Source organism: Paenibacillus sp. sgz302148, from assembly GCF_056120465.1.
In genome coordinates, this window is the sequence record NZ_JBVYOJ010000001.1 from 576,715 (window position 1) to 634,385 (window position 57,671).

Genomic DNA, 57,671 nt, shown 5'->3' on the forward strand with positions numbered 1-57,671 from the left:
TTGGCGACAAGTTCGAAGTAATCTGTTCTTTTTCATCATCCGTGAATTCAAGGAAAGGCTCGTTGACCCAAGGAGGAGTATAATCGTTAGGGAACGGCATGTCGGCAAAAGCGGTTTCCCACGGTTTCTCAACGAGTTTTCCGTCCACGTAGCCAGGATCCATTGGCGCAAAATCAACGAATGCCCATGTATCGATTCCCATTTGGAATCCGGGACGATAGGAGCTGCTCGCCCTCATTCCATATTTATCGCCTTCCGTCCAAGGATTCGCCGCTTTCTTGATGGAATCGACAAAGGTCGGTCTGCCGCTGGAATCGCGTGTAAATGTAGTGCCTTCAATCCCCCAAGTAACCAATTCAATGATTTCCGGCTTGTACTGCAAATCTAATAACTTCACCAACTCTTTCACGTTCTTCGACTTCGGATTAACAACCACAACTTGACTTGTGTTAATATCGATGTTACTGAAGTCACTTATGCTCTGCCACGCTTTTCCGTATTTCGGGTTGTCCGGGAATAATGAGATCGCAAATTTTTCACCGCCCGTAGCGGTACGATTCCAGTCCCCGGCAAAGTTAAACCAGTTTTGCAGCAAAATAAAATTCGTGCCGTTCATTATCTTTTTCTTAAGCGCATCGTCGTTATCCGAGAATACTTCAGGATCCAGCAGTTTATCCGTGTATAGCTTATTCGCAAATTGCAGCGCTTCTTTATAGGATTCTTCCGTTGGTCCATAAATATATTTTTCGCCGTTCCAATAAATATTCGGACCCTGGGTGTGGTTAGCCAGGAAGAGCGAATCGAAAGAGTTCCACTGCGTATTAATCGGGAAAGAACCCGGATACAGCTCTTTTAACTTTTTTGCGGCGCTGTACAGCTCATCCAATGTTTTCGGAATTTCGATACCGTTCTTTTCCAATATATCATATCGATAGGCCGCCGGGGTATATACGCCCATTCCTTTATCTTTCGCCTGTCTTGGAAGTCCGACACCCATTAACCCATAAAACTTTCCATCAGATCTTACGGCCTTAATATTGCCGTTCGGCGCTTGATTGATTAAGTTCATATAGTTAGGCAGAAGGTCTTTATACTCGCTTAAATCTAGAAATGAGTCATCACCTTCATACTGCGTAAAGATGTCTTTACTCATGAGTACGAACAAATCCGTCGTGTCGCCGCTGGCAAGCAACAGCTTGCTTTTTTCGCTATATTCGCTGATTGGAATATAATTGTATTTGATGTCAAGCTTCTTGCCCATCAGCGACTCCATCTGTTTAACCCATTCCTTATGTACCATGGAGTCTTCAATTTTGGCACCGAATGATGGTAAAGTTACGGACAAACTGAGTGTTCCGCCCGTTTGCGGCGATTGTTCGTTGTCTGTCGTTTTTTCTGTGTTGGAGTCTGAGCTGCATCCCGTAAAAATAGCTCCCATGACGAGTATAACTGCGAGAATCAATGATGTTAATTTGACACGCTGTTTCATTGTTACCCCTCCATCAATTTATTTATCTTTTACGATAAAGCTTTTAGTAATTTTACCGGCATCTCCTCCTCTCAGTTGCCCGTCACTTACCTTTGATGACTAACCTTTAATCGCTCCAATCATGACGCCTTTGACAAAATATTTCTGGAGAAACGGATAAATGACCATGATCGGAAACATCGCAATAACAATAATCGCCATTTGAATATTTTTGGGATCCATCTTCATTTGCATGAGCATCGCCTGCATGGCTGCCGTTCCGGATCCGGAGTCGAAGGACATCGTGAACAAATATTTTCTAAGGATTAACTGCAGTGGATACTTGTTCTCGTCACTCAAGTAGATCAGCGCTTCAAACCAACTGTTCCAGCTCCCAACAATACCAAACAGAGCAAAGGTTGCCAGAAGAGGTTTGGAAAGCGGCAAATAAATTTTAAATAAAATTTGTACATCATTTGCGCCGTCAATGACAGCCGATTCACGCAAATCGGAAGGGATGGAATGGTAAAATGATCTAAATAAGAAAACATTAAAGGCCGATACACAACCGGGAATGACCATGACCCAGTAAGTATCAAGCAAGCGAAGGCTCCGCATCAGCAAGTAAGTCGGAATTAGCCCGCCTCCAAAAAACATCGTAATGACCAGGACAATCGAAAGAAATTTTTTGGCCATGAAATCCGTAATCGTAAGTGGATACGCCATGAGCGACGTAAACGTCAGCATAAAAAGGGTGGATCCAGCCGCATAAAGGATGGAATGAACGTACCCTGAATACAGAAATGAATCTTGAAACACATATTGATAAGCGCTTATGTTAAAGCCTTTTGGAAAAATCGTAATATCGCCTTTAAGAATATGTTCCGAATTACTTAATGAAACCGCAATCACGTTTAGAAATGGGTATAACATGGTCACGCATAGAAGCAACATGAGGAATATATTGACGAGGTCGAACATTCTCGAACCTAAATTCTCTCTACCTACCATATTCGACACCCCCTACCAAATACTCGTATCCGACAATTTACGGCTTAATTTGTTGGCACTGACAAGCAGTATAAAGGCAATTAAAGACATAAAGAGCCCAATAGCCGTCGTATATTCAAACCTTGCTCCCATAATGCCTTCACGGTATAAATATGTACCGATAACATCAGCAACCTCATAAGTATCCGGATTGTACAGCAATAGAACCTTCTGGAAATCCGTACCCAAAATGCCGCTAATCGAAAATATAAGTAAAATAATCGTCGTCGATTTGATATGAGGCCAATTGATATGCAGTACTTTCTTCCAACGGCTTGCTCCATCGATGCTCGCAACGTCATATAAGGTAGGATCAACACCGCTTAAAGCCGCCAAGTATAATATGGTGCCGAAACCGATCCCCTGCCATATGCCCGTACCAATGAATAGGGTCCTGAACCAGCTTGGTTCCGAGAGGAACACGATAGGATCGACGCCAAACCAGGAAGCAATTTTGTTAAACACGCCTTCCCGCTCCGTGAATGTTCGAATCATGCCCACAATGATGACGGTCGATATAAAATGCGGCAAATACGATATCGTCTGCACCACTTTTTTGAAGACGGAATTTTTGAGTTCATTGAACAGCAATGCAAGGATAATCGGAGCCGGGAAACTCCAGAACAAAGAGTAGAGGCCCAGCAATAAAGTATTTTTAAGAACTCTCAATGCGGTCGGATCTTTAAAAAATTGGACGAAGTACTTAAACCCTACCCAGTTACTGTCCCAAATCCCTCGCGCCGCACTATATTTCTTGAACGCAATCTGAATCCCGTACATAGGGAAATAGCTGAATACCAATACAATTAAAAAACCTGGCAATACCATTAAAAACAAATACCGTTGATTCCAACACTTTGCCGATAACCGACGTAAACTTAACACAAAAACTCACTTCCCCCTCCTGTAAATATGCTCCACACCTGACTGATTGATTTTCACCCAAGTTAGCGCTTACAACTTTGGTTCATATATCCGAATCGTATAAAAACACAATACAGCAGACATATATCTGTGTCAATAATTTATTCACAAAATGCTTGGTTTTTGATCATTATTTAACACAATTAATGATACAGTTTATGATAATCGGAAAACAAAAAGAACCCGTGTCGAAGAAAAACACGAGTTGACTCTATGAAAGATAAAAATAGGGACTTAGGATAAAACAGGGATAACTGAGTCCCCTATATAAATTGTGGATTTGCATACTTGTCCGAAATTATGCTGATCTTCATTATCTTCAATCATGCTGAGCAATTTTTGGGCGGCACATTGCCCCATTTCATAGAAGGGTTGTGACACGCCCGTTACATTTCGATTTACTTTACGATTTAAATTCCCAGCATCGTATGTTACTAGCGATACATCTTCAGGTATGCTATAGTTCAATTTTTCGAAAGAACGAATTGCAGCTTCCGCGATCTGATCGTTTGCCGTAAATACAGCCGTAAAACTCATTTGTCTCATTTTCTGTTCAAAAACATTGCAATAAGCCTCAAATTCGCCCGAGAAATCCTCCAACTCCGTTGGAATGATCACATCGAACTTCTCCGAATATTCTAGACCGGAATCGATAAAAGCTTGTTTAAACCCGAAAAGACGTTCCGTCATCGTACTCACATTCGAATTTCTGATAAACAATATGCGGCGATGTCCTTGATCAAGCAACAGCTTTGTTAAATTATATGCTCCAGCGATATTATCACTGGTTACATACGGAATATTCATGTTTGATATCATTCGATCCAAAAACACGATTTTGATTCCGTTATCTTGAAGCAAGGAGAATAGGCGATTATTAATATCTTCATGCCCTTGGCTCATGAACGGACTTAATATGACCCCTTCCACTTTCCTTGCTACCGCCCCTTTAACGAGGAACTCCAACTTTTTGTAATCACGATCATCGCTTGAGGTTAATAGTTGATAGCCCCGCAAATACAGTATATCTTCAGCCCCCCTAAGAGCGGCCGACCACAGGGGGTTTTCGATGCCTATAACGAAAGCAGCCACAAGCCGCGTACGGTCTTGATGCGTAACCTTCCTTTTATCCGCGAAAGTTCCTCTACGGCTATCTCGGACGAGCCAGCCTTCCTCCGATAACTCTTTAATCGCTTTCTCCACCGTATTCACGCTGGAATCGTAATATTGAGAAAACTCTCTGCTGGACGGAAGTCGCTGGCCTTCGGTCCATTCCCCGTTCATCAATCTTTTTTTGATATCATCCTTTATAACCATATACTTAACTGCCAATCCACATTCTCCTCAACTAATGTCATTATATTTTACTTTAGCCACCTGCACTATCTGTGTCAAGTTTTTTGATACAAGAAGAATGTGAAAAAGAAGCAGTCAGAGCAACCGTCATTTGGCGCCGCGCAATCAAATATCGGCACCGCAGCTTTTTCTAACGATCAGCTTCGTCGGGATCGTGACGTGCAGGGGCACCTCGCGTCCTTTAAATCGGTCGACCATCAGCTTCACGGCGGTAGCCCCCATTTCCTCGCTGAATACTTTGATCGTCGTCAGCGTAGGCGTCACGAATGACGCGATCGGGATATCGTCGAAGCTTACGATCGCTATATCGCTAGGCACTTGCAGCCCGGATTCGCTAATGGCTTTCAGCGCGGCGATGGCCATCGGGTCGCTCCCGATCAGGAATGCGGTAGGCCTATCCTCCAGCTTCAATGCTTGCTGCATCAGCTGGTACCCCGCTTCCGTTCGCCAATCTCCGGTGAAAACGAGAGAGGAGTCGAATAGTTCTTTCTCCTTCATGATTGCTTCAAATTCGAGCTGGCGTTCGTCGATGTTGTATACTTTTCCTTCGGCTTTTCGTACATAGCTGATGCCTCCGATGTAGCCGATTCTGCGATGCCCGAGCTGTAGCAAATGGGCCATCGCCTGTCTCGTCGCCTTTCGAAGATCGAACATGACGGAATCGTGGCTCTCGTCCAACTTATAGTCGATGGAGACGATCGTTTTCACCCGAGTCAGCGTCTGAAGCAGCTCCATATGCACTTTGCCGATTACGAACAAGCCGTCCAGCTGATTGGAGTCGTTCATGTCAACCGTTTCCATGAGCCGGTATTTTTTCGTCACGTTGATGCCGTGCTTGGCGCACTCCCGTTCGATGCCTTGCCGGATGGACAGGAAGTACGGATCGGAATACTCTTGCTCCTCCGTGCACCAAATGACAAGTCCCGCGTTCCACTCGGGAGCAGCCGTTTCAAGCTTGTTTTTGGAACGACCGCCTCTTTTATGGTAGCCAAGATCCTTCGCAACCTCGACGATCCGCAGCCTGGTGTCCTCCGTGACTTGGAGCGAATAGTCGTTGTTTAATACGCGCGATACCGTTGCGCTGGAAACGCCTGCTTTTTCCGCGATGTCCTTAATGGTTGCCACTTTGCCACTCCTTCTCTAACACGCGCTGATAATTTAGTAAATACTTTATCAGTTATATCGGCAATGTGCAACGAAACCGCCAGTTTGACTCAACCCCACAAAGTGATAAAAAAACTGCAGGCACCCATGAAGGATGCCTGCAGCGGATATTTAAAGTAAAGCCCCGCAGCTATTGCGGATGATCAGCTTCGTGGATACCGTGACGGTTAGCGGAACTTCTCTGCCAAGCAGCCGATCGACCAGCAGCTTCACCGCCGTGATCCCCATCTCTTCGGTAAACACTTTGACCGTCGTCAGCGGCGGGCTGACATACTGTGAAATATCGATGCCGTCGATGCTGACGATCGCCGTTTGCTCCGGCACTTTAATGCCCGATTCGTCGAGTGCGCGCAAAGCGCCGAAGGCCATCGGATCGCTGGCGATAAAAAACGCCTCCGGCAAGTTGCCTTTCCGGATCGCCTCTTTCATCAGCCTATAACCTTCATCGGCTCCCCAATCTCCGATAAACATTCGGTCTTGATGATACAATCCGCGTTCTTCCATGAGCGAAACGTACACTTTTTGCCGCTCGTCTTCAAAATACCGGATGCCCTCGGCCATACGGATATAGCTCGTTCCTCCAATGTAACCGATACGTTTATGCCCGAGCTGCAGCAAATGCTCCACCGCACACGTCGCTGCGCATGCGCCGTCGAATTGGACCGAATCATAGCGGTCGGAGCAATGATGGTCAATAAATACGACTGGAACCTCCGAATCGGCCAATTTTATCAGCTGCACATCGACTTTCCCGACGACGATAACCCCGTCTAATCCGGTGAAGTCCAGGTTCGGGCTTGCATCGTCGATCCATCGGAACACTTTGTGAATGGATATCTCCTGTTTGGCGCATTCTTTTTCAATCCCTTGCCGAATGGTCATATAAAACGGATCGGCAAATTCGAATTGCTCGGAGCACCAGAAAATTAACCCAAGCTTCCAATCTCGCACGTCATCCAAATCCGTTCGTTTGCGATTCGCTTTTTTGCGATAATTCATGGACTTGGCAACTTCAATAATTTTTTGTCTCGTCTCTTCGGGGACATGAAAAGATATGTCCTTGCTCAGCACGCGCGAAACCGTCGCACTGGATACCTGCGCAATCTTGGCGATTTCTTTTATCGTAGCAATAACAATCACACCATTCCGCCGAACTATTTCGCAGCCCGCACGTTTATTTTTTGTCCCGGCTCGACATCCAGACGGATCCAACTGACCGGCCCGAAGCCGGGAACTTGCTTCACATTTGCTTCCAAGCTCGTTCCATCGACGTTGATTATGCCGCATTCTCCCGGAAACCGGGCTTCCCAAACGAAGGCCGGCCCGGCTGCATTTTCCAAGACGCTTTCATGATGGCCGTTATGCGACAAATGAACTTCGTTGTTCCATACCGGAATATGCTTGGCTGAAGCCCAAGAGACGGGACTTAAACGCGGCAACGTTGCCAGCACTTTGCCGGTCACGACCGGAGCGACCCCCATCATTCCGGATATTAACGAAGAGACGACGCTATACGATACTTCGGGGTATTCACGTCTTGGCGTATCCCGGCTCGAAAGCTGGAGCAGCTGCGAATATGCGACTTCAGGCAATCCGTAGTTATAGAAGATTTCGGCTAAATAAGACCGTTCTTCAACGTTATTTCCCCCGTGCCGGACAACGTCCAGCAATGCCGAATTCAGCCTGACGCCTTCTTCGACAAGTCCGAATTGCAGCGGAAGATATTGTGCGGACGCGTAATAGCCGGTATGGAACGAACGGTCCTGGAGTATCGCCCCGTTGTAGCGTCCCGTCTGCTCGTTCCACCATGATTGGTTGTACATAAGGCGCAGCTCGGCGGCTTTGGCCGCGAACTTCTCGCGTAAGCCCTCGTAACCGCGAATTTGCTGGATCTCCGCATACGCTTTGTACCCGGCGTACAACGCAGCCACCAGATCGCCGGCCACGAGCGGATGCATGCCGTCTTCCACGTAGGAGGCGATGCCTCTGCGGCCATAGAAGTCGTAATGCTCAGGCAACCCGTCCTTGTCTTTATCCCACCGTTCGATGTAATCCGTTACCGAGCGGTGATAAAATTGAACCATCGCCGGCTCCTGAATATAGTCCTTGTCCGAGGTCCAATGATATTGCCGCAAGCAGCAATCGATCAGATCGAAGTTGGCGGGCAGGTTATACCAGAAATCACTGTCGTCCGTATAATCCACGGGAGCAGGCAGGCCGTCCTTCGTAATTTCCCAATAGGAGCACCAGTCCCTCCCGCTCGTAATATGCTTCGCAAATTGGCTCAGCATGTTCTTGTTATGCGCCTGCAGCCCGAGCAAATGGGCGCCCGTGCTCTGATGCGCGATATCGCGCATGCAGAAGGCGTCCCGCCCCGGCAAAGAAGCCTCGTACCACGGTCCGACCGGATCGTCCCAATGCGCGTACGACAACGCTTGCTGTTTGGCCCATACGAAGGCTTCGTTCAGCGCCGCGCTGGACGATTCGAAATCGAGATGGCCGATGCGATGCGTCTTCAATCAGATGGCTCCCTTCTTGATCGAGATAAGGCCGGTCCCGGGCACTTGAACCCGGTGAATGCCGGCCGTTAAGCTCATCGTCCGATTATCGACCAGTTCTCCGCAGCTATTGCGGATTTCGACCGCCGCCGTGCCGATATCCTCGTTCAGCTCCAGAACGAGGCGCGGATTCAACGTACCGTTCACGACGATGAGCGTTTCCGGTATGTTATCGCCCGGATTTACAACGATATCTTCGTATGCGCAAACAATTCGTTTCTCCGCCGTTTCCGCGCTGACAAGCGGATATAGCGAATCCGGCCGCACCGGCGTCAGTTTGCCGTCAATCAGTGCGTCCCGATGCTCGCGCCAGAACGCCAGCCAGTAGGATACCATCTGCGCATGCTCTTTCGGGATTTGATCCAGCTTCACCGAAATTTGCGGAACGGAGAACAAAATGTTGATCAGCTGCAATGCAGCGCTTTCCGTCGGCTCCTTCGGATTCCACATGATCATATCGGAATGAACCGCGGTTTCGCCGCTCAGCAGCCTGATGTCGATCGTGCGGATCCGGTTTTCGACCGCATCGTTCGGGCAGTCGGTGGCGCGGAGCATGTTGCCGTATTTTTTCATCAGCGGGCCGATATAATTTTGCCGGAATTCGATCATAATGTCCGGTTTGATCGCCGTAAGCCGCGACAGGACGTCGCTTAGCAGCCGATCGACGGCTTCCGGCACGGAAGCGTAGTCCATCTCGGGGTCTTTCTTGTCCTTCGTCTCTTCCGTCGCATAAAAGCTGTCGACAAAATCAAGCTTAAAGCCGTCCAAGTCCCACTCGCGAACGGCCTTCTCGTAGAGGCCGATCGTATATTCGCGCACATCCGGATACCTTGGATCAAGGACGCCGGCGCCAAGATTTTCGAATACGGTTAACAATTTATGTTCGAACCGATGCCATGCATCGCTTTTTTTCCCGACGAACGGTACGGAGTACCATAACATATACTTTAATCCAATAGCATGAACGCGGTCGACATGCGCCCGCATATCCGGGATTTTGTCCTCGCAGACAAGCCAGTCCCCGCAATACGCGTACCCTCTCGCGTTATCGGACGTTTGCCATCCGTCGTCCACGATGACCATGTCGCATCCGAGGCTTTTGGCCAGTCGGCATTGCTCCTCGATTTGCGCCGGGTCCAGCTGTTGATGGAAGCTGTACCAGGTGGAGTACACCGGCAGCTTCGCCGCGTCCGGCACGGGAGCAGGCTCGTAGCCCGGCAGGGATGCCCACCACCGCTGCACCTCATCGAGACTTTGGTGATACGGCAAGTCTCTTGCATCAAGCCGGATCACGGCTTCATACGTTTGGATCGGCGCCATCGGCTCCGTGAACAGCTTTACCGCGCATTTGAACACCGATGTTTCCTCATGGACACCGGCCGACATTTGGACCGCATTGAGCGCGTCCGAGTAAGCGAAGGTCAACCGATTGCGGCCTTGCACGTTGAATAAACAGCCTACCGGGGCGGAATACGTCGCTTTCGAAACGAGCCCGCGCTCCCAATCCACATGAAGCCGCCTATTGCGGTATGCGGCGGGATGCCAGTAGCCGTGAATGTCGATCGCCGGAACATGCCATACGATTTCCGTTTCTCCAGGCTGGACGGGTGCGTCCGCCTCCATCCGAATATGCAGCAATTCGACGCCTTCGTCGATCGATTCGGAATATAATGTTGTACGAAACCGGGAGTCTCCCGATATTTCGAATTGATAGGTTTCGGTATTGAGCTGATTCATCTCTTTATTTTTCGCGTTATTCATCGCAGTCACCAGCAGTTCCTCCCTTTCCTGTCCTGATCTCGTTGATCTACTTATGAATGACTTGCTTGATCGCTCGGCCCATTACCCTTTCACCGCGCCAAGCGTAATACCGCTGACGAAATATCTTTGGAAGAACGGATACACGCATATGATCGGCAGCGTTACAACCATGGTCACTGCGGCCCGAAGCGTGGAGCTGGAAATATTACGGTATTTCGAATAAGCGACCTGCGCGTCCTGTATTTGCTGAAGCGCTTCGACCTCTAGCAGCAGCTTGCGCAAATACACCTGCAAAGTATCCCATTTACCGTTCGAATTGTACAGAATGACGTCAAACCAGGAATTCCAGTGGCCGACCGAGCTGAATACGGCGATCGCCGCGAACACCGGCATCGAAATCGGAATGACGACCTTGGCGTAAATTTTCAGCTCGGATGCTCCGTCAATCCGTGCGGACTCGAACAGAGATTCCGGCAAGCCTTGCATGTAAGATGCCATGAGCAGCATGTAATACGCGTTCAGAAGACCGGGTATCCAGTACACGTTGAACGTATTGATCAACCCAAGCTGAACCATCAGCAAATATGTCGGAATCAATCCGCCGCCGAAATACATCGTAATCAGAAACAGCACGCGTATAAATTTTCTGCCGGAGAAGCTGCGAATCGTGACGACGTAAGCAAGAAGACCGGTCATGAATACGCAGGTGACCGTCCCGACGACAACGCGCAGAAGGGAAATCCACAATCCCGAATACAGCTTGTCGTTTTGGAACAAAAACTGGTACGAATCAAGCGAAAATACGCGAGGAAAAAAATAAATGCCTCCTCTGGCGGCGTCCACCCCGTCATTGAAGGAAAGCGCCAGCAAATTGATAAACGGGTACACCATAAAAAACGTAAACACCAACATAAACACAACGTTGAACGTATCGAAAATACGGCTGCCTATCGTTGGTTTCAACATCGCATGACTCATGCCATTTTTCACCTCCCTATAAAATCGAAGTGTCCAGAGCTTTTTTGCTGATTCGGTTTGCGCTGAGCACGAGCACCAAACCGATGATGCTTTTCATGAGTCCGATCGCTGCGCCATACGAATAATTGCCAAGCTGAATCCCGTATTTGTACGCATACGTATCGATAACCTCGTGATACTCCCTCGTTTGCGCGTTGCCGATCAGCAACTGCTGCTCGAAGCCCGCGTTCAATATGCCGCCGAGCCCTAAAATAAACAACAATACGATGGTCGGACGAATGCTTGGCAGCGTAATATGCCACACCATGCCGAACCGGCCCAAGCCGTCCACCTTGCCCGCATCGTACTGCTCGGAATCGACGCCGGCAATCGCGGACAAATAAATAATCGTCGCCCAACCGACATCCTTCCAAATATTCGTTGTCGTGAGCAGCCCCCAGAAATACTTCCCTTCGCCGAGAAACGAAATTGGCTGGTCAATCACGCCAAGCCGCAGCAGCATGTCGTTGATAAATCCTTCATTGCCCAGAAGAGCAAACAAAATGCTGGCCACGACGACCCAAGAAATAAAATGCGGCAAATACGAGATCGTCTGAACGACGCGTTTAAATACCCTCAATCGCAATTCATTAAGCAGCAAAGCAAGCACAATAGGAGCCATAAAGCCGAATACGATGCCTAACCCGCTGATTGCAAGCGTGTTGCGGAGGATGTTCCAAACATCCGGGGAGTTGAAAAAGGTTTTAAAATGCAGAAATCCGACCCACTGGCTGTCGAACATCGGCTTTCCGGGAATGTATTTCATAAATGCGATGACGATTCCATACATCGGAAGATAGCTAAAAATGATCACCCATATGATCATCGGAATGCAGATCAGCCAAAGCTGGCGTTCCTTGTAGATTTGCCGCTTGAGAAGCTGGAACTTGGACTTGGGTTGGGTCGATACTTGCGCATGCGCGACTTCGGAGCTCACATAAGCCACCCGCTTTCTTCATCAAAATTTCGAACGAGAGGAAGAGAATTCTTCCTCCCGTTTCCTTGCATTATTTCCAGGAAGCCATACGCGATTTATAAACGTCCGATCTGTATTTTTCGATGTCGTGCAGGCCGGAGCTGTTCAATTTATCCTTCATGTCGTTGAAATTTTTCGTCATTTCGTCTTCCGTCTTGCTCGTAACCGCTTTCGCCCACAACGTTTCGATTTGATCGTTGATTTGCTGCTGCGTCATGAGAAGCGGATCGTTCGCCGGGATCGTAATCGAACCCATCGAGTTGTCGTAGATCGTATCTTTCAAGTTGTCGTTCATGATCTTTTTCCATTTGGCTTCGTCGTTGAAGTTTTGGTCGAACCATAACGTGCTTCGGCCGTCGTCCTTCATCGTGCCTTGGCCTTCGACAAGCATTAGGTAGCCTTGGCCCAGCATATCCGATTTGGCGTAGTCCCACGTTGCGTCGACGATTGCCTTTTTCGCTTCTTCCACCCAGCTCCACTTGCCGTTCTCATATTTCCAAACCGAATCCGCTTGGTTCGGAGCCCCCCATCCGATCAAACGAGTACCGATATCGGTGATGGAGAAGTTCATCCACTTGACAATACTTTCTGGGTCTTTTGCTTTGTCCGTAATGATCGTAAACGATCCGCCGCGAGCGTTTTTCGGAGACAAATAAGCTTTTTCCGCGCCGGCCGCTTTTAATTTCACTTGTACGTAACGCTGATCATCTTTCCAATCCTTATTCGTCTTCTGCCATACTTCATGGCCCGCGTTCCACGACTGCCACCATGGACCGATGTGGCCCATAATGCGCTCGGACGAAAACTTCGCTTTCCATTCGTCGAACTTGTTGAGGAACATATCCGGATCGAGCAATCCGTCGCGATAAATTCGGTTGACGAATTTCGTGAGCTCGAGGCCTTCCGGCGTATTGACCCAATGCGTCATGTCGCCTTCCGGGCTGACCTTGTAGCCATTTTGCAGACCGTACATGCCGGCAAGCGTCGGCACCATATTCGACGTAACAGGCGCCACGCTTGAAAGCGCATACGTTTTCTCGCCTTTGCTGTTCGTCGGGTGGGCGGCTTGCATCTGCTTCAAGATTTCATAGTATTGCTCGGGCGTTTCGAAAGCCGGCGATCCCATGGCCGTATACCAGTCGTTACGAATATGGGCCGAGTTGTCGGGAATCGGGAGCAGTCCCCAATATTTCGGCAGCATGTATAGCTTGCCGTCTTCTTGAGTATACGACTTGAACCATGTCTCCAATTGGCTTTTAATGTTCGCACCGTATTGATCGATGTATTGGCCGATTTCGACGGCTTTGCCCTGACTGATCCATTGCTGCGCTTCGGACTCGCTCAGGTTGGTGATGACCTCCGGATAGTCGCCGCTGACCAGCATCAGGTTGAGCTTTTCTTTTTTGTCCACATCGTACACGATATTGTTCAGCTTCACGTTGAATTTGTCCAGGATGTATTTTTGAAGCTCCGCTTGATACTTGTTCACGTTATCGGGATTGTCTTGACCGGAATAAAAATTGATTTCAATCGTTTGTTCAGGTACTTCCCAATTGAATTCGTTCACTTTCTTTTCCGTCTTCTGACCGCCGTCCGATGGATTATCCGTTTGTTCCTTCGCGCCTTCGGTTCCGGTATCCGATTTGTTATCGCTGCCGCAGCCCGCGAGCGTCGTTAATGCAAGAACGATGGCCAAGAGTACTACCCAACTTTTTTTCATAAAATGACCCTCCTCAATGAATTCGCTTACATAACGATCTTAAAGAGAAAAATTGTTTGATACTTATCATCCAGTTTGGAGTTCTTATCTCACCACCTCAGAGTAGTTTAAATAATTTACTAAATTAACATCGATATAAAGCGTTAACATTTAGTAAATTTAATCAACATCATTTTACCACCGATGATTTTATTGTTCAAGACATTTTATTGTGTTTATCCTTGCTTATTTACTAAACATCGAACTAAATATGTGACGAATCGACGGTCTTCTCTTTTGGAACTCCTCGAACCAAATGGAATTGTGGCCGGTTCCGGGGGTTCAGCAGTCCGGCCGCGAACCAATAGTTCCATAGAGTTACAAAGCAGACAAGCGACGCCATCGTAAATATTGGGTGGCCGGGCAACCGTTCATATACAAAGCCTCCCGCCAAAGGCCCGAGCATCCGCCCTACCGTGGATGCCGCGGCGAACGTACCGAGCATTCGACCTTTTGCCCCGTCCTTCGCATGTTCAACCATCCATGCCGGCACCGCCGGAAAAACAAACACTTCGCCGCATGTCGTCACGATCATGGCCAGCGCAAATTGCCAGTACGACGCGGAGAAGCCAACCGTCATCAGGCCAGCGGTAAAAAACACCGTACCCAGCAAGATTTGTGCAAGCGGGGACCAGCTGTATCGCCTTACGAGCAGCTCCTTCAGCGGATAAGAAACAAGAATAAGCCCCCCGTTGATCGTCCACAGCAAGCTGTAGAGCGAAAAGGAGATGCCGTTCGCCTTCGAATGAAGCGGAACGATCGCCGCCCATTGTGAATAACACAACCAGGAAACGGCGAAACCGATACAAGTCAGGATGACGGCAAGCCATAAACGCGGGTTCGCCGTATCCACCTCTCTCTCCTTGTTCTGCTGGGTATTGTGACTGCGTCGCTTCTCATAGACGAGGGCGACGAATAGCGCCAAAAATACCAAATACAACAACGCATTGCCTAGAAACGCCCCCTGATACGACAAGCTGGCGACAAAACCTCCGACAGCCGCGCCGATCGCCATCCCAACGTTCTGCGAAACGAACATGACGTTGACCGCCCGCTGTTCTTCGTTTGGACAGCCTATGACTGCGATCGCGTTAAGTATCCATATCCATTAATTTTTCCATCGCCTCTTTCTCTTCTTAACCAATTCCATATATTTTACTAAAACATATTAATTTATTTTACTAAAATAATCAATAATTCTGATTCTTCCCCAAACCGAAGCTGTGTTATTCTGATTCGTGATAAATATGTATTAGTAATCATTAAAAATTTATTGCAAAACGATAAAACACATGATATTCTATATCCAGAATTACATGGTGAGGTGCTTTATGGGTCGCGGAAAAACAACTTCTTTTTTGAAACTATGGCTTGGCATTTTCGGTATAACCGCTCTTATACTGGGTGTGTTCTGGTTGCCGTGGTTGGCAACTAACATTGGACTCGTCAATTCGAAGTACGTTGGTTTAAGATACCCTATGCTTATTGGTGTCTATATTACGGCGATACCGTTTTTTGTTGCTCTCTATCAAGCTTTAAAGCTAATAAATCTTATTGAAAGAAACGATGCTTTTTCTGAATTAGCCGTAAAATCGTTGAAATCTATTAAACAATGCGCTCGTACGATCATCATCTTATATGCAATAGGCCTTACACTCCTCGGAGTCCTAGATGTCTTACATTCTTTCGTTGCCATTGCGGGCGCAATCATTATGTTTGCCGCTTCCGCGGTCGTACTTTTTGCAGCCGTTCTCCAGGAACTGTTAAGGAACGCACTTGAAATCAAAACAGAAAATGATTTGACGGTTTGAGGTGATCCGATGGCAATCGTCATCAATATCGATGTTATGTTGGCAAAAAGAAAAATGAGCGTCACGGAGCTTTCCGAAAAAGTCGGAATCACGATGGCGAACCTTTCCATTCTGAAAAACGGCAAAGCGAAGGCGGTTCGCTTTTCGACTTTAGAAAAAATATGCGAGGTTCTGGATTGCCAACCAGGGGATATACTGGAGTATTCAAAAGATGCTGCAAACTAACGAATCACAAGGGGGTTGCCTGATATGAAAAAATATCTTTTTGCTGTAATCTCATTTGTTTTAGGAATCGGTTGTTTAATCGCCTACAACATCATCGGATCAGAAGTCACTCCGGACGGTGCTCTGAGAGAACCTTTTTATCTCATACCACTTGGTTACTTATTTGTTGCTATCGGTATCATGATTGGAATCGCGGTCAGCGCGTCATTATTTCATATCCGCAAAAAAACAACTTAGAGGGAATTTTGTACAAGGAGAGGTGTACATGCGATCTTTCCTGCAATTGCTTCATTTCGGTTACCAACAAGCGATGAGCTGCATATTCCCTGTGGCGATATTCGGAGCGTTGGCTGTATCCAAATGGCTTGACGCACCGTTTATCCATCGATACGATCTCATTCTGCTCGCGCTGATTGCCGTACAATACTTGATGTATCGCAGCCGGCTGGAGACGCTTGACGAAATCAAAGTCATTTGCTTGTTTCATATCATCGGTTTGATGCTAGAGCTGTATAAAGTACATATGGGCTCTTGGTCTTATCCCGAAGAGGGGTATACGAAATGGTTCGGCGTCCCGCTATATAGCGGTTTTATGTATGCAAGCGTGGCAAGTTACATGTGTCAAGTGTGGCGACGGCTGCAAATGGATATGACCAGCTGGCCGGGCTTGATGCCTGCCGTCATGCTTGGGGCCGCGATTTACGGAAATTTTTTCACCCATCATTACATCCCGGATTTTCGCTGGACCCTCATGGCGCTCGTGGCGGTCGTTTTTTGGAAAACCCGGATTTGGTACACCGTACGCGGTAAAACATACCGGATGCCGCTAACGGTAGCTTTTCTGCTCGTCGGCTTTTTCATTTGGCTGGGGGAAAACATTGCAACCTTTTTCGGTGCCTGGAAATATCCGGACCAGCATGAAGCATGGAGGCTCGTCGGCTTCGGCAAAATCAGCTCTTGGTTTCTGCTCGTCATCATTAGCGTCATTATCGTGGCGCAATTGAAATACGTGAAGGCGGGGCGGAACAAAACATAGGGGATACCTATGCCGGTATCCCCTCTTTTTGACCTTATTCAGTTTCCATCGATCTCGCGGAATTCGTGCACCCAGACTTTAGCTTGGGGAACCCAAGGCATGCCTTGATGCATAGATAAAATATACGTTTTGTACGATTCCATTTCGGGGAACCCTTCTCTTCTTGCATCATCGTCGGACATTTCCCCTAATTTTTGCTGATATACGTTATATACTTCGAATTTTTTTCCGTCAAGTTCCATTACTTCGCCAGGGTCGGCGTACCGGCCGTTTCGCCGAGTTGCCGTTTTGGCTCCGCTTAACACCTTGGCGACATCTTCTTCAACTGTAACCAAACGATCAATGGAACAAGTTTTAGGCGGCAATGTTTCGTGCATCATAACGACTCCTTTCAATTTATATTTCCCCGATATTGTAGAAAAGTAATATGAACGGGATATGAACGGAAAATTACAAACTCCACAATCACATACCTTAAGGCTCCTCTTGTTGAACGGCTTCAGCTACAAGTGCGGCGTAGAATTCCGCCCCTTTCTTTTGAAGATGAACACCGTCGGGGGTGAAGTACGAATCTTTACCTTCGCTTGAAGAATACCAGTCTACTAGCGTTGCATTCGGAAAATCTGCAGCTGCTTTCTCGAGCGCTGAATTCACCGTATCTTGCCATTTTTTCGGAACCCGAGTATTCACCAACACAATTTGCTGAACATCGCTGAGCGAGGAAAGTAATTCTCGTAATTGTTTGGAGTTAAAAGGCCCATTCGTGCCTAGCTCAATGATGACTCGGCTGCCAAGATTCCCATTCGCCTTGAGTTTATCGACTACTTTTTGCGCTTGAGACATTTGTCTGCCTACCTTGCCGTCGACCACAATGCCCGGTAAGTTTTTTTCCAAGTACGGCGCGGCGTCAAGGATCACGGAATCGCCTATTGCCGTAACGCCTTTACCCATTTTTTTCTCGGATGGTTTATTCGATAGTTTAGAATGATCCTCATCTTTAGGATTTGCTGTTGTATTGGAGTCGATACCCTCTTTATGGTTTTCAGTCGCTGGTGCCGCTTGGACTGGAGCCGGCTTATCTGCATTCTTCGAGCAGGATATCGTCAACAGCAGGATTGGGATTACGAAGATGACTAGCAAATGTCGAATTTTAAAACGCGGTTTCATCGTTTTTTGCCTCCATAAATTTTTAAACTGGCCATTGCGTATAGGTTTCTCGATATATTTCCATGATAATATGGCCAGGAGTACACTAGCTCCTAATTGCAGAAAGATTCGAAAGCCGTCCGATGTATCGGTTGCTCCAGCAGGGCTTGTTAAGACGATGACAGGATAATGCCAGATATACAGGCTGTAGGAGAGCCGGCCGATCCATCTCAAAGGTTTGCAACCCATAATCCTCGCGAGTCGACTCGCGGGATGGGCCAATACAGCGATAACAATCGCAGAAATAATCGATAACAATACGAATCCGCCGTAATAAAGAGAATCTTCATACTCATTCGTTCGCCATATCATGTAAACGATGATGAAAAGGCCGGTCCCTCCGGTCAGATCTAAGACATTTCGAGCTTTGCGGGATATTTTTTCGGTCATAGTCTGACTCGGCCATATGGCGGCAAGAGCAGATCCGATCAACAGAGCAAAAACTCTCGTATCCGTACCGTAGTATACTCGACTCGGATCGGTACCCGGATCGTAAATGAGCGCCATGGCTAGTGCCGAAACGGCTGCGCCTATAAGCGCGAGCAAGAAGATCTTGCCCCTTTGCGGCACAATGCGCAACAGGATTATGAGAACGATCGGCCAAATGAGATAAAACTGCTCCTCGATGGCCAAAGACCAAAGATGCCCGATAGGAGAAGGGGGACCAAAGCTTTCGAAATAGGATACTTTGTGAAAAATGAGCCACCAGTTATTGAAATATAGCGCCGCAGAAATAAAGTCTCCCTGCAATGCCGCCAGTCGGGAGCTATCGAATAAGATGAGCCAAAGCGCTACAAAAGCCAGCATTGCGAACATGGCCGGCAGCAACCTTCGAGCTCGTCTTAACCAAAAATCTTTAAGACTAAACTTTCTGTTATTTCGTTTCCACTGCGCGATGATCTGATCCGTAATGAGATAACCGGATAAAACGAAGAAAACTCCTACCCCCAAGAGTCCCCCCGGCGCCCATTTCAAGTCGAGATGATAAGCGATAACCGCTACGACAGAAAGTGCCCTGAGTCCGTCCAATCCCGGCATGTAACGCCCTTTTCCAGGTAAATGCCCAAGCGGATGCCCTCTTTTATCGCCACTATGCAATGAATTCAAGTTGTCTTTCAATGTTCTCATTCCCTCATCATGAATTGATTTACGCTAGCATGACGTGTGACATATGTGAAAAAGTTTGTTCGAGAAAATGAAATAATTGGTTGAAGCAATGACCAAACTTTTTAAGAAGCTCGCACGTCTTACTGAAGCGGACAATCAATACAGGCGGCAAATAAGGAGTTTCTGCATCATATGAACAATAAGAAATTAGAAAACTTGCTAGTTCAATGTATAACGGATCATAAAGAAAACGTTTATCGATTAGCATACAGTTATGTAAAGAATCCTGAAGATGCACTCGATATTGTTCAGGATTCCATCCATAAAGCTTTTGTATCACTTGAAAAACTAAAAAACACCGAATCGGTGAAGAGCTGGTTTTATCGAATCGTTGTCAATACATCGTTGGATTTCTTGAGAAAACAAAAGAAAATTCAGGTAGTAGATGAAAGTACGCTAGAAGCTTTTCATCCGGCAAATGATGATGTTTATCCGAATATCGATTTGGAGAAGGCATTGGATGATTTGCCGCCCATCTATCGAACCGCCATTGTGCTTCGATATTTTGAAGATTTAAAATTAGAAGAAATTGCGGAGGTATTAGAGGAAAATCTGAGTACTGTAAAAACACGGTTATATCAAGCGCTGCGAATATTACGGGTTAAAATGAATGATGAGTCGGCGGAGGAGGGAAAATAATATGGACGAAAAACTGGAGCAAATGAAAAAGCAATATATGGATATTCCTATTCCGAATGAATTGGATTTCATCGTGAAAAAAGCCTTAAAGCAAAGAAAGAAAGGCATTTTCAAAACTAAATGGTTTGTTGGAGTTGGCGCAGCCGCCATGGCACTCGTAATCGGAATTAATACGAGTCCTGCTTTTGCATATGCTCTATCCGAAGTGCCGTTAGTCGGAAAGCTCGTTCAGGTACTTACGTTTAGAGAATATAAAGTTGACGATGGAACCTTTAATGCTAATATTGAAGTGCCCGCCATTACGAATTTAGAAAATAAGTCTTTAGAGCATGCTTTGAATCAAAAATATCTTGAAGAAAGTAAAAAACTATACAGTGACTTCATGGCAGACATGGAGAGTTTAAAGCAAAGCGGCGGAGGCCACTTAGGAATAGATAGCCGATATGTCGTAAAAACCGACAACGATCGCATACTCTCCGTAGGCAGATATGTTGTCAATACGGTCGGATCATCCTCGACAACGATGAAATACGATACGATCGACAAGAAAGATCAAGTTTTGATCACTTTGCCTAGTTTATTTAAAGATGATCGCTATATCAAGATGATCAGCGACAATATCAAGGAGCAAATGATAAAACAAATGAAAGACGATCCGGATCAATTTTATTGGGTTGCCGGAGTACCTAATGCGGTCAACGATTATTTTGAAACCATTTCAAAAGATCAAAGCTTTTATATCAATAACGACGGCAAGCTTGTCATCTCTTTCGATAAATATGAGGTCGCTCCCGGATTTATGGGCGTTGTCGAGTTTATTATTCCAACAAATGTACTGTCCGATGTATTGGTTAGTCATGAATATGTGAAGTAATATAACAAAAGGAAGCGGCTCCCAACGGCCGCTTCCTTTTCCATATGCTGTATTCCGCCATAAATGTAATGTTCCGTTCATACTCCGTTCATAGTACAAGCCTACACTGACAGTACAAAGAGAAATGGAGGAAATCATCATGAATATGGCGTGGAAAGAAATGAAGAAAAGCAAAGTGAAGTTTGTCATATTAGGGTCGATTATTTTTTTGGTTAGTTTTTTAACGTTTATCATCTCGGGATTGGCAAACGGTTTATCCCAAGATAATGCGGCCCTAATCAAGGATTTGCCCCAGGGGCATTTTTATATGAATACCGAAGCAAAAAAAACGTATAATCTCTCCAAAATAGATCCAAACTTACAGGATCAAGTTTTGAAGGAACATCAGGACGCCGCGGCGTTTTCCATTCAGATGGGCTTTGTGAACGATGCAGAGGACAAGCAGCATACCGTAGCGTTCGTGACTTCGACGGATTCCCCGTTATTCGAAAAAGTCGCTCCGGGGGAAATTGTGCTCGACCGTTCCTTGGAGAAGGACGGCATTAAAGTCGGGGATGTATTAACGAATAATCAGTTTAACGGTGAATTCAAAGTCGTTAAGTTTGTGGATCAAAAGAAGTACAGCCACGCCCCTGTCGCCTTTATTAACATGGATAACTATAAAGAGATCTACCGTACAAAGGGATTGCAGCTAATGTTTATCCCAGGAAAAGATACGCCTTCGATTACGGGGTTGGATTCATTTACAAATAATGAATTTCTGAACACCATCTCAAGCTATAAAGCAGAGAACATGTCCCTCAATATGATCATTTGGTTCTTAATTGCCATTAGCGGCCTGTTGTTCGCAATTTTCTTCTACATGATGAATGTTCAGAAAATCGGTTTATACGGCATCTTGAAGGCAATCGGTGTGAAAACGAGCACGCTTTTCGGCATGATGTGGTTTCAAATGTTCTTCATCACCTTGATCTCATTAGTCTTATCCGTCGTATTAAGCCAAGGCTTCAACATGATCGCACCGAAAGGTATGCCGTTCAGTCTGACGCTGGATGCGACCATGATGTTATCCGCTATATTCATAATCATCGGATTTGTCGGCGCTACACTCTCTGGCCTGCAGATTAGAAAAGTGGAGCCTCTACAAGCTATTCAACAAGGAGACATGTAATATGACAACCTTCACAATACAAGAAGTTACCAAAACTTTTACCAATGGCGAAGTCTCGGAACAAGTGCTAAACGGAATCAACCTCGTCTTGCAAGAAGGAGAACTGACAGCTCTCGTGGGTGCTTCCGGCTCCGGAAAAAGCACGCTGCTTACGATCGCCGCCGGCCTTCAACGCGCTTCCGACGGAAAGGTGCAATTTGACGGAAACAACATGACCGCGATGACGCAGGAGGAGATTCGAAAGTTACGCGCAAGCAAGTTCGGCTTTGTTTTTCAATCCGCTCACCTGGTACCATTCCTTACCGTTGAAAACCAGCTTATGCTCATGCTTAACGTGGCGGAGTCCAAAATGAACAAACGCGAGCAGAAGGAAGAAGTGTCCAACGTTCTCAAGTTGGTGGAAATGGATCATCGGAAACATGCTTACCCTTCTTCTTTATCCGGTGGAGAAAAGCAACGTGTTGCTATCGCTCGCGCGATTATCCATAAACCTAAAATCCTGTTTGCGGATGAACCGACGGCGAGTCTGGACTCAAAGCGATCCAGAGACGTGATGACGCTCATTCGCGATCTCACCAAAAAATTAAAAATTACAACACTGATGGTTACGCACGATGAAGAAATGCTCCCTTATGCGGATCGAATCGTTACGATGAAGGATGGATTGATTGTATAGTGGGAAGAAAAGCCCGAGAAGAATATCTTATAAGATATTCCTCCCGGGCTTTTATCCCTCTGTGCTATTACACGGATGGGCGCAAAGCACACGCCTCCGAACGTATCGTCGCTTTGGCGGCAGTTAACCCGGACGACTTCGCCGTAATGATCAGCTCTCCGGCTTGTTTCGCCGATTGAACGATCGCCATGCAAAGTCCGTTAAATGCTCTCCGTTTCCACACCGCGCCGCTATCGATATACTTATCCGGCTCGTGGCTGCTCGGGTTTCCGTTGCCGACACCGATGATAGCGCCCGGTCCGCTAACGGTGAACTCCACTTCGTTATCGGCAACGGGGATAATACGGCCCTCGGAATCTACGATTTGCACGGCAACGCATGTCACATCCTCGCCGTCGGCATCGATCGCGGACCGATCGGGCACAAGCTGTATCGCTGCCGGAGCGCCCGTTGTTTCTCTGGAGTCGCACGCGACCTCTTGCCCGTTGTTGTATCCTTTGGCAACAAGCGCGCCCGGCTCATACGGCACCATCCAGCTCAGATGCCCGAGATGCGGCATTTGTTTTTTGCCTAGGCTGCGGCCGTTGAGCAGCAGCTCCACTTCTTCGCAATTGCTGTAGCAACGCACGTCGATGTCCTGGCCTTCCTTACCCGGCCAATTCCAGTGCGGGAACAGATGCAATACCGTCCGGTCGGTCCACCAGGACTGGTAATAATAATAATTGTCTTTCGGAAAACCGCACATATCCATAATGCCGAAATGCGAGTTGATGCACGGCCAGCGGTACGGAAGCGGCTCGCCTCTGTAATCGAATCCGGTCCATACGAAGGCGCCGGCCAAATACGGGCGCTCCGCATAATATTTCATCCATTCCTCGGCGCCGGATCCCCAGCCCGGGAAATTGGCGTCATAAGACGAGACGTATCCTCGCTCTTCATCGTTTTCGTAGATGCCTCGCGTACACAATGTGCTCGCTTCCTCACTGCCGATCATTGGCGTTTGTGGATGATCCTTATGGTATCCATCTAAATTCGCGCCGATTTTCCAATAGTTCCAACCGCGCACATCAACAACGCCGTTAATGCCCGCGCTTTGTCCGCCGTTATTCCCGCCATAGCTCACAAGACGAGTCGGATCAAGCTCGTTTACGATCCGTTTCATCGTTATTGCGGCACGCGCGCCGGCTTCCGTATCCTGAATGCCGCCTTCTTCGTTGCCGATCGACCAAAGGATGATGCTCGGATGGTTGCGGTCCCGTTTGACCAAGCTGCGCAATTGACCTAAAATTTCGTCGCCGATGCCCACTTGCCTATGCTCGTCCATGACCAGCATGCCTAGTCGGTCGCACGCTTCGAGCAGCTCCGGCGTCGGCGGATTATGCGATGCCCGATATGCATTCACTCCAAGCTCCTTCAGCTTCTCGATTCTGTAATATTGCAGCCGGTCGGGCAGCGCCGACCCTACTCCGCCATGATCCTGATGGCAGCAAACGCCTCGAATCTCGACGCGCCGGCCGTTCAGGAAAAAGCCGTGATCCGCATCAAACCGAATGCTGCGGACACCAAACGGCGTTTCATAGACATCCGTTTCGGCTTCGCCGTCCTTCACCGTCGTAACGAGACGGTAAAGATGGGGCGAATCCAAGTCCCAGAGCTGCGGCTGCTCCAATCGTACGCGTTGAGTAATCTCTCTCTCTTTCCAAGCTCTGATTGGCTGCGGCTCCGACTGAACGCTCGCAACGCGGCGGCCTTCGGCATCAAAGATCGCCGATTCGATCGTGACCGCTTTTTCGGTATTGTCTTCATTGGCAACCGTCGTTTGTAGCGTGACGTCCGCAAATCCGTCGCCAACCTCCGAAACGACGTACGTTCCCCAATGCGCCACATGGGTCGGAGTTGTTTTGACAAGCCATACGTGTCTGTAAATGCCGGCCCCTTCGTAAAACCATCCCTCCACTTGGCTCACGTCAACGCGCACGACCAGTACATTCGGTGTGTCGAATCGAACGCAGTCGGTAATATCGCGACGGAAGCTAGTATATCCGCTTTCATGACGTCCTAGATAATAGCCGTTCAGCCAAACCATGCTGTCGCGAAAAATACCGTCGAACTCGATGGACAGCCTTTTCCCCGCATCTTCCTTTGCTATCTCAAACTTCTTGCGATACCACCCGATTGAAGTCGCCGGGTTCGGTCTTCCGATCGGCTTGTATCCGTGATAATCGATGTCGTTGTCGGTGGAATATTCAAAATCAAGCTCTACCGCCCAATCATGCGGCAAATTGATTTCCCTCCAAGCACTGTCGTCAAAATTGACGTGAAGCGCGCCTCTCCCTTCGGCTTGTTTGGCAAACGGCTTGCCTTTCCAATAATCGAAGTCGCGCTCGATGACTGAAGCGTGTCCTAAGGCAAATCTCCATCCGGAATCCATGAGCAGCCGCTCGCGTAGGGGCTGTTTTTCCTTTTGATACATGTTGTGTCTCTCTCCTTTATCTCTGGTTGCCATTGCGGCTGATCTTCAATCATTTCGGCGCCGGAAAAAAGATGAGCTCCCGGTGTTCCAGGAGCTCTGCAACGTTATTTTTTATTCATCTTCTCTTTCATTTTAATCGTATAGTCGTCGTCCATCTTTCTCAAGAACGTAACGACATCTTCCTTCGATTTGAGGAACTCGGCAGCCTGCTCTGCCACGTAGTTCTCGCCGTAATAAAGGGCATCCGGACCGAACGGAGAGTACACTGGGTCTGCTTTTACGCCGGAATATACACCTTTCAAATTGTAATTCTTGTTTTTGCCGGACATTTGATCTTCGGCAAATTGAACGGCAAGGTCCGGATCGCCAAGCGGCGATGGCGAACCTTGGCGATGCAGCTTCGTTTGATGCTCTTTCGAAGCGAGGAATGCAACGACTTCGAACGCCTCTGTCAAATGCTCGCTGTTCGGGTTTACACTGATCGCAAGCGGCGCGTAGTTTGGCGTAATATTGGGTTGATCAGCCCAACCAGGAACTTTTACCATATCGAAGTTAAGCCCTTTAGTACCATCTAAACCGCCTAAATTCGTAATGGATAAAATCGCCATTGCGGTTGTTTGGTTTTGGAAATACAAATCTTCGTCCTTCTCTACATCCCATACCCCAGGGATGCTGCGGAACTTATCCAGCAGGTCAAAATATTTCTTGAACTTCGGATCTTTGGTGAACAGCACTTCGCCCGTCTTCGGATCCGTACCGGTTGCCGAAAGCTCCATAAAAGGCATCGACATGCCGTTTTTCGCGATCCCGTGGTACTTGACCCCGTCTTTTTCTCCTGTCAATTTCTTGGCCAGGTCAGCAACCTCTTCCCAAGTAATCCCGTCCTTCGGATATTCTACGCCGAATTTATCGAAAATCGATTTGTTATAGAAAAGCGCTACTTGGATATCTTCCATCGGAAAGCCCAACAAACGGTTTTGGCCTTCAGGATCCCGCACCCGCATCGATTCGAGCACGCCCGGCCGGAATGCCGATAAGTCAACGTTATTTTGCTTCACCAGATCGTCCAGCGGATACATCAGCTCCATATCCTTGAGAACTTCAAAACCGCCAGTAGTCAGCAAGATGTCCGGGTTTTCTTTAGCGGCGAACGTTTCCTCAAGCTCTTGCTTGCCGACCCATTTACTAATGAGCTCGATCTTAATATTAGGAAACTTCTCTTCGACGAACGGCTTCACCCGTGCATCAAATTCCCCGCCCCAAGGCGCCATAAATTTCAACGTAACCTGTTCTTTGCTCTTGGTTTCCGGTTCTTTTGCTTCCGGTTTCTCCTCCTGCTTTTCCTCCTCCTTCGGAGTGTCTTGGGCAGCGGCGGAATCTTTATTGGTTTCCCCTTCGTCTTTCTTGCTTGAACATCCGGCAAACGATGCTGCGAGTAACATGACGATCAGAATCAATGATAGCATTTTTACCGATTTCATTTTCATAGTGTATCCCCTTCTAATTATTGGTGTATCGTTCGGTTTATTTATTTTCCATTTCCTTGATCAATGTTCTGGCCATTTCGTCCAATTTTCTTAAATGGGTGTTGATGTCCACATGGTCGTAAATCAATTCTTCCATGTGTTCAATAACGGTTTTGCCGAATATATCCTCTTCGACCTGAGTTCGATTCGGAAAGAAATCCATTTTAAACAAGGCCTCGTAGTTTATGCCGTCGAACTTGGGATCGGTCTTAATTTGCTTCCGTACCTCAGGCGACTTCAGAACCAAAGAAGAAATATCGTTCCCTTGGTATCTTTGAATCGTATACTCATCGGACAGCAAATAATCAATGACCTGGAATGCTTCGTCTTTATGTTCGCTGAACGAAGTCACGCCCAGCATATACGCCAGTCCCCCCGGAACTTTTCCAGGATTCTCTTCCCAAGTCGGATAATTGATCATATCCCAATTCATCTTATTGTCGCTCAACTCTCCGCCGTTAAACCAGAGCGGCAGCATCGCAACATTGCGTTCGCCGACAAAGCGGGAATAAATATATTCGCGGTATTTATCACGCGGAGGTAAATTGCCAGGAATTTCGTATGCTCTCTTGATCACTTCGAAGAACGATTTCCAGCGGTTATCCGTAAGAAACGTCGGCTCTTTCGTATCCGGGTTGATCACGGGAATATGCTGCGACATCGTATTAAAGCTGTCCCATCCCCACTGCAACCCGTAATAGTGAACCCCCCCGACCTCGCCCGTCACTTTTTTGGCCAAATCGACGATTTCGTTATACGTCATGCCGTCTTTCGGATAAGGTACGCCGAATTTATCAAAAATGTCTTTATTGTAATGCAAAGCATAACGGTCTACCCTATACGGCAAAAAGTCAATTGCGGCGCCGCCGGATTCGACTTTGACTCGATCGATCAATCCGGGATTGAAGCGATCGAGGTCGTAGTTGTGCGTCTTGATCAAATCGCTCATGTCGTACAAAACTTCCAGTTTTTCAAGTGCCGTTTTATGATGCATAGCAGCAAAGTACAAATCAGGCAGATTTTTGGCGGCGAAAAGCTCCTGCAATTCCTTTTCTTTTGGCTCCATGTTGTATCGTTCCAGTTTGATGTTCGGAAATTTGCTCTCAACCGGCTTTTTCCAATTTTTCTCCCATGATTCATCGTCTACCCAGTTAATCATCGTCAAAGTAACCGGCTCTTGCTTTTTTTCCGGCTCTGGCGACTTTTGCGGCTGATCTTCATCGGATGGATTGGAAGACGACTCGGCCTTGTTGTCTTCGGCCGCTTTATCCTCGGATGGCTGGCCGCAGCCTGCGAGCAGCGATACGGTAAAGGTAAGAATAAGTAGAATCAAGAACCCTCTTCTTCTTACAATGGTCATCTAACGATACCCCTTTTCATAGATTGGCTTGATCCTGCTTGGATCATGTAAATGCAGCGCTTACAAGATAAAACTTGCATGATTTGTAGATTGCTACAACAACCGGCGTTCGACTTCAATTCACATTTACATCGCATCACCTCCCGAAAAAATATGAATGTATGTCATAATAAACGCGAACCGTTCCGGGGCTTCGAAGAAGCCCCGGTTCAGTATCAACCCGGTAGATCGAACCTTGATTTCCTATTCGACCAGACCGGTGCGCTCGACACTCTCGACAAAATAACGCTGCGCGAACAAATAGATTAACAGCAGCGGCAAAATAACAAGGAAGCTTGCGGCCATCTTGATCGGCTCGGCCAAAAATTCCGGAAACCCGCCTTCTTGAATAAACGCCTGCAAGTTGCGGTCGATAAAAGATACTTTAAGCGCCAGCGGCATGTTATCGCTTGCTCCGAGGAACATTCGCGGATAATACGTGTCATTCCACGTCCATACCAATGAAAACAAAAATACGACAAGGATAGCCGGCTTGGCCAAAGGAAACATAACACGGGCATAAAACTTCAATGCATTCGCGCCGTCGATACGCGCCGCTTCTTCCAATGCCTTCGGCTGCGTCGAGAAAAACTGGCGGAAAATGATCACAAAAAGCGACCCCTTGACTCCGAAGCCGAACACGGAAGGCAGAATCAGCGTCAGCAGATGCCCGTTTAATCCAAGCTCGGTATACACCATAATCGTAGGCAAAATAATAACTTGCGGCGGAATGATAAATGCCGCGATAACTAGGAAAAAAGCCGTTTTCTTGAACGGAACGTCAAGTCTTGCGAGCGCATAACCCGCAAGTCCGCACGCGATGCAATGCAGCACGGCCGCCGATACCGCGATGAACAAACTGACGCCAAGCGATTTCGGATAATCCAGCAGCTTCCATGCTTCCGTGACATGTCCAAGGTAGATGGAAGACGGAATCCAAGTTACGGTCGGATCGACCAAGTCTTTGATGCTCATAACCATCTTCACAAGCATTTTAATAATCGGGTTCATATAAATGTAAGACGTTATGATTAATATGGAATACAACGCCAGTTTGAAGATGAGTCCTTGATTGATTTCTCTACCAAGAACCATATATCGGATTTTTTGCAAGCTGCGTTTCTTCGTCATCGTTTGTTTGACGCGCGCCGCTAAATTTACCTTCATCATCCGCTGCCTCCCCCCTTATCATCGATCTGCTTTGGCATGCTTCCGATTGATTCTGCTGTAGAGGAACATGACGAGTCCCAAAAATACAAGAATAATCAAGAAGTAAATCCATGCCATCGCACTGTTATAACCGTAATTGCCTGTTGTGATGAGAGAAATTACAGGATTGGACGGGAAAGTAAACATATCCACGACCGTATAAATCAGGTTCAGCAAAATAAACGGCGACATGGCCGGAAGCGTAATTTTCCAGAACACTTCCCACGGCGTTGCACCGTCAATGCGTGCAGATTCGTACGCAGAGCTGGAAATCGTCTGAAGTCCTGCAATAAACAATAGGATTTGTACCCCGGAATACCACAAGACAAGAACAAAGTGATTCAATACTTCCTTAACCGGTTTGGCCCATGAATTGTCCCCGAGAAACATATCGATATAACCGCCAAGGTCGAACCGTTCCAGGAAACCGAGGTTGCCTTCGCCTGAATTGATAAATGACATTAAGACGGCACCCGTCGAGAATATGACCGGCAAGAAAAAAATCGCACGGAATATAAATCGTCCCGGAAGCTTCTGATTCAGCATGATCGCGATCATCAAGGCGAAAATAACGATAACCGGTACCATGATGACAACTTCCTGGAAATATGGGATCAATTTATCGTATAAAGCCGAACTGTTGAACAGGATTTCCTGATAATATTTCACCCCGACAAAATCGTAAACGATTCGTTTCGGCAAAATTTTGACATGATGCAAGCTCATATAAAGCGAGAAGAAAAGCGGAAATCCCAAGAAAATGATGAAACCGATCAACCACGGGGCGAAAAACAACGCTCCCTCCAGCTTGCGGGACGTCCTGGCGGAAAGTATACGTTTTCCTGCCATGTTACGCACCTCCTTGGCTGACGGTATAATTTTTCGCCTCGACAACGGTGCTTCCGACAGAGACCTTCTTATTGTTGTAATTCACAATAATTCGTTTGCCGTTGCTGTATGTCGTTTCGTAAACCCCGCTCATCACTTCGCGATGATCCGTTATGAACTTATCTTGTACATCGCCAAGCGCTTCTTCGTAATTTTTATATTGCGCAGTCATCTCTTGAATCCAGTCTTTGTAGTTTGTGCTGTAGAACCCATCCAAATATACGGATTTCAGCAATTCCTCGGACTCGGCATAAGTTACGACGAACGACGGGACGGCGCCGAATTCAATGCCTTTTAAGAAAGCCTCCCTGTAATCATCGCTCAAATTGGCGTATCCGAAAGAATACGTCGTCAAACCGTGAAGCGCGATTTGCGTAAAAGGAACAACGCGATCGACGAACAAGTCGAAGGAATAGGTAGAAGGCAAGTTCTGCAAATGACTTATATATCGCAGCGTATATTCGTTGCCTCTTGCTACCTGCACATCGCCAAAGGCTTCTTTCGTTTTCTTGAACAATTGGTCCTGAATTTGCTTGGATTGTTCTCTTGTCGACAAATAATTTTCGTTATAGTCGGTGTTTAAGAAACTTCCGATTCCTAGACCGAAGAGGTAGCCATTAATCCCAAGCGATTTCGCTTCCTCCAGATCGTCCATAAAGACTTTCTCCATAAATCGGGGACTTACAAACGTTTCCGATTCCCCGATAATCGTAGAGCCCAAGTCGCGAAGGCCGTCCCTGTTTTTGCGGAATCCGTCTTTGCCGTTGCTGTTAAACGTATAAGATGAAGCATCAAGGTATAACGATAAACCTTTCGAATGAACATAATCGGCAAACTTCTTCATTCCGTCATTGCCGCCAAGTTTATTCGGAACAGGGAAGGCGCCGCCATAATTGCTGAAGCCGTCATTCTGCCACCCAAGATAGGAAACGTTCATATCTTTTACGCCGTGATCGATCAAATCCTGTACGATCTTCGTGGCCTCATCCGTCGTTGTCAGCGGCAAATAAGAGTCCCATAAAAACCCTTTTTCCGTATCGCCGCCCAGCAGATGCAGCTGAAGCTTCAGCTTGGTATCCGTCAGCGGTTTCATTCCATATTCCTGCATCAAATACGAACGATAGCGTTCAGCGAGCGTAACGTAATTGATTTCCCGGTTATTTTTTTCATCATCGATGAAATAATAACGCGTCGCCCGATCCGACTTCGTAATATCCGTGCTATAAGTCAAGTAGCCGTTGATCTTCTTCGTATCGGTCGGTTGGAAAAACTTAAACCGATATTGATATTCCGGCGATACCCAGTTGTATTGGCTGAACGATCCTGAAGGCGCCGCGACAACGTTTGCATATTCCTCGCCCTCGGTAACGACGCCGAGTACAGCCTGCTTGTCCGATTTAATCCCGAACACCGGCAATGTAACCGGATTGCGGTCTGACATCGTGTTATGATTGCTGTATGCGATGTCGTCGCCGTATACGCGTTCCGAATAGAGGTTCTGCGTTCCGATGCGATGCTTTTTAAAGTCGAGCTGCGCACCCGGACCATCCGGAATGAACAAGAAGCCGTCCTCATTGTCCGACGTTTGCGCGCCCAGAAACGGGAATAAACGAATGGATGCCAGTCTGGCCTTCGGATCCTTCTTGTCTTTCGGATACGCCTTCTCATCAACCAAGCCGTCCGCGAGTATTTTCGTTTCGACGAAATCTTCGCCGAGCTTCACTTCTACCGGAATAACGAAGCCGATATCCGGCATTTCGTAACGGATTTTAAACCCGCTATCCGTTTTTTCAAACTTGGCTGACGCCCCGCCTTGCGCATAAAAGTTGGACTCGATCAGCAAATCTTTGCGTGTGTTGAATTCCAAATAGCGGAACATAAAGGGCGAACCAAGATGGACCTTCCACGCATCTGTATTTAACTTGTCATTCCAATTTTGCGGGTTCGGAAAGGATCGCCATACCTCCCCCGTTTTTTTGCTAGTTACCGTAAAGTGACCGGAGGTTGGGTCGGCTTTAAGCTCCAGCCGGTTATTTTCGGCGATAAGCTGGAACCGGGTTTCGTCCGGCAAGCTTCCGTTCGGTTTGGAAGCCGAGGCCACAGTAACGCCGGACTCAACCTTTCTGTTCCGATCCGCGGAATCCGACTCCGCAAAAATGAAGCCGCTGAGCATCGACATGCTCAAAATACAAATTGCAGCGATCGCCGGCAGTTTTCGGGAGCGAAATAAGCGCGTCACATCGATACCTCCTGATAAATGGTGTATATAAAGCTGAAGAACTCCGTCGACAATCCGATCAGGATGAAGATGACGACCCACAGGATAATCATCGTTAAGACCGTAAGCAAAATGTTGACGACCGTTTCACCGACTCCGTAGTTTTGCAGCGCCTGAATATTCCAGAAAAATAACAGTACGCACCACAACATCATTCCTGTCCCGATCGAGCTGTAAATCGACGATTCGCTAAGCGTAAAAATATTCGAGAGCGCCGCCAGCGGAAGCCCAAGCAATACAACCGGAACTAACGCATACGAGCTTCCGACGAATACGTCTTTAAAACGCGCTTCCCCTTGCCGGATGGAACCAATCAAATAATTGCACACAACCCATGACAGCCACGTTGCCAAGAAGATCGTCAGCGTAGACGTCGCGCCTTTGGCATAAACCGGTACCGGGTTAAATGTAAAGCTCGTATAATACGACCTCACAAGTATCGCTACGATCGTTAGCAATAAAATGATGATGGCGCTTATATAACCGCCCTTTTTCATAAAACGCAAATCGGTAAAGCCGTCCAGCGGATGCTTCAATATATAGAACACGTGCTTCGCCTGCTGGAACCACGTCCGACGTTTCAGTCCGCTCATCTTAGGAATGACGCGGAACTTGAATTTTTTCTTCAAATAAGCGAAAAGCCATATCAGGATCACCGCGATAATCAAGCTGTTGGCCAATGTAGAAAAGTTGGATTGGAACCATTGCAAACGAGTTTGCCAGAATGAATCGGAGTATCCTTCGCCATCGCCCGCAAGCTTAAACAATTCGGCGGAACGCTCATAATCGCCGCGCAAAAATGCAGCCTGCCCGAGCCCTTCATACGCCGGGGAGAAATGCGCGTTCAATTTCAGCACGCTGTCCCAATGCTTCTCCGCTTCCGAATATTTCCCTTCCTGCATTAACCTGTAGGCATCATGGACCGCTGCGCCAAACTCGGTTGGTTCGAACACCTGGATGAGATTCAACGCTTCATCCAAAATATAAAGACGATTTTTCGAGTTGGTTGCTACCGCGACCGGGGCGGTTGTCAATCCGACAAGCGATTTCCCGACGACGGCCCGACCCGTCCAATAAAACAGCAATGTTCCGTTTACGTCATATTGGGAAACGATGTTCCGCGATTTATCAATAATCGTTATGTTGCCGCTGCTGTCCACGGATGCATCCGTAATTTCCGCTGCGATCTTCTCTTTTTTGTCCATGTCGGCGAAAGATATCATTCTTTTATTGAACTCTTTATCTTTCCATACATTTTCGCCGCGAATGTTCAATTTTTTGATCTGCTCCGTTTTGGAACCGGACACCGTGTAGATGAAGCCTTGCGCATCGATATCGATATTGCGGATAGATACGGGCAGCAATCGAACTTGCCGGCTTAATTGCTCCTTCGTATAGAACTGTCTGCGAATGATATCCATTGCAGTGACTTCCGTTTTATTCGTCCCGAAAAATTTATCGAATTTTCCCTCCGGGTTGAATTGAACGATACCGTGATAGCTGCCTTTGGATACGACGTATATAAATCCGCGTTTGTCGACAACCATATTCGTCGGCTCGTAGACGAACGATTCATTCACATATCGCGACTCCGGACGGCCGATTTCTCTGATCCATTCGGCATGGCTGTTCAATTGTACGACCCGTTTGTTTCCCGTATCGGCGATATAGATATCCCCGTTCTCGGCCACATACACGCCTTGCGGCTGCTTCAGCGGACTTTCCGGCACGGTGATGATTCGGATGAGCTCGCCTTGCTCACCCAGATGAACGATCCGGTTGTTATCCGTGTCGGCAATATAAATATCGTCGTTCTCCGTAATAAATAAATCTTGCGGTCTTTGCAGCGTTGTATACTCGACTTCGCCGTTTTTACCCGCAACCGGAATCTCCTGCGCCAGGACACCGGCCGGAGAATAGGCGGGTTGAGTCAGTATCGTACGTCCGTAGCTATTTTTCGAAAACGTCTTATATGGCACATCGGCGATCGCATCCATCGGGAATACCGTCAATGAAATGAGACATGCGAGCCAAAGCGTAAATTTCCATTTGCGTTGATGTTTGTGCATGGCGTAACCTCCGTTCTCCTCATCTTATTTAATCCCCGAATGCGCCATCGTCGCGATGACTTTGCGCTGGGAAACGATAAATACGATCAGAGGCGGGATAAACATGATGAGTGCCCCGGCCGCTGCGGCGCCCTGTCTGGCTACCGAGTTGGCTAGACCGGATGTCAAGGTGCTCATGTAGAAAGGCAGCGTCTTCATCGAATCTTCCTGCATGAACAAGGTCGAAGTCTCCGTATTCCCCCATGCGGATTGGAATGCAAGAATGGAAATTGTTGCAATCGCAGGCGAAACAACCGGGATGACGATGCGCAAAAAGATCGTAAATTCGCGTGCTCCGTCAATTTTAGCCGCTTCCATCAAGTCGTTCGGGATCTGGTCCATGAACTGTTTCAACAGAAAAACGCCGACCGGCAAGGCGACTAGCGGAAGCACGTGTCCAAGGTATGTATTCATGATGCCAAGGCTTTGGATCACGATAAAACGCGGAATCGCAACCGTCTCGGATGCAAACAGCAAAGCCAGCATAATGAGACCGAGCACGATTTTGGATCCCGGAAAAGGATGCTTCGACAGCGGATAGGCGCACATGGCGCCTGTAACGACCATCGCTACGGTAGATAGAAATGTCACCACGATGCTGTTAAATATGTAGCGTGCCACCGGAACAATGGTGGATTCCGTCATCGCAAGCAATTCCGTGAAATTGCTCGTCGTCGGTTCCCTTACGATAAAGGTCGGCGGGAATAGAAACAGCTCATGCAACGGCTTGAACGCATGGTTAAACAAATAGACAAGAGGAAGAAGCATGAATACTGCAAGCGGCAACAGACAAATGGCAATCCAGATTTGCGCTCGCTCAAGCATTCGGATTGCAAGCACAAAATCTTTCCATTTTACGGTCAGTTTTCGCTTCATCAAAGCGATACGGGATTCCCGCATTATTCATCCTCCTTCGGCGCAAACAAGAAACCAAAAAATTTACTGAGCACGTAACACAATAGAAGAACGAAGATGGATATGGCGCTGGCATAACCAAGCTCGAACCGGATAAATCCATAGTCGCCGATATGATCGAGCAATAACTGACCGGAATAGTTCGGCGTCGGGTTGCTGCCCGACAATTGAACGCCGATGCCGCCGGATTTAATCGTATGAACGATCGCCATAATGGCCGCGAACATCATCTGCGGTTTCATCATCGGCACGGTAATGTACCATACTTCCTGCAGACGGCTTGAGATCCCGTCGATCCTTCCCGCTTCGTACAACTGTTTATCCACGTTGAGGATACCGGCCAAGATGGCCAAGAACCCGATCCCCATCGATGACCAAATCGAAATCACGATCATAATGTTGAGCAAATAATCTTTATCGAGCAAAAAATAGATCGGCTTATCGATAAGTCCCCACTTGAGCAAGAAGCTGTTAATATACCCCGAGCGGTCCCCGGTAAACATGACCGTCCACACGACGGTCATCGCAACGCCGGCGGACAACGACGGCGCGTACATCGCAAGCGCGTACCAGGTACGCAGCGTATTCGGCAGTTGAGCGATCAACCAGGCCAGCAAGAAGGCAAGAACGTAACCGACCGGTCCGACGAATACGGCGAATTTGAACGAGTTCGGCAGTACGTGCTGCAGGAAGATAACGTCTTGCGAGAACAGGTTCTGATAATTAAGCCAGCCTCGCCATGACGGGAAGTCAAAGGCGTTAAAGTAAGTGAAGCTAAGCAGAATGCCGGCAACTACGGGAATCAGAATAAAAATGACGAACATCGCCATAAACGGCAATATAAATGCATACGACAAACGATATTTCCATATTTCTTTCATCAAAAATTGCAATCGCTGCGAAAGATTCGGCTTCGTTCCGGATTTAGCCGGTGAAATATTCTGCTTCTCGGAAAGGATTGTCGTATTACTTGTCATTCTGCATCGCTCCTTTCCACGGTTCCGTAATACGTATAACATCAAGTTTCTTCAATACATTTCCTTGTTCATCGACAAAATTGAATTCTTGCTGCTTGCGCTTCATTTCGCGGTTGATTTCTTTAATCGCCTGCTCGAGCGCAATCCGCGGATTTTTTTGATCAATGGCTACTTTGTTCCAGGCAAATCCGAGTTCACGCGCCGTCATATATCCGCCGGGAACGTTCGGATATTCTTTAATCCATTGCCATTGATCGAGAATCACGCCCAGGTCGTCGGATTTCCAAGGCATATTCTTGAACGCTTGAATATTAGCCGAGTTCCAGCGGAAGGTTTCGCCGCGATATTGCTCCAGGTTAAGGCCGAACTCTGTCTGAATGTCATCGGACATGTACCATTTCATAAATTCCCACGCCAGCTCGCGTTTTTCCGGAGGCGTATCGTTGAACATTACGTTTGCCGTTGGCGCTCCGCCTGCAGCCCACCTTGCAATGGTGCCGTCAGACTGTTTGGTGCCAGGTATTGGCGCAATGCCCCACTCGTTCATAATTTCCGGCGCCGCAACAAGCAATTGCATATAGGTGTTGAAGTCGCCGATTCCGATCGGCAATGTGCCGTCTCTGAACTGTTGATAGAAACTATTGACTTGACGTTCCAATCCGTAGACATTGTACAAGTCCGTCCATTTTTTGAACGTTTCGAATGCTTGCGGCTCGTTCAGCGCGCTCGACAGTCCGTCCTTCGTATACAGCTCTACGTTATTCTGGAAGAAGAAGTACGAGTAGTTGTCCGGCGGCACATAAAAGTTGGCTTCGTTCTGAAGCAGCGTCGGCAGCATCTTATAGACGTCGTCCCAAGTTTGCGGCACGGTCAAACCAAGCTGCTTCAAAATATCTTTTCGATAGAACATAATATTGAAGTTATTCGTTTCCGGAATGCCGTAGATCCCGCCGTCATAACGATAAGGCTGCATAATGCCCGGATGGAACTTGTCGATCAACTGCTGCGAGTCCGGGAACTTCGAAAAATCGTAAATCGCGTTCCGTAACGCGTAATCAAAAATCGACGTGCTGGACACCCCGATCGCAATATCCGGCAAAATGCCCGCAGCTTTGCCAAGAACGATCAAATCGGGGGACTGAATCAAATTGATGCGTACTTTAATGCCGTGCTCCGGCGTAAACCGTTCGTTGGCCAGCTGCTGCAGCTCATCGACGTAATCTCGGCCTTTGAACATCCAAATGTTGAGCTCATGTTCATCTTGCTTATTGAGTTGGTTCTTGTTCGTAAACGAGTAGAACGTCGTTGCGATCGTATTCCATATTTTTTCGAAGAAGTTCGATTCCATCCTAGGCAAATCCGCGTCCGGCCCCGCTACATAAATCCGATCGATCTGCAGCGGAGTATCCGTCAAATCTTTGCGCTGCGTCTCAACCTTCTCTTGCAGCGTCCCGATTGTCAATTGACTATATGGAATTTCGTTTGGATCTTCGAGCAAATCCTCCAAATCTTTGGCGCTCGTTTTAAATGCTTGCGACACGTTGTCGGTCACTTGATTAATCGCCAGCATCTGGTCCGTCAATTGCGCAAATTGCGTCTTCAGCGCTTCCAGTCTTTCCTTGATCCCCGGTATATCTTTATCGATATTCCACACCCGGTAAGGGTCGCTGCTGTTTCCTGTAGCGATGCGCAGCTCTCTGCCGACATCCCGCAGCTCCTTGGAAATTTGGTCAACTTGGACGATGATCGGCACGTAAGGCTCGTACGTCGCTTCCATTTTGATCGAATGCTTTCCTTTGGTGAAAAAGAACTCATAAGGTTCGCCTTCCGAATTTTCCAAGGTGATTCCTTTCCAATCGCTGCTGTAAGGGAACTGCACGTTTTTCATTTCATTAAAAGGAATTTTTCCGTCGATATATAGATTGCGGAAGATCGATAAATTTTTGCGCAAGCTTTGCTTCGCGCGCAACGTCAAATTGTAAACGCCGTCTTCCGGTGCTTCGAATTCCCAAGTTATCGCTTGACCGCCTTCATCCCATCCATAACCGCCGATCGTATTGTACCGAACCAGGGAAAGCGACGCCGGCTCCGTAAGCGGACTGCGGTCATATTGCGTTTGAATGGAAGAAGAGTTTTTATAACTGAACTGCTCGCCTTCGATTGCAATAACTTCTTTGTTTCCGTTTCCGGAAGCTTTAGGGTACGATTTTTTCACGTCTTCGTAGGACGGAAGGAGTACCGGAGCTTTCAGGCGGAAAGCTTTTAGCGCCACCGGCTCGCGAGTCGCTTCGATACGAATCGTATTTTTCCCTTTATTCAAATGCCATAACAGCGGTCTGCTGTACGCTCCTTCCGAATCGCGGAATGATGCAGTTTTCCAGCTCGTTTCCTCGTCGATCAAAGAACGAAGCTGATTGCCGTCATCATCGTATCTCACGGGCTTCACATCAGCGAATTGCCGCTCAAGCGAAATGGAATGAGCTTCACGAAACGGGAATTCGCCATTGATCTGGATGCTCATCCAAACAGACTGCCTATGACCCCCATCTGAGGTTATATATGGAAAATAGTCGGTTTCCAGCTCATAAATTCCTTCTTCATCTGTATTGACTTCGTACTCTACCCAACCTTTGGGCTTAGACCATAAAAGAACATTGTTTTCCCCTTGATAGGAGCCGACCGAAACTCCGGCATCATCCGACTTCGCACGGAAAGCTTTCGCTTCAATATTGATTTCTTTCGTTCCAAGCGGAACTTTGTCCTGTTCCCACTTGTTCGCCATCGAATAGAAATAGGGCTCGTGATTCGAAAAATCTTGAAAGACGATATCTTCACTGCTCTTATCGGCAGTTTTTTGCTCACCTTGCGCATGACCCGATAACACCGGAACACCTGTTAGGGCTACAGCTAAGATAAGGAGTAACAATCGCTTAACATTACGAATTCCCCTCTTCATCATTCGAGCCCCCATTACTCAGTTAATAAAACACCTGTATCTTTATGGAAAAACAGTGCCTTGTTCATGTCCACGGCCACGGAAGCTTTCATCCCGTCATCAAAGTGATACCGGGGGTGAGCGCGAGCTACAAGGTTTTTCTCCATTCCAATATCCATATGATAATACCGGTCCGAGCCGACAAATTCGCTTAATTCCATCGTTCCGTTAATCATCGCATTCGGATACGCTTCCAACATGATCTGTTCGAAGCTGATATTTTCCGGACGTATACCCAAAATGATTCCTTTGTCCACCAAATTCAAATGTCTTAACGTATGGGCTTGTTTCTCGGTTAACCTCAGCGCGAAACGGTTCGTATGGAATTCAAGTTCCCCGCCGTGCTCTTCCAATCTTCCATGAACGAAATTCATCGGAGGATTGCCGATAAAATTCGCGACGAACAGATTCGCCGGCTGATTATATACTTTCTCGGGCGTATCCACTTGTTGAACGATCCCTTTCTCCATGACGACGATGCGATCGCCCATCGTCATCGCTTCAATCTGGTCGTGCGTTACATAAATCGTCGTGACGCCGATTTTTTTATGAAGACTAATGATTTCCGAACGCATTTGTACGCGCAGCTTGGCATCTAGGTTGGAGAGAGGCTCGTCCATCAGAAACGCCTGCGGCGTACGAACGATTGCCCGGCCAAGCGCAACCCGCTGGCGCTGACCGCCGGACAGCTCCCGAGGCTTGCGATCCAGGAAATTTTCAATTTCCAGCACGCGCGCAGCCCGTTTCACGGATAGATCGATTTCATGCTTCGGAAGCTTCCTCATCTGCAAGCCAAAAGCAATATTTTCGTAAACGGACATGTTCGGATACAGCGCATAGTTTTGAAAAACCATCGAAATATCGCGGTCTTTGGGCGGCATATCGTTCACGATCGTATCGCCGATATAAATTTCGCCTTCCGAAATATCCTCTAATCCCGCAAGCATCCGCAAGGTCGTCGACTTCCCGCACCCTGAAGAACCAACAAAAACTAGAAACTCCTGGTCCTCTACGGTCAGGTTGAAATCTTTCACCGCATACTCTTTATATTTTCCGTAGCGTTTATGAACATGATGAAACATAATTTTCGACAATGGATGTTCCTCCCTTGCTTTATGTATACTCCTATAGAGTCATGATCAACATGTTTGTTTGGTTTGACATAGCTGCTGCATGAAGGCGAGTTGTATTGCGCCAAAAACAACTGCGCATACCGGTATGGCAGCCATGACGGCAACCGGGCTCCATACCCGGTGCAGCAATAAGCTAATCGTGCCCGACACAATGAACAATACGGCCACGAGAACCGACGTCTTGAGGCTTGAAGTCTGAAAATAGCGACGGCTTTGACGAAAAGCCGCATCGACATTCAGTCGGTCGATCACGATACAATATTCCGCATAAATATACCGAATCCGAAGAATGACAAATATAACGAGGGATAGAAATAACCCAATGACGTTAAATAACGCAACCAACAGTGTAGTCAAAGCCGTTTTGGCTGCCGTAAAAATCAGAAACATGAATAGGAAGCGGACCCAGTGGCTTTTCCCGTCTTTCATAAATTGTCGCAATGAAATCGGCTGCCCTTGGGCTACGTTGCGCAGGGAGGCAATATATCCTCCTTGAGCAAAAGCCATGGCTAACAGCATGGCCAGCACGGCAATCCATGCGCTTCCCGGAACCGTCCCCCCCATAAACTGCAGTTGGTTAATGAACTGCGGGATATTGCTGACATAACTAACCGATGGAAGCCCCATCTCAAGAATAAGACGATAGGATAATGACGGTCCGCCGATAAAACCAACAATCATGAGTCCCGCGATAAAAGATAGACCATCCAATACGATCGGGTATATCAACAACAGCGGATTTCTGAACAGCAAGCCTAATGATTGTTTCAGCATGATGATTACCTCCGACACGGCTTGGATTGCATGTTCGCTGCCGCCAGCCCGGTGTTATAATGCGAACGTCTCCAGTGAATCTTTGTACTTTAAGAGCTGCCCGGGGGGGTCCCGGACAGCCCTTATTATTATTGCTGCTTCTCAGCAAGCACCTTATTAATTTCCTCTTCCGCTTCTCGTAAAGCCGTGTTCAAATCTTTGCCGGCCAAATACTCGTCGAATTTTTTATTCGCTAGGCCCATGCCGTCTCCGTTGTATGGGGAGAATACAGGTGCCGGAGCAGGCTTGCTTTTGAATACGCCGGCGATATTCTTACCTTTGATATATTCGCTGTCGGCGCCGAAAGCATTCTGAACGTCCGGATTGGTCAGAGCCGTTACGCGCATCGTCTTCGAAGTGCTAAGCTTCTGAACTTCATCGGATGTGATGACGCTGATCGCTTTCATCGCTTCATCCGGGTGCTCGCACGTGCTGTTGATCGTCAGGATGTGCGCGTCAACCATGCCGTATGTATTTTCATGGCCAGGGTAGCTAGGGTATTGAACAACGTCCCAGTTCGTAAATCCTTGTTTGGACATTTCAACGAGATTCGGGAAAATGTTGAAGCCAGCGAACATGGCGCCTGTCTTATCGAGGAACGCCCATGCTTTATCCTTCTCATTGCCCGGAATTTTATAGATGTTGTAAGCCGCTTGGAATACTTGCTTCCACTCATCGTTATTGATGCTGGCTTTATTCGTCTTCGCATCAATCGTAGTAATGCCTAACGGGAAAGACATCCGTTCCAAATGCTCAGGGCTTAGACCGCTATATTGCGTTCCGTCAACTTTGCCTGTAACTTTTTTGGCGAGTTCCGTTACTTGATCCCAAGTCATTCCGTCTGTCGGATACTGAACGCCGAATTTATCGAAAATTTCCTTGTTATAATAAAGCGCATTCAATTGCATCGCAAAAGGCAATCCGTACAACTCGCCGTTATCCGATACGCTTTTAACCGTATCGATAACGACCGGCTCGAAACGATTAACGTCTACGCCTTGCTTCTCCATGTAAGGAGTAATGTCCTGGAACATTTCAAACCGCTTCACGGAAGGCATGGCGCCGTTCCAGATCAACATCATGTCCGGCGTGTTCTTCGCAGCGATCAGCTCTTCCAGTCCCGCTCCATCCGGACCTTTGAACAATTCTACGGTAATGTTCGGATATTTTGCTTTAACCGGGTCCGTGAACAAAAGCTTGAAATCTTCTTCGCTAATTCCTACAGATACCGGCATTACGGTAAGTTTAACCGGTTTCGCTTCTTCCGCTGGTTCAGACGTTTTTTCAGTTGCAGCATCCTTATCCGTTGTTTGCTCTTTATCGTTTGTGTTACCGGATGATTGCTTTGAATCATCTGTTTTGCCGGAACAAGCAGTCAGGAAAATGAACATCAGGATCAGTAGAATGGATAATGTCTTTTTCATAAGAACACCCCTAGTTTAAAATGGTCATTCACAAGACATCATGCTAAAAACGTGATACCATGAAGATTCATGATAACGCTGTCAAGTAAACGTTATCATTTTCGAAATAAAGAAGTCTCCTCTCTTTTATATGTTGTTTGCTTGGAACTATATTGTCAGTATAATAGAACAATCAATAAAGATAAATTGTTCTATCTTGTTAATAATAGAACGATATTGACCTTTGAGGAGTGTTGCCAATGTTGCTTAGACATGCCTTTATACCTATTCTTTCTGAGCACCCTTTTTTTTGTTTGCCTGAATCGGTCGGTTGGTATAACCAGTGGCCGGGACATTTTGTGGGACGCGACAAGGGAGAATGGAATACATTCAGCATTCACGTCGTTGTTGACGGGCAAGGATACGTCGTTGTTGACGACCGTCAGTACACGCTGGTCAAAGGAGATTGTTATCTTTATTTCCCGAACCAGCGCCAATTGTACTACAGCAGCAAAGATGACCCGTGGGAACTACGGTGGGTGCATTTTTACGGAGGACCTGAGTTAACGCAATTTCTGATTGATCGGGGTTTCCACCGTTCGTCTTTATGGACGCTCAAAGATTCGAGTTCATTCGAACAACTGTATCATGCTCTGCTCACGGAAGCTGAAGAAGACCACGAAACTCGTCATTACAGCCGATTATCCTATTTGACTTATGGGATTATTGCAGAATTTGTTAGCAACGCAATCCCATTAGCGGTAAATAAAGGATCGGAGGTGACAGACCGGCTGCTTAAGCTGCTTCCCGAAATTCAGAAACAAGCGCATCTTCCTTTTATTCTTGAAGAATGGGCCGAGAAAGCGGAGATTAGCCAGTATTACTTCTGCAGACTTTTTCGCAAATTGACTCAGCTCAGTCCAGTGGAATTCGTCACGTTATGCAGATTGCAGAAGGCGAAGCAATTGTTGATCGAGAAGAAGGATTGGTCGGTCAAACGAATCGCGATCGAGTCTGGTTATATCAATGCGAATTATTTCAACAAAAAGTTTCTGGCTCATGAAGGGATGACACCGACCGAATACAGGGATAAGCATTAGGCAAGCTGAGGGTAATCATATGTGGAGACGTCAAAAAGAGGGGATACGGCCTATAATCCGATCCCCTCTGAACTCCAAATTGCCGGAAAAACCGTCAAAACTTCCTGTCATTTCGCTAAAAGTCGATCACATTACCTCAGGGGTGATGCTTCGGCCGAGCTCCGAGCTCTGCGAGGCGCCTTCTAAGATACTGACCACACGCAGCGCTTGCTCGGGTTTTACGATCAGTTCCTCGCCCATAAGCAAATGATCGGCTACGTTCCAATAATATTGTTTCCAGTCCGATCCGAACATCCGATCAATCTTGCTATACTGGCGAACGCCGTTCACCGTGCTCGTCAAATAGATCTCGTCCTGTGCGTTCACTTCAATGCTGCCCTTCGTGCCGAGAATTTGCCATTTCGGCCGTTTGACCGCTGCGATGGAAGACATCATGATGTCGACCGTCGTTCCGTTTTTGAACTTGATATTGATTTTGCCGTGATCTTCGTTCGTTACCGCATGCCATACTCTTTTCTGGAAATCGCCCATCAGCTGCGTCATCTCGGAAGGAATCAAATTCAGAATCCAGTCGATGATATGCGCTCCCCAATCGTACATGACGCCGCCGCTGACGGCTTTGTCGGAGCGCCAGTTGAAGCCCGGCTGATGGTAGCCTACGGATGAGTAGTCGATATGGAACACGTCGCCGATCAATCTTTTGTTTAGCAGCTCGCGGATCGTCATAAAGTCATCATCCCAGCGCCGGCAATGAAAGACGGACAGCATGACCCCTTTCTCACGCGATTTCTCGATCAATGCCTTTCCTTCGGCTACCGTCAGGCAAAACGGCTTTTCCAAGACGACATGCTTGCCGGCTTCAAGACATTTCATCGCAAGCGGTGCATGCAGATGATGCGGCAAAATATTAACGACAAGATCGACTTCATCCATTGCCAGCATATCATCCAGATTGGTAAAATACCCCTTCAAGCCGGGAAACTGCTCCTTCGCCGCAGCCACTCTGTCCGGCGATGCATCGCAAACCGCAACCACTTCCATGCCTTCGGTTTGCCCGATCCAGCTCGCATGACCGGCACCCATATTAAACGACGGGCCGAATCCGAGCAAGCCGCAGCGGATTTTGCCGGACGACTTCTCCTCCCCGGCGCTCCAACGGATTGCGCGCAGCAGCATCTTCTGAAACTCGGGATGGCTCCATGCTTTTAAGTCATGGCCATTCGCCAAATAAGCGACCCGGCCTTGACCGTATGATTTCGTATAAGCGAGCGGCAGCTTCCTGCCTTGCCAGTCCGTGTCTGCAAGCACCGTCACTTTCGACGGATCGTAGCTTTGCAAATGATACATTTCGTCCGCGATCGTAAACGAATCCATCCTTGTCGTAATGAGATGATCGGTGTTTACGATATTCACCTTAAAGCTGTGATGGTCCGGATGCGTCAAAAACTCGCAGCCCAGCATATCGATATACCGGCGATTGCCTCTGAAGCTGTCAGCCGCGGAATGAACGCCGACAAAGCCGCCGCCGTTCTCGATGAATTGGAGCAGCCCCTGTTCCCGCTCCGGCGTCAGCTCGTCGGCAAACCCGGTTGTGTACACCACAATGGCGGCGTATTTTCCTTCAGGCAAACGGGTCAGCATATCAAGATCGGAAGTGGTCTCAAGACAATATCCTTCCCTTGAGCCTAGCAAATTTCCAAGCAATTCTCCGGCCGCTTTCGTCGGGTGAAAGTCAGGGCCTCCGTAAAGATATAATATGTTTTTCACGTGTTAACAACCTCCCGTATTTAATTAAATAAGTGAAGCTCCCCTGGGAGCTTTCAGCAGATTCAGTTCTGAGTTATCTGATCCGGTATCGGTCGAACATGGCTGGAATGACCTCTGTGGAAGCACCCGGCATTTGCGGCAGCACGTAATGCCCATTCTTCACAGTCGCCGGCTCTATAAAAATATCGCGTATCCACGGGATGTATTCGAGCATGATTGCATTAGACGTGGCTGCGACGAGATGCTGATGGATTTGACCCATATCGCCGACATGCGGGCAAACCGGCAAATCGTAAGCGGCGGCAAGGCCGGCCACTTGAAGCCATTCGGTAATGCCCGCTACACGGGTGACATCGACTTGTACATATTCAACCGCGCCGCTATGGATGTAATCACGAAACGCATATTTGTTGTATACGTGCTCTCCGAGCGCGATCGGTACATTCAATTCGTCGGCAAGTTTGCGATGACCCAAAATATCGTCCGGGTTGAGCGGTTCCTCCAGCCAGAACAAATCAAACTCCTCCAGCTTCTTGCCCCACGTCATCGCCGTATTGATGTTCCACTGCTGGTTGACATCGATCATCAGAATAATGTCTTCGCCGATCGCTTGGCGCACGGCCTTCACTCGATCGTAGTCTTCGCGGGAATCGGATTTGCCCACCTTCATCTTGACTCCGGTAAAGCCGGATTCAACAATTTCGTTAACATCCCGGATCAACTGTTCTTTGCTCCAGTTGAGCCATCCGCCGTTCGTATTATAAGCTTTGATCTGCTTCGATTTATGCCCGCCTAGGTATTGCCAGAGCGGCTTGTTCGCCGCTTTGGACATAATGTCCCACAAGGCGATATCGACAGCGGCCAAAGCCATGTGGGTTATGCCGGCGCGACCGATCCAATGCATCTTGCCGAAACGCAGCTCATCCCAAATTTCCCGAACCATGTACGGGTCTTTGCCGATCAAGATCGGCGCGTAATACCGCTCGATCGTCTCAACGATCATGTCGTCCCCGTGGGCGCAAGTGCCCGTATAGCCGTAACCGATAAATCCTTCGTCGGTATAAATGCGAACGCCGGCAAGCCCCCAGTGGGTGGCGACGTTGATCGCATCTGTAATCGGCGGGGTAATCGGCACGTGCAGGACAAAGCTTTCGACCTTCGTAATTTTCATCCTCATTCTCCTCTTCTTTCGATCATGCTCTAATAACCTAACATTGCTCCGCCTTCAACGGGCAAAGCAATGCCGGTTATAAAACTCGCATGTTCACTTGCAAGAAAAAACGCCGCGTCGGCAATTTCCCGCGAAGATGCGGGACGGCCGAGCGCATGCATGTCATTCAGCGATTTACGGGCTGTTAGCGGATCATCTTGCTGCAGCACCCATTTCTCAAGAAGCGGCGTTATGACACCCGCCGGGCAAATGCAGTTGACGCGTATGCCGTCGGCAGCATAATCGAGCGCCAGCGCTTTCGTCATGGCGATGATGGCTCCTTTCGTAGCGGCGTAGGCCGCATTCTGCCGCTGCCCGATCATGCCGTTCAGCGAAGCCATATTGACGATGCACCCGCGATTTTTACGCAGTTCGGCGATCGTATGCTTTGTCATCAGATACACGCTTTTGAGATTGACGGCGACGAGCCGATCCCACTCATGCTCTGCCACCTCCTCAATCGCCTTTGGCAATATCGTTGCCGCATTGTTCACCACCACGTCGATCCGCCCATACTTCGTCACGACGAACGCCACAAAAGACGCCACCTCGTCTTCCGACGACACGTCCGCTTTTGCGAAAATCGCAGCTTGCGGGCCGTACGTATCACAAAGCTGTTGCACGACACGGTTACCTTCCTGCTCATTCACGTCCAATATGGCCACCTGAGCTCCGGCAGCTGCAAACGTCCGGGCAGCCGCTTCGCCGATGCCCGACGCTCCGCCTGTAACAATGACGGTTTTTTGAAAAAAATGCACGAACTTCTCCTCCGATTCCCAGCAATATTGCTGCCAAGGGCATTCTCCGCTTTCACGGAGAATGCCCTGATAAAACTATGTTTGTTTCGATTAAAAGGTACTAGCTTTACTTGTATCCGAACACCAACGGGAAGTCCGATAATACCGGATCAGAACATCGACCGCTTCATCCGTCCGAAGATGGGTGAGCGCTTCCGACGCATAGGCCCTGACGTAACGATCTTTGCTATGCAGCGCTTGCTCTAAAGCGCGGACAACTTGCTTTGCATCGCCTTCCTTGCCGGTACGAAGCAACGATAGCGCCGCCGTATAACCGATCTTATTGATAATGTAGCTTTGATTGTTCGAATACTTGTCGTTCGAATTCGGAGTGTCGCCAGTTTCGCCGATAAGAGAATCTTCCAATATTTTCGTCAAGGCAGGCACAACTTGTCCTCCAACATTACCGATCATACCCAGTGCTTCGACCGCATTCCGGCGGACCCATTCGCTCTCATCCTGCAAGCTTGCGATCAACGAGGTTACTGCCCCGCCTGCGGAAGGCCCGACCATGCCGAGCACGAAAGCCGCAAGCGCCCTCCGCTTTTCGTCCTTATGCTCCAGAAGCTTGAGCAGCTCCGGCACGGCCGCTGCGCCGGCACCCTGCAAACCGTAAGCGGCCCGTTCCGCGACTAGAGTCGTACCCCCGGTTATTTGACCGATCAGTTCTTCGACTCCTTTGGATCCGATACGGCCAAGCGCATAAGCGGCATTCAAAGCCGTCGTTTCCACCGGATCGTTCAGAAGAAGCCCTAACGCGGGAGCGCTGGATGCCGCAGCCTCTCCGTGCAGTCCCAGTTCGTCCGCTGCCCGCCCGCGAACCTCCGCATCCTCTGCTGCCAGTTCTTGTTGCGCTTGCGACAACCGAGCCTCGTCCGAAGGCGTGCCGCCTTGTCTTGCCGTGCGTTCCCCCCGGAGCCAATCCCATACGTCCTGCCATAGGTTCAAATGGACGGCGGGCGTCCCTTCCGGCACAATCATTTCCTTGCTTTGATGATTCCAGCTCGGATATTCCGGCGCGCGAAGTCTGACAAATTGGAACTTCAACATGTAACGGTCCAGGTCGGACACATTAAGCGTAGCTTTATGCCACAAGTCGAAATGGACAAGTACCATGGTTCCTGCCTTGCCTGTAGGCAGCAGTGTCTCGCCCCGGTCACCGATAAATTTCTCATAGTATTGGGTACCCGGCATGATGGCGGTCGGTCCCAAATCTTCGGAAATATCGTGCGTGTAATAAAAAATCATCGCCCACCACGGCCGGTGGCTGCGCATGGAGGACCAGTATCCATCCTTGTGCCATTGCCCGCCGCCCGGCGTCTGGTTTTTCGGCTGATTATAATGACAGTGCCGATGCGGATGCATGTAATAGTCGGGCCCTAGCACGCTCGTTAAGGCGCCTTTAACGACCGGTGTATCGAAAAACTGTTGAATGTCCGGTACCCGGGGCAAAATGTTGTTGCCGGGGTTACCTTCTTCGTGAAAAACACGATAAATGTTGTTCATGACGCTCTGATGAAGCTGAGGCGGCAAATCGTTCTGAAGCACGAGATAGCCTTTAGTAATGAACTGCATCATTTGTTCATCCGTCAACAAGTATTTGCTGTCCAGCATAAATGATCTCCCCTTAACCTTGGATCGTATTCAACACCATTGTATCAATGGGGGATTATTGTGTATTTACAGAATTGTCATTGTTTTATACGATAGTCATGTTAATTGTTCAGTGATTTCAGCAAAGGGAGTGGATTGGGATCATGGATTTCGCCGGCTTTCATCCATATGTATATTATGCAACCCGATATCCCTTTTCCAGAGGACAGGCGAGCCGTAATCGGTTTTGCTACGCTTCATCGCTCTATTTGATAAGCGAAGGTAAAGGCATCATTCATACATGCGGGCGCACCTACGAAACATTTCCCGGCTCCCTCATCTACATGCCGGCTGGACAGCCGCACGATTGGATTGCCGACAGCCACGATCCGATGGTCCACGTGTGCTGTTACTTCGATTGGGCATATATGGACCGCCGGGCCGTTTCCGCTCACCCTAGCATCATCTGCTATGATCCGGCCCAGTTGTTGCCGTCCTTGATCGGACCTTCATTTCCTCATTCCATCCCTGAGCATGCAAAAGTGGAAAAGCTGCGGAAATGGATCGATCTATTCGAGATGTTTTATACCGATAACGAGTATACGAACGAGCGGACATTCGTACGCAGCTTAAAGATCCAAAGTCATTTTCAGCAGTTTATCGAGTTTTTTCTCGCCTTTGCCTTGAAAGAGGAGCATATCCCCGATCCCCGCATGAACAAGCTGCTCGAACGATTGGATCAGGATCTGGTGCGCGGCGATCTGCAGCCCTTGGCAACCTACTACAATGAACTGCACTTAAGCCGTGGCTATTTCTTCGAGCTGTTCAAACAAGCTACCGGCTTGCCGCCCGTACAGTATGTCAACCAATATCGGATCAATCGGGCGAAGTACGATCTGCGCTTTACGAACCTCAGCGTCACGGAAATCGCAGAGAAGCACGGTTTTTCGTCCGTGCATTATTTTTCGAAGCTTTTCCGCCAACTGGTCGGCAGGTCGCCACGGGAGTTCCGGGAAGAGAGCAATAGAGCCTTTGAAATGTAAGTATTGGCCCGGACTTTACACAAGCTTGATCGCGGGAAACGCGCTATTTATTAATCGTTAACGTATACGCCGAGCCCGCCTCGATCATAACCGTCTGACGGTGGAGCAATGCATTTTCGCCCAGCAACCGTTTCATCTCCGATGTGCTTTCGACGAAAACCTTGACCTTGGCTTTAAAGCTCGTACGGTTCTCCAGTTTCACCGTCATCGCTGCGTTATCATTGTCAACGATCGTGACGTCAACGTGATCGATTGCGCAAACGTATCCCGTATCCGACTGAATGTACACGCCGGGCACTTCGAAATAAGTCAGCATGTTGGAAACCTCGCACCAGCAAGAACCGCCTGCAACCTCGCCGATGCAATCCTTCCCTTCCCAATCGCTCGTATTGACCCTCTCTCCCATCCATCCAGGAGGCGAAGTTTGGGTTCCTGTGCGATTGCCGCCCCAAGAAATACGCAGCGGCCGGTCCTCCCTGGATAGGTACTGCGGCAAATTGTGCGCGATTTCCCGGAGCAGCTCCAGGTAAAATTCGTTAGCCGTTGCTCGATACAGCTTAAATAAGGAAGCGCCCGAGAACGTACAAATTCCAGGAGCCGCGTGTTTATTTTGCACGCTTGCCCAAACCGCGCCGGTCGAACGCAAATCAAGCTTGCGGAATTCCGCGTCCGCAGCATATTCGAAATCGTACGACACAACCCATGTTGCGCACAGCTTCGCAGTTTGCTCAGCCATACGAAGCCACTTCCTATCGCCGGTCACTTCGTATAAGACAACATAAGACTCCAGCAGCGCAAACGCCGATTCGCTGTCCGGGCATTGGCATATTTCGCCCGGCGCGCCTGTCGTTACCCCTTGTCTCACGTAATTGTCGTAATAATATTGCCCCGCTTGCTCAGCGATCGAGACGTATTCCGGCCGGTTAAAATATTGGCCGGCCAAGGCCAGCCCCGCAGGCGCGATGCCCGCGCTTGCACTGCCGCCGATGATGATTTCTTCTTTGATTAGGTCAACAAACTGCCCGAATTGGCCGTATTTGTTCCACAAACGGACAAACGCGTCGCAAGCCCGGACCAAACCGTCTTTCCAACGAGCCGGTATTTGTTCGCCTAATTTGTCCAGGAGCATCAGCTGTTTGGACATAAAATACAGCACATCCGCGTTTTTGCGCAGCAGAACAATTTCAGTCGCCTCATGGTTGCGGAAAGCGTCCCCGAGAATACGGCCCTTGCAAAATATGCCGTAAAAGAGCCCCGAAGGCGCCTGAACCGTATCAAACAGGAAATTCAAGGTTTGAACCGACCGCTCCTTGGATAGTTCGTTTCCGATGGCGAGCATCGGTAACGTGTTAATCGCCCCGCCGACCCAACCGGTTTGCCACTGGCCGAACACCGGATCCGGCGACGTCGACGACCGGTAAAACTCGTGTTCGCCCTCCCAGTTGTCGCGGTTATATTTTTTCTCCAAAATGTCCCATGAAGCGGAGAATGGAATTTCATGCCGAAGCTCTACAGGACCGGTCAAATCTTTGCGAATATGCGAAAAATAATCGAACAACGCCGGAATGTCCGGACAATCGAACACATACAGCCTGAACTTGATCGTCACCTCGTCTTGTTCTTGGAAATTGTGGCCGCGGTCGCTCGAACGCTCCTTCGAATTGCACATGCTGTATGTAAAACTTCTCACCGCAGGCGCGGAAATCGAAACCGTCGCTTCCGATCGATCGCTGCTTTCTTCGACAGTCAAGCCGGAATCGCCTAGAGCCGTTCGCTGGTAGGTCAGCATAAACAAGCCTTTCTTATGTTCAGGCCAGTAACACCCGACGGCCGGCGTAGCCAAATCTCCCGTCCGCAATTCGATTTTCGACGGTCCTTCATTCAGGCTTAGTCTCGGCACATCGGTAATCGTCGTCGGAATATCGACGCCGATCTCGTCTTCGCGGGTCAGCATCGGAGGATACTGCTGCTCGCTCACCCGAAAACGGTTGCCGTTATAAGCCGCCGCGGGCATCAGCAGGTAATTTTCCGTCGACCAGCTGTCCAGCTTCAAACCAACCGAAACACTTGCTTCGTTGGCGCTGCCTTGAATAACCTTAAATATCACTTCGCAATCGATAGCATCCTCATTGCATTCGGCCGGTTTCCAAGTATAACGAATTTTCCACAACGAATTGTCCAGCATTAGCTGCTGTACACCGCCCGCCCCCGCCCCTATGCATGTTGCCGAGCGGATAGGATCGGCGCCTTGATGTTGAGTCAATTTGAAAGCTAGCGAGCAGCTGGTTTCGTTCATCATTTGCGCAAGTCGATGATTCATAGCGCACGTCCTTCCCGATTGATCCCCAGCGTGGCGATTTCATTCGGCTCAAGCGTCAGCGTGACGATGCCATGACCGCGCGAATCCAGCTTCATCGCTCCGATTTTTTCCACATGGGCCGTTTCTCCGTCTGCAAATCCCGCATATTTCAGCGGCAGCTCCAGCGTAATGCTTTTCTCTGCATTGACCGGGTTAAAGACGACAAGCACGGCGGGAATTTCCGCTTCGGTCGACACATGCATCACCGCATCCGGCTCATAACCGTTCGGCCGCGCCAAATGCACCATTTCTCCGGCGAGTGTTTTTCGGTACTTTTTATAGAATGAAATCCATTTATCGAAAATTCGCTTCGTATTTTCCCCGAAATAAGATTTTCTGCCGTATAATACGCCGCTATGCCCGTATCCGAACATCCCGCCAATCGCATGGTCGTAGGTTGCCGGGTTTTCTTCCGAAGGCTCGATGCTGTGACCATGATACATCTCCAAGTTGCAGGACGTCCACGTCGCGCATGCCGGATCTTTATACCGCGAATCATATACGAATGCACGCGTTTGCGTAACGAGGCGCATGCCGCCCATAACATTCTGGTCTTCCTCGCGGTAACCGCCCGGCCGCTGCCCCATGCCAAGGAACATCGCCTGCATTTCTTGCGGCGCGGTAATCATTTTGCCCCGGTCCGTCACTTCCTTGAAGAAACGTTTCTCCCACATCCAGTTCATAAATTCAACGCTTTCCGGATTCGCATGATGATGATCGGCCGCCAAACACGGAAGCCCATGATAAGGCCCATCGAGTCCAAGACCGTCGAAGCCGATATGGTCTAGGAGATGGAGCAGCTTCTCCCTGACGTAATCTCCCCACGGCGACTGGTAGCACATGTTGCCCAGCCCTTCAGGCGAAAAGCGGAGGCCGTCCGGCCCTAAATACTGCCAATCCGGATGCTTCTTGCAAACTTCGCTTGAGTGCCAGGCGATTGTCGTCGAGCAATACGGTAGAACGGTTAAATTTTTGCTGTGATAATAATCGACCAGCTTCTTCATGTCTTCTTCCCCATTCGGGAACAGATCCGGCCGCGGGATATAATCTCCCGTATTTGTAAACAGCTGTCCTACAAATAATTCAACCGACTCGAAGCCGTCCGCGGCCGACTGATCGGCCATGGCGAGCAGTTCTTCGTACGAACTGCACGAATTCACGATCCGCTTGATTTGCGGCGTTGTGATCCATGGCGCAATTTGTTTGTAGATCCGGTGCAAGATGATGGACGCCTCATCCTTATTCCCCGATGTAACGGCTTCGTAGCATTTGAATGTTTCAAAATGCTCCCCCGGCATCAGCTTCATGTTGATCGGTTTCGGGAATTCGAACCGGGAGAACGGAACGTAATAATCGTCTTCCTTCTGAATGTTCCAGTAGTAATCGCTGAATACGGACAGCTCGATTTTCCCTTCGAACAGTCTGACAATGTCAACGGTTACATTATCTACGGTAAGGGGCGATGACGAAACATTGTACACGCGTACATTTTTGGTCAACAAAGGAAGCTCGTCGGCTATTTCATATTCGATGACAAGCTCGACCGGCGGCACTTCCTCGCTTCGCCCCACGCATGTCAAACGCAGCACATCGCCGAACTTGCCTCTGTCCTGCTCTACTTTGGCGACGGAAAAAGCCCCTTCCCGATCCCAATTCAACCGGTGCTTCCAAGGTCCCGCCTCATATGTTTTGCCGCCGATGGTTACGGCCGCCTCATAAGGTGTGTTCGACTCAAACGAAAATACCGGGTACCAAAAATCGCCCCGCTGCTCGCCATTCGGACGAATATGATATACCGTCGTCGCCAAACCTGCAGATATGTCGATCTCCCGATAAATATAGTCGTTCTGAATGACGACTTTCTGATCTTGAATGGAAATGCCCACAATCCATTGCTCCTCTCCATGGATATCAAACAACCAAAATTTGCTTCACACAACAATCTAAATTAATGCGATTCATTCGTCAATAAGAAAAAACAAAAAAAACGGTTTTCATCGGCGGCCTTCGAACGAAGGCCGCCCACTGTCCCACACCGAGATGGAACTCTTATTGCTGTTTTAGCTTGTCATAAGCTTGCTGCGCTTCCTCCATCACCTTATCGCCGCCCAGTTTGTTCCACTCCGCCACGTAGTTGTCGAACTCGCTGACCGATTTTTTGCCGGTAATCATATCGATGAACGTTTGCAAAGTTAATTTATTCAATCTTTCATGAAGATCATTATAGATCGGCTTCGTCACGGCACCCAATATTTCGTATTTTCCTGTTCCCATGTTCATTAATTTTTCGCGGATTGGCAGCATAGATTTGTCCGGTGTATCGAAGGACGCCAAATCCAAGTCGTAATCGTCATTCCATCCGCCCGGAACGGAATAAGAGCCGTCAAAGCCGTATTTCCACCGTTCTTTTTGATCGTCATACGGCGGAATGTAGGAGAAAGAGCCGTCGCTGTTCTTTTTAAAGGTTGTTCCTTCTTCCCCGTACCTTACAGCGATTTTGGCTTCCACATCGAAGGACGTATAATCGAATAACTGAAGATATTTAATCAGTTTGTCATGATCTTTCTCGAGCTGCTTCCCAAACACGCTGACCGCTCCGTAAATCGGATTCGTTTGCACCATGCCATACTTTCCGTCAGGACCTTTCGGACCCGGTATCATAACGAAGCTGGCTTGCGGATTTTTCTTGTTGAGTGCGGCATAGACATCGTTGCAGCAAAAGACGCCGTTCGGAGCAAATCCATACCAGTACGAACCGACCGCTCCTACCTTTTCCTGAACCATCTTATCGGAAACATTATTATCCTTGTTTACAATAAATTCAGGATCGATAAGTCCTTTCGCATACCAGCGATTCAGAACCGTTAACGCATCCTTGGCGCTTGGCAAAATTTCTCCTCGGACGATCTTTCCGTTATCCTCGGTGAATGCTCCTGGGTATACGCCGTATGCGCCGAATACATAGGAGAACAGACCGCCTACACCTTCTGCCGTACCCGTAAGGCCATAGGTGTCCTTTTTACTATTTCCATCCGGGTCGTCGTTTGTGAACTTTGTCAATGCCTCTTCCATTTCATCGAGTGTTTCCGGCGTTTTCGTGATCCCTACTTTTTTCAGCCAATCTTCACGGAAAGCAAGTGCATAAACGTGCGGCCCCAAATCCCACAGACCCGGAATACCATAAACCTTTCCGTCTCTCCTCGTATTCATAAAAGGATCTTCACCGGCTACTTTGTGCAAGAATTTCCAAAAACGAGGGGCATAGGTTTCCAAGTCTTTGGGATTGATTTCAGCAACGAGATCTTGCTTGATCATCTTATCATATTCTTCAAAATTAGAGGCCCCGTAAAAATCGGGAATATCCCCGGATGATAGCATTAGATTTAACTTTTCTTTGGAGGTTTCGGAAGACGTTACAATAAATTCCGCATCGAAATCAAATTTATTTTTGAGGAAGTTCATGTAGTACCCGTCGATCTTCGTTTGCTCGGGATAATAAGTAAAAAATCTTAGTTTCATTTTCTCTTTTGCGCCTTTCGAATTTCCGTCGTCACTTGACTTTTCAGTGTCATTCGACTGGGCGTTTTCTTGATCCTTCGGTTTTTCCGAATCCGAATTGCCGCATCCGCCGAGTAACGCAACAAGCAAAACGAAGCAGACGAGCACGGACATTCCCAATTTCCTTTTGATCATTTTTCAACCCTCTCCTTTAACCTTTTTTCTATTCAAAGGTTTTGACGTTTATACGGTCAACCTTTAATAGCTCCCAGCATGATGCCTTTTACAAAGTATTTCTGCAAAAAAGGATATACGACCAGCATCGGAAGGATCGATAGCATGATGACGGTTGCCTGGAGCTGCCTCCCGGAATAAGGATTTTTGTCTTGCAGTTTCGCTAGGATGTCGCTGAATTGGGTTGGGTTGTTCTGGATAATAATTCTTCGCAGCACGAGTTGCAGCATCTCTTTATTGGTGTCATTTGTATAAATCAAAGCGTCGAACCAAGCGTTCCAATGGCCGACACCGACCCATAGCGCTTCCGTGGCAATGATCGGCATCGATAAGGGAAGAATAATCCGAATAAATATTTTCAAAAATCCTGCACCGTCCACCATCGCCGATTCTTCCAGGCTTTCCGGAAGCGAGCGGAAAAAATTGCGCATGATGATGACATTAAACGTACTGATCATGCCGGGAATGACAAGCGCCCATATGGTGTTATACAACCCGAGATACTTGATTAACAGATAGTTCGGGATTAAGCCCCCGCCGATAATAAATTGGATCAACATAAATCGCGTGACCCACTTATTAAGCGGCAAATCTTTTTTCGATAACGGGTAAGCGGTGATTGCAGTTGCCAGAATGCTGACCGCTACGCCAAGACAAGTCCGCATGATCGTATTTTTATAACCGATCCACAACGCATCATATTCAAACGCGAGCTTGTAGCTGTCAAACGAGATCGGATTCGGAAACAGCATAAATGAACTGTAGGCGGCATCCCCGCCATCAAGCGAAATGACCACTTGCGTCCAAAACGGATACAACGTGATGATTAAAACAATAGTCATGAATGCATACAGCAACAGGTCAGCGATTTTGCTCCCATGCCTTACCATAATGTATAATCTCCGCCCCCTATCTTTCTGGCTAACGCATTCGCCGTCAGCATCAAGACGAGACCTATAACCGATTTAAACAAGCCTACCGCCGTCGCGTAGCCGTAGTCCATATCGACCAAGCCTTTTCGGTAAACATAGGTATCGATAATATCGGCAACATCATACACTTTCGGGTTGTACATGTTGAAGATTTGGTCGAACCCGGCATCGAGAATACCCGAC

General features: G+C 48.1%; 46 protein-coding genes (2 of these 46 only partly in view). 10 read left to right on the plus strand and 36 right to left on the minus strand.

Going from position 1 to position 57,671, the window contains the following annotated elements; all coding sequences use genetic code 11:
• From AC0LWM_RS02675 to AC0LWM_RS02730, 12 genes are all read right to left on the minus strand, one after another.
• Window positions 1-1,489: the 5' portion of a type 2 periplasmic-binding domain-containing protein gene (locus AC0LWM_RS02675; RefSeq protein ID WP_474673348.1), read on the minus strand. 173 nt of this gene lie to the left of the window's left edge; 1,489 of the gene's 1,662 nt are visible here — the first part of the coding sequence; the start codon lies at window positions 1,487-1,489; the stop codon falls past the left edge of the window.
• A gap of 99 nt (window positions 1,490-1,588) precedes the next feature.
• The gene (locus tag AC0LWM_RS02680; RefSeq protein ID WP_474673349.1) at window positions 1,589-2,479 is read right to left on the minus strand and encodes a carbohydrate ABC transporter permease; all 891 of its coding nucleotides are present in this window, start codon (window positions 2,477-2,479) and stop codon (window positions 1,589-1,591) included.
• Between the two features lie 12 nt (window positions 2,480-2,491).
• Window positions 2,492-3,187, minus strand: a complete 696-nt coding sequence (locus tag AC0LWM_RS02685; RefSeq protein ID WP_474673350.1) for an ABC transporter permease subunit — start codon at window positions 3,185-3,187, stop codon at window positions 2,492-2,494.
• 489 nt (window positions 3,188-3,676) lie between these two features.
• A complete protein-coding gene (locus tag AC0LWM_RS02690; protein ID WP_474673351.1) occupies window positions 3,677-4,774 on the minus strand; it encodes a GntR family transcriptional regulator in 1,098 nt (365 codons plus the stop codon).
• Between the two features lie 129 nt (window positions 4,775-4,903).
• Entirely contained in the window at window positions 4,904-5,923 is a 1,020-nt protein-coding gene (locus tag AC0LWM_RS02695) for a LacI family DNA-binding transcriptional regulator (RefSeq protein WP_474673352.1), read from the minus strand.
• A gap of 150 nt (window positions 5,924-6,073) precedes the next feature.
• Complete coding sequence (locus AC0LWM_RS02700) at window positions 6,074-7,102, minus strand: LacI family DNA-binding transcriptional regulator (protein WP_474673353.1); 1,029 nt, start codon at window positions 7,100-7,102, stop codon at window positions 6,074-6,076.
• 14 nt (window positions 7,103-7,116) lie between these two features.
• Window positions 7,117-8,481 carry a hypothetical protein gene (locus AC0LWM_RS02705; protein ID WP_474673354.1) on the minus strand — a complete coding sequence of 455 codons (1,365 nt, stop codon included), beginning with the start codon at window positions 8,479-8,481 and terminating at the stop codon, window positions 7,117-7,119.
• Window positions 8,482-10,281 (minus strand): glycoside hydrolase family 36 protein, encoded by a 1,800-nt coding sequence (locus AC0LWM_RS02710; RefSeq protein ID WP_474673541.1) that lies wholly within the window; start codon window positions 10,279-10,281, stop codon window positions 8,482-8,484. It lies immediately after the preceding gene.
• Between the two features lie 81 nt (window positions 10,282-10,362).
• On the minus strand, window positions 10,363-11,259 hold the full coding sequence (locus AC0LWM_RS02715) for a carbohydrate ABC transporter permease (RefSeq protein WP_474673355.1): 897 nt from the start codon (window positions 11,257-11,259) through the stop codon (window positions 10,363-10,365).
• Between the two features lie 16 nt (window positions 11,260-11,275).
• Entirely contained in the window at window positions 11,276-12,235 is a 960-nt protein-coding gene (locus AC0LWM_RS02720) for an ABC transporter permease (protein WP_474673356.1), read from the minus strand.
• Between the two features lie 70 nt (window positions 12,236-12,305).
• Window positions 12,306-13,994, minus strand: coding sequence for a type 2 periplasmic-binding domain-containing protein (locus AC0LWM_RS02725; RefSeq protein ID WP_474673357.1), 1,689 nt, complete (start codon window positions 13,992-13,994; stop codon window positions 12,306-12,308).
• A gap of 244 nt (window positions 13,995-14,238) precedes the next feature.
• A complete protein-coding gene (locus tag AC0LWM_RS02730) occupies window positions 14,239-15,138 on the minus strand; it encodes an MFS transporter (protein ID WP_474673542.1) in 900 nt (299 codons plus the stop codon).
• 226 nt (window positions 15,139-15,364) lie between these two features.
• Between AC0LWM_RS02730 and AC0LWM_RS02735 the strand changes: the two genes are divergently transcribed.
• The 4 genes from AC0LWM_RS02735 to AC0LWM_RS02750 are packed head-to-tail and all read left to right on the plus strand — an operon-like array spanning window position 15,365 to window position 17,105.
• The gene (locus AC0LWM_RS02735; RefSeq protein ID WP_474673358.1) at window positions 15,365-15,844 is read left to right on the plus strand and encodes a DUF2975 domain-containing protein; all 480 of its coding nucleotides are present in this window, start codon (window positions 15,365-15,367) and stop codon (window positions 15,842-15,844) included.
• 9 nt (window positions 15,845-15,853) lie between these two features.
• A complete protein-coding gene (locus tag AC0LWM_RS02740; RefSeq protein WP_474673359.1) occupies window positions 15,854-16,069 on the plus strand; it encodes a helix-turn-helix domain-containing protein in 216 nt (71 codons plus the stop codon).
• Window positions 16,070-16,093: 24 nt separating this feature from the next.
• Entirely contained in the window at window positions 16,094-16,306 is a 213-nt protein-coding gene (locus AC0LWM_RS02745) for a DUF3955 domain-containing protein (RefSeq protein ID WP_474673360.1), read from the plus strand.
• Window positions 16,307-16,334: 28 nt separating this feature from the next.
• Window positions 16,335-17,105, plus strand: coding sequence for a DUF817 domain-containing protein (locus tag AC0LWM_RS02750; protein WP_474673361.1), 771 nt, complete (start codon window positions 16,335-16,337; stop codon window positions 17,103-17,105).
• Window positions 17,106-17,143: 38 nt separating this feature from the next.
• On the opposite strand, the gene AC0LWM_RS02755 is transcribed toward AC0LWM_RS02750, so the two are convergent.
• Complete coding sequence (locus AC0LWM_RS02755; RefSeq protein ID WP_474673362.1) at window positions 17,144-17,482, minus strand: ASCH domain-containing protein; 339 nt, start codon at window positions 17,480-17,482, stop codon at window positions 17,144-17,146.
• A 97-nt stretch (window positions 17,483-17,579) separates the two neighbouring features.
• Window positions 17,580-19,439 carry an acyltransferase family protein gene (locus AC0LWM_RS02760; protein WP_474673363.1) on the minus strand — a complete coding sequence of 620 codons (1,860 nt, stop codon included), beginning with the start codon at window positions 19,437-19,439 and terminating at the stop codon, window positions 17,580-17,582.
• A 171-nt stretch (window positions 19,440-19,610) separates the two neighbouring features.
• On the opposite strand from AC0LWM_RS02760, the gene sigV reads away from it, so the two are divergent.
• The 4 genes from sigV (at window position 19,611) to AC0LWM_RS02780 (ending at window position 22,838) form a co-directional block, all read left to right on the plus strand.
• Entirely contained in the window at window positions 19,611-20,117 is a 507-nt protein-coding gene (sigV, locus tag AC0LWM_RS02765) for an RNA polymerase sigma factor SigV (protein ID WP_474673364.1), read from the plus strand.
• A 1-nt stretch (window position 20,118) separates the two neighbouring features.
• Window positions 20,119-20,991 carry an anti-sigma-V factor RsiV gene (rsiV, locus tag AC0LWM_RS02770; protein ID WP_474673365.1) on the plus strand — a complete coding sequence of 291 codons (873 nt, stop codon included), beginning with the start codon at window positions 20,119-20,121 and terminating at the stop codon, window positions 20,989-20,991.
• 139 nt (window positions 20,992-21,130) lie between these two features.
• Complete coding sequence (locus AC0LWM_RS02775; protein WP_474673366.1) at window positions 21,131-22,162, plus strand: ABC transporter permease; 1,032 nt, start codon at window positions 21,131-21,133, stop codon at window positions 22,160-22,162.
• A gap of 1 nt (window position 22,163) precedes the next feature.
• On the plus strand, window positions 22,164-22,838 hold the full coding sequence (locus AC0LWM_RS02780; protein WP_474673367.1) for an ABC transporter ATP-binding protein: 675 nt from the start codon (window positions 22,164-22,166) through the stop codon (window positions 22,836-22,838).
• 67 nt (window positions 22,839-22,905) lie between these two features.
• Here the strand turns inward: AC0LWM_RS02780 and galA are convergent, their stop codons facing one another.
• The 13 genes from galA to AC0LWM_RS02845 form a co-directional block, all read right to left on the minus strand.
• Window positions 22,906-25,311, minus strand: coding sequence for a beta-galactosidase GalA (gene galA / locus AC0LWM_RS02785; RefSeq protein ID WP_474673368.1), 2,406 nt, complete (start codon window positions 25,309-25,311; stop codon window positions 22,906-22,908).
• A gap of 104 nt (window positions 25,312-25,415) precedes the next feature.
• Entirely contained in the window at window positions 25,416-26,798 is a 1,383-nt protein-coding gene (locus tag AC0LWM_RS02790; RefSeq protein ID WP_474673369.1) for an ABC transporter substrate-binding protein, read from the minus strand.
• Window positions 26,799-26,835: 37 nt separating this feature from the next.
• A complete protein-coding gene (locus AC0LWM_RS02795; RefSeq protein ID WP_474673370.1) occupies window positions 26,836-28,197 on the minus strand; it encodes an ABC transporter substrate-binding protein in 1,362 nt (453 codons plus the stop codon).
• Between the two features lie 243 nt (window positions 28,198-28,440).
• The gene (locus tag AC0LWM_RS02800) at window positions 28,441-29,406 is read right to left on the minus strand and encodes a carbohydrate ABC transporter permease (protein WP_474673371.1); all 966 of its coding nucleotides are present in this window, start codon (window positions 29,404-29,406) and stop codon (window positions 28,441-28,443) included.
• An 18-nt stretch (window positions 29,407-29,424) separates the two neighbouring features.
• A complete protein-coding gene (locus tag AC0LWM_RS02805) occupies window positions 29,425-30,294 on the minus strand; it encodes a carbohydrate ABC transporter permease (protein ID WP_474673372.1) in 870 nt (289 codons plus the stop codon).
• A gap of 1 nt (window position 30,295) precedes the next feature.
• Window positions 30,296-32,572, minus strand: a complete 2,277-nt coding sequence (locus AC0LWM_RS02810) for a DUF5696 domain-containing protein (protein WP_474673373.1) — start codon at window positions 32,570-32,572, stop codon at window positions 30,296-30,298.
• The gene (locus AC0LWM_RS02815; RefSeq protein ID WP_474673374.1) at window positions 32,569-34,680 is read right to left on the minus strand and encodes a YIP1 family protein; all 2,112 of its coding nucleotides are present in this window, start codon (window positions 34,678-34,680) and stop codon (window positions 32,569-32,571) included. The genes AC0LWM_RS02810 and AC0LWM_RS02815 overlap by 4 nt, the downstream gene beginning before the upstream one ends.
• A 24-nt stretch (window positions 34,681-34,704) precedes the next feature.
• Window positions 34,705-35,544 (minus strand): carbohydrate ABC transporter permease, encoded by an 840-nt coding sequence (locus AC0LWM_RS02820; RefSeq protein ID WP_474673543.1) that lies wholly within the window; start codon window positions 35,542-35,544, stop codon window positions 34,705-34,707.
• 74 nt (window positions 35,545-35,618) lie between these two features.
• Window positions 35,619-36,611 (minus strand): carbohydrate ABC transporter permease, encoded by a 993-nt coding sequence (locus tag AC0LWM_RS02825; protein ID WP_474673375.1) that lies wholly within the window; start codon window positions 36,609-36,611, stop codon window positions 35,619-35,621.
• Window positions 36,601-39,495, minus strand: coding sequence for an extracellular solute-binding protein (locus tag AC0LWM_RS02830; RefSeq protein ID WP_474673376.1), 2,895 nt, complete (start codon window positions 39,493-39,495; stop codon window positions 36,601-36,603). The genes AC0LWM_RS02825 and AC0LWM_RS02830 overlap by 11 nt, the downstream gene beginning before the upstream one ends.
• An 86-nt stretch (window positions 39,496-39,581) precedes the next feature.
• Entirely contained in the window at window positions 39,582-40,700 is a 1,119-nt protein-coding gene (locus AC0LWM_RS02835) for an ABC transporter ATP-binding protein (RefSeq protein ID WP_474673377.1), read from the minus strand.
• Between the two features lie 45 nt (window positions 40,701-40,745).
• Complete coding sequence (locus AC0LWM_RS02840) at window positions 40,746-41,513, minus strand: hypothetical protein (RefSeq protein ID WP_474673378.1); 768 nt, start codon at window positions 41,511-41,513, stop codon at window positions 40,746-40,748.
• Between the two features lie 128 nt (window positions 41,514-41,641).
• Window positions 41,642-42,976 carry an ABC transporter substrate-binding protein gene (locus tag AC0LWM_RS02845; protein WP_474673379.1) on the minus strand — a complete coding sequence of 445 codons (1,335 nt, stop codon included), beginning with the start codon at window positions 42,974-42,976 and terminating at the stop codon, window positions 41,642-41,644.
• 239 nt (window positions 42,977-43,215) lie between these two features.
• Between AC0LWM_RS02845 and AC0LWM_RS02850 the strand changes: the two genes are divergently transcribed.
• Window positions 43,216-44,055: an AraC family transcriptional regulator gene (locus AC0LWM_RS02850; RefSeq protein ID WP_474673380.1), complete on the plus strand. Its 840-nt coding sequence runs from the start codon at window positions 43,216-43,218 to the stop codon at window positions 44,053-44,055.
• A 126-nt stretch (window positions 44,056-44,181) separates the two neighbouring features.
• Here the strand turns inward: AC0LWM_RS02850 and AC0LWM_RS02855 are convergent, their stop codons facing one another.
• From AC0LWM_RS02855 to AC0LWM_RS02870, 4 genes are all read right to left on the minus strand, one after another.
• Entirely contained in the window at window positions 44,182-45,822 is a 1,641-nt protein-coding gene (locus AC0LWM_RS02855) for a ThuA domain-containing protein (protein ID WP_474673381.1), read from the minus strand.
• A 73-nt stretch (window positions 45,823-45,895) separates the two neighbouring features.
• Entirely contained in the window at window positions 45,896-46,993 is a 1,098-nt protein-coding gene (locus AC0LWM_RS02860) for a mandelate racemase/muconate lactonizing enzyme family protein (protein ID WP_474673382.1), read from the minus strand.
• 29 nt (window positions 46,994-47,022) lie between these two features.
• Complete coding sequence (locus AC0LWM_RS02865; protein ID WP_474673383.1) at window positions 47,023-47,790, minus strand: SDR family NAD(P)-dependent oxidoreductase; 768 nt, start codon at window positions 47,788-47,790, stop codon at window positions 47,023-47,025.
• A gap of 90 nt (window positions 47,791-47,880) precedes the next feature.
• Window positions 47,881-49,443 (minus strand): HEAT repeat domain-containing protein, encoded by a 1,563-nt coding sequence (locus AC0LWM_RS02870; protein WP_474673384.1) that lies wholly within the window; start codon window positions 49,441-49,443, stop codon window positions 47,881-47,883.
• Between the two features lie 143 nt (window positions 49,444-49,586).
• Between AC0LWM_RS02870 and AC0LWM_RS02875 the strand changes: the two genes are divergently transcribed.
• Window positions 49,587-50,465, plus strand: coding sequence for an AraC family transcriptional regulator (locus AC0LWM_RS02875; protein ID WP_474673385.1), 879 nt, complete (start codon window positions 49,587-49,589; stop codon window positions 50,463-50,465).
• Between the two features lie 43 nt (window positions 50,466-50,508).
• On the opposite strand, the gene AC0LWM_RS02880 is transcribed toward AC0LWM_RS02875, so the two are convergent.
• From AC0LWM_RS02880 to AC0LWM_RS02900, 5 genes are all read right to left on the minus strand, one after another.
• Window positions 50,509-52,785 carry a glycoside hydrolase family protein gene (locus tag AC0LWM_RS02880; protein ID WP_474673386.1) on the minus strand — a complete coding sequence of 759 codons (2,277 nt, stop codon included), beginning with the start codon at window positions 52,783-52,785 and terminating at the stop codon, window positions 50,509-50,511.
• Entirely contained in the window at window positions 52,782-54,710 is a 1,929-nt protein-coding gene (locus AC0LWM_RS02885; protein WP_474673387.1) for an alpha-galactosidase, read from the minus strand. The genes AC0LWM_RS02880 and AC0LWM_RS02885 overlap by 4 nt, the downstream gene beginning before the upstream one ends.
• A gap of 163 nt (window positions 54,711-54,873) precedes the next feature.
• Entirely contained in the window at window positions 54,874-56,517 is a 1,644-nt protein-coding gene (locus AC0LWM_RS02890) for a type 2 periplasmic-binding domain-containing protein (RefSeq protein WP_474673388.1), read from the minus strand.
• Window positions 56,518-56,573: 56 nt separating this feature from the next.
• Entirely contained in the window at window positions 56,574-57,446 is an 873-nt protein-coding gene (locus AC0LWM_RS02895) for a carbohydrate ABC transporter permease (RefSeq protein WP_474673389.1), read from the minus strand.
• On the minus strand, window positions 57,440-57,671 hold the final stretch of the coding sequence (locus tag AC0LWM_RS02900) for an ABC transporter permease (protein ID WP_474673390.1). The gene runs 740 nt beyond the window's last position; the window shows 232 of its 972 coding nt (coding positions 741-972); its start codon lies beyond the right edge, outside the window; the stop codon is at window positions 57,440-57,442. The genes AC0LWM_RS02895 and AC0LWM_RS02900 overlap by 7 nt, the downstream gene beginning before the upstream one ends.

Excerpts from the sequence above, each read along its gene's own strand:
- AC0LWM_RS02680 (WP_474673349.1), bottom strand. The coding sequence starts at position 2,479 with ATGGTAGGTAGAGAGAATTTAGGTTCGAGAATGTTCGACCTCGTCAAT.
- AC0LWM_RS02710 (WP_474673541.1), bottom strand. The coding sequence starts at position 10,281 with ATGAATAACGCGAAAAATAAAGAGATGAATCAGCTCAATACCGAAACC.
- AC0LWM_RS02715 (WP_474673355.1), bottom strand. The coding sequence starts at position 11,259 with ATGAGTCATGCGATGTTGAAACCAACGATAGGCAGCCGTATTTTCGAT.
- AC0LWM_RS02725 (WP_474673357.1), bottom strand. The coding sequence starts at position 13,994 with ATGAAAAAAAGTTGGGTAGTACTCTTGGCCATCGTTCTTGCATTAACG.
- AC0LWM_RS02735 (WP_474673358.1), top strand. The coding sequence starts at position 15,365 with ATGGGTCGCGGAAAAACAACTTCTTTTTTGAAACTATGGCTTGGCATT.
- AC0LWM_RS02740 (WP_474673359.1), top strand. The coding sequence starts at position 15,854 with ATGGCAATCGTCATCAATATCGATGTTATGTTGGCAAAAAGAAAAATG.
- AC0LWM_RS02745 (WP_474673360.1), top strand. The coding sequence starts at position 16,094 with ATGAAAAAATATCTTTTTGCTGTAATCTCATTTGTTTTAGGAATCGGT.
- AC0LWM_RS02750 (WP_474673361.1), top strand. The coding sequence starts at position 16,335 with ATGCGATCTTTCCTGCAATTGCTTCATTTCGGTTACCAACAAGCGATG.
- AC0LWM_RS02755 (WP_474673362.1), bottom strand. The coding sequence starts at position 17,482 with ATGCACGAAACATTGCCGCCTAAAACTTGTTCCATTGATCGTTTGGTT.
- AC0LWM_RS02760 (WP_474673363.1), bottom strand. The coding sequence starts at position 19,439 with ATGAGAACATTGAAAGACAACTTGAATTCATTGCATAGTGGCGATAAA.
- sigV (WP_474673364.1), top strand. The coding sequence starts at position 19,611 with ATGAACAATAAGAAATTAGAAAACTTGCTAGTTCAATGTATAACGGAT.
- rsiV (WP_474673365.1), top strand. The coding sequence starts at position 20,119 with ATGGACGAAAAACTGGAGCAAATGAAAAAGCAATATATGGATATTCCT.
- AC0LWM_RS02775 (WP_474673366.1), top strand. The coding sequence starts at position 21,131 with ATGAATATGGCGTGGAAAGAAATGAAGAAAAGCAAAGTGAAGTTTGTC.
- AC0LWM_RS02780 (WP_474673367.1), top strand. The coding sequence starts at position 22,164 with ATGACAACCTTCACAATACAAGAAGTTACCAAAACTTTTACCAATGGC.
- galA (WP_474673368.1), bottom strand. The coding sequence starts at position 25,311 with ATGTATCAAAAGGAAAAACAGCCCCTACGCGAGCGGCTGCTCATGGAT.
- AC0LWM_RS02790 (WP_474673369.1), bottom strand. The coding sequence starts at position 26,798 with ATGAAAATGAAATCGGTAAAAATGCTATCATTGATTCTGATCGTCATG.
- AC0LWM_RS02795 (WP_474673370.1), bottom strand. The coding sequence starts at position 28,197 with ATGACCATTGTAAGAAGAAGAGGGTTCTTGATTCTACTTATTCTTACC.
- AC0LWM_RS02800 (WP_474673371.1), bottom strand. The coding sequence starts at position 29,406 with ATGATGAAGGTAAATTTAGCGGCGCGCGTCAAACAAACGATGACGAAG.
- AC0LWM_RS02805 (WP_474673372.1), bottom strand. The coding sequence starts at position 30,294 with ATGGCAGGAAAACGTATACTTTCCGCCAGGACGTCCCGCAAGCTGGAG.
- AC0LWM_RS02815 (WP_474673374.1), bottom strand. The coding sequence starts at position 34,680 with ATGCACAAACATCAACGCAAATGGAAATTTACGCTTTGGCTCGCATGT.
- AC0LWM_RS02820 (WP_474673543.1), bottom strand. The coding sequence starts at position 35,544 with ATGCTTGAGCGAGCGCAAATCTGGATTGCCATTTGTCTGTTGCCGCTT.
- AC0LWM_RS02825 (WP_474673375.1), bottom strand. The coding sequence starts at position 36,611 with ATGACAAGTAATACGACAATCCTTTCCGAGAAGCAGAATATTTCACCG.
- AC0LWM_RS02840 (WP_474673378.1), bottom strand. The coding sequence starts at position 41,513 with ATGCTGAAACAATCATTAGGCTTGCTGTTCAGAAATCCGCTGTTGTTG.
- AC0LWM_RS02845 (WP_474673379.1), bottom strand. The coding sequence starts at position 42,976 with ATGAAAAAGACATTATCCATTCTACTGATCCTGATGTTCATTTTCCTG.
- AC0LWM_RS02850 (WP_474673380.1), top strand. The coding sequence starts at position 43,216 with ATGTTGCTTAGACATGCCTTTATACCTATTCTTTCTGAGCACCCTTTT.
- AC0LWM_RS02860 (WP_474673382.1), bottom strand. The coding sequence starts at position 46,993 with ATGAAAATTACGAAGGTCGAAAGCTTTGTCCTGCACGTGCCGATTACC.
- AC0LWM_RS02870 (WP_474673384.1), bottom strand. The coding sequence starts at position 49,443 with ATGCTGGACAGCAAATACTTGTTGACGGATGAACAAATGATGCAGTTC.
- AC0LWM_RS02875 (WP_474673385.1), top strand. The coding sequence starts at position 49,587 with ATGGATTTCGCCGGCTTTCATCCATATGTATATTATGCAACCCGATAT.
- AC0LWM_RS02880 (WP_474673386.1), bottom strand. The coding sequence starts at position 52,785 with ATGAATCATCGACTTGCGCAAATGATGAACGAAACCAGCTGCTCGCTA.
- AC0LWM_RS02890 (WP_474673388.1), bottom strand. The coding sequence starts at position 56,517 with ATGATCAAAAGGAAATTGGGAATGTCCGTGCTCGTCTGCTTCGTTTTG.
- AC0LWM_RS02895 (WP_474673389.1), bottom strand. The coding sequence starts at position 57,446 with ATGGTAAGGCATGGGAGCAAAATCGCTGACCTGTTGCTGTATGCATTC.